86 protein-coding genes (2 of these 86 only partly in view) are annotated in these 52948 nt (G+C 36.0%); 63 read left to right on the top strand and 23 right to left on the bottom strand.

The genetic code is table 11. The features are described from left to right. Window positions 1-496, bottom strand: partial view of a histidine phosphatase family protein gene (locus tag TE34_RS08540; protein ID WP_047984396.1) — the 5' portion only. It extends 89 nt beyond the left edge of the window; only the first 496 of its 585 coding nucleotides appear in the window; the start codon lies at window positions 494-496; the stop codon falls past the left edge of the window. Between the two features lie 581 nt (window positions 497-1077). Then, window positions 1078-2385, bottom strand: coding sequence for a hypothetical protein (locus TE34_RS08535; RefSeq protein WP_157037608.1), 1308 nt, complete (start codon window positions 2383-2385; stop codon window positions 1078-1080). Window positions 2386-2745: 360 nt separating this feature from the next. Between TE34_RS08535 and TE34_RS08530 the strand changes: the two genes are divergently transcribed. From TE34_RS08530 to TE34_RS21025, 3 genes are read left to right on the top strand one after another with little or no spacing between them, the layout of a single operon-like run. Beyond that, a complete protein-coding gene (locus TE34_RS08530) occupies window positions 2746-3639 on the top strand; it encodes a helix-turn-helix domain-containing protein (protein ID WP_047984394.1) in 894 nt (297 codons plus the stop codon). A gap of 15 nt (window positions 3640-3654) precedes the next feature. Next, the gene (locus TE34_RS21030; protein WP_157037607.1) at window positions 3655-3798 is read left to right on the top strand and encodes a hypothetical protein; all 144 of its coding nucleotides are present in this window, start codon (window positions 3655-3657) and stop codon (window positions 3796-3798) included. A 16-nt stretch (window positions 3799-3814) separates the two neighbouring features. Then, the gene (locus TE34_RS21025; protein WP_157037606.1) at window positions 3815-3988 is read left to right on the top strand and encodes a hypothetical protein; all 174 of its coding nucleotides are present in this window, start codon (window positions 3815-3817) and stop codon (window positions 3986-3988) included. 261 nt (window positions 3989-4249) lie between these two features. Here the strand turns inward: TE34_RS21025 and TE34_RS08525 are convergent, their stop codons facing one another. From TE34_RS08525 to TE34_RS08505, 5 genes are read right to left on the bottom strand one after another with little or no spacing between them, the layout of a single operon-like run. Beyond that, window positions 4250-4546 carry a GNAT family N-acetyltransferase gene (locus tag TE34_RS08525; RefSeq protein WP_053075014.1) on the bottom strand — a complete coding sequence of 99 codons (297 nt, stop codon included), beginning with the start codon at window positions 4544-4546 and terminating at the stop codon, window positions 4250-4252. A 9-nt stretch (window positions 4547-4555) separates the two neighbouring features. Beyond that, on the bottom strand, window positions 4556-4960 hold the full coding sequence (locus tag TE34_RS08520; protein ID WP_047984393.1) for a GNAT family N-acetyltransferase: 405 nt from the start codon (window positions 4958-4960) through the stop codon (window positions 4556-4558). Between the two features lie 11 nt (window positions 4961-4971). Further along, window positions 4972-5565 (bottom strand): histidine phosphatase family protein, encoded by a 594-nt coding sequence (locus TE34_RS08515; RefSeq protein ID WP_047984392.1) that lies wholly within the window; start codon window positions 5563-5565, stop codon window positions 4972-4974. A gap of 23 nt (window positions 5566-5588) precedes the next feature. Next, complete coding sequence (locus TE34_RS08510) at window positions 5589-5972, bottom strand: nucleoside 2-deoxyribosyltransferase (RefSeq protein WP_047984391.1); 384 nt, start codon at window positions 5970-5972, stop codon at window positions 5589-5591. Continuing rightward, on the bottom strand, window positions 5969-6526 hold the full coding sequence (locus TE34_RS08505; protein ID WP_047984390.1) for a GNAT family N-acetyltransferase: 558 nt from the start codon (window positions 6524-6526) through the stop codon (window positions 5969-5971). The genes TE34_RS08510 and TE34_RS08505 overlap by 4 nt, the downstream gene beginning before the upstream one ends. A 125-nt stretch (window positions 6527-6651) precedes the next feature. On the opposite strand from TE34_RS08505, the gene TE34_RS08500 reads away from it, so the two are divergent. The 24 genes from TE34_RS08500 (at window position 6652) to TE34_RS08395 (ending at window position 21193) form a co-directional block, all read left to right on the top strand. Continuing rightward, a complete protein-coding gene (locus tag TE34_RS08500; RefSeq protein ID WP_053075012.1) occupies window positions 6652-7155 on the top strand; it encodes a DinB family protein in 504 nt (167 codons plus the stop codon). A gap of 14 nt (window positions 7156-7169) precedes the next feature. Beyond that, window positions 7170-7832 carry a hypothetical protein gene (locus TE34_RS08495; RefSeq protein ID WP_047984389.1) on the top strand — a complete coding sequence of 221 codons (663 nt, stop codon included), beginning with the start codon at window positions 7170-7172 and terminating at the stop codon, window positions 7830-7832. A 32-nt stretch (window positions 7833-7864) separates the two neighbouring features. Next, window positions 7865-8392: a GNAT family N-acetyltransferase gene (locus TE34_RS08490; protein ID WP_047984388.1), complete on the top strand. Its 528-nt coding sequence runs from the start codon at window positions 7865-7867 to the stop codon at window positions 8390-8392. Between the two features lie 120 nt (window positions 8393-8512). Further along, window positions 8513-8860 (top strand): hypothetical protein, encoded by a 348-nt coding sequence (locus TE34_RS08485; RefSeq protein WP_047984387.1) that lies wholly within the window; start codon window positions 8513-8515, stop codon window positions 8858-8860. Window positions 8861-8894: 34 nt separating this feature from the next. After that, on the top strand, window positions 8895-9305 hold the full coding sequence (locus tag TE34_RS08480) for a DUF4440 domain-containing protein (protein ID WP_047984386.1): 411 nt from the start codon (window positions 8895-8897) through the stop codon (window positions 9303-9305). A 10-nt stretch (window positions 9306-9315) separates the two neighbouring features. Continuing rightward, window positions 9316-10014, top strand: coding sequence for a DJ-1/PfpI family protein (locus TE34_RS08475; protein WP_047984385.1), 699 nt, complete (start codon window positions 9316-9318; stop codon window positions 10012-10014). Window positions 10015-10027: 13 nt separating this feature from the next. After that, a complete protein-coding gene (locus TE34_RS08470; RefSeq protein ID WP_047984384.1) occupies window positions 10028-10414 on the top strand; it encodes a VOC family protein in 387 nt (128 codons plus the stop codon). 161 nt (window positions 10415-10575) lie between these two features. Next, window positions 10576-11415, top strand: coding sequence for a DUF4037 domain-containing protein (locus TE34_RS08465; RefSeq protein ID WP_047984383.1), 840 nt, complete (start codon window positions 10576-10578; stop codon window positions 11413-11415). 132 nt (window positions 11416-11547) lie between these two features. Then, on the top strand, window positions 11548-12081 hold the full coding sequence (locus tag TE34_RS08460) for a nucleotidyltransferase domain-containing protein (RefSeq protein ID WP_236687132.1): 534 nt from the start codon (window positions 11548-11550) through the stop codon (window positions 12079-12081). Window positions 12082-12167: 86 nt separating this feature from the next. Beyond that, window positions 12168-12311, top strand: a complete 144-nt coding sequence (locus TE34_RS21210; RefSeq protein WP_169749091.1) for a hypothetical protein — start codon at window positions 12168-12170, stop codon at window positions 12309-12311. A gap of 714 nt (window positions 12312-13025) precedes the next feature. Then, entirely contained in the window at window positions 13026-13562 is a 537-nt protein-coding gene (locus tag TE34_RS08450; protein ID WP_047984380.1) for a hypothetical protein, read from the top strand. A 144-nt stretch (window positions 13563-13706) separates the two neighbouring features. Then, the gene (locus TE34_RS08445) at window positions 13707-14162 is read left to right on the top strand and encodes a GNAT family N-acetyltransferase (protein ID WP_236687131.1); all 456 of its coding nucleotides are present in this window, start codon (window positions 13707-13709) and stop codon (window positions 14160-14162) included. Between the two features lie 102 nt (window positions 14163-14264). After that, complete coding sequence (locus TE34_RS08440) at window positions 14265-14750, top strand: NUDIX hydrolase (RefSeq protein WP_047984379.1); 486 nt, start codon at window positions 14265-14267, stop codon at window positions 14748-14750. A gap of 89 nt (window positions 14751-14839) precedes the next feature. After that, on the top strand, window positions 14840-15217 hold the full coding sequence (locus TE34_RS08435; protein ID WP_047984378.1) for a hypothetical protein: 378 nt from the start codon (window positions 14840-14842) through the stop codon (window positions 15215-15217). A gap of 192 nt (window positions 15218-15409) precedes the next feature. Further along, window positions 15410-15622, top strand: coding sequence for a DUF6199 family natural product biosynthesis protein (locus tag TE34_RS08430; protein ID WP_047984377.1), 213 nt, complete (start codon window positions 15410-15412; stop codon window positions 15620-15622). Window positions 15623-15742: 120 nt separating this feature from the next. Next, on the top strand, window positions 15743-16267 hold the full coding sequence (locus TE34_RS08425) for a hypothetical protein (RefSeq protein WP_047984376.1): 525 nt from the start codon (window positions 15743-15745) through the stop codon (window positions 16265-16267). Between the two features lie 258 nt (window positions 16268-16525). After that, on the top strand, window positions 16526-17059 hold the full coding sequence (locus TE34_RS08420; RefSeq protein WP_236687130.1) for an RNA polymerase sigma factor: 534 nt from the start codon (window positions 16526-16528) through the stop codon (window positions 17057-17059). Next, entirely contained in the window at window positions 17046-17648 is a 603-nt protein-coding gene (locus tag TE34_RS08415) for a hypothetical protein (protein WP_047984375.1), read from the top strand. Before TE34_RS08420 ends, TE34_RS08415 begins: the two co-directional genes overlap by 14 nt. 211 nt (window positions 17649-17859) lie before the next feature. Continuing rightward, window positions 17860-18021, top strand: coding sequence for a hypothetical protein (locus tag TE34_RS21020; RefSeq protein ID WP_157037605.1), 162 nt, complete (start codon window positions 17860-17862; stop codon window positions 18019-18021). 234 nt (window positions 18022-18255) lie between these two features. After that, window positions 18256-19308, top strand: a complete 1053-nt coding sequence (locus TE34_RS08410) for a serine hydrolase domain-containing protein (RefSeq protein ID WP_047984374.1) — start codon at window positions 18256-18258, stop codon at window positions 19306-19308. A 246-nt stretch (window positions 19309-19554) separates the two neighbouring features. Then, window positions 19555-20241 (top strand): DUF1963 domain-containing protein, encoded by a 687-nt coding sequence (locus TE34_RS08405; protein ID WP_047984373.1) that lies wholly within the window; start codon window positions 19555-19557, stop codon window positions 20239-20241. Window positions 20242-20355: 114 nt separating this feature from the next. After that, window positions 20356-20646, top strand: a complete 291-nt coding sequence (locus tag TE34_RS08400; RefSeq protein ID WP_047984372.1) for a hypothetical protein — start codon at window positions 20356-20358, stop codon at window positions 20644-20646. Window positions 20647-20682: 36 nt separating this feature from the next. Beyond that, complete coding sequence (locus TE34_RS21015; protein WP_157037604.1) at window positions 20683-20859, top strand: hypothetical protein; 177 nt, start codon at window positions 20683-20685, stop codon at window positions 20857-20859. Window positions 20860-20878: 19 nt separating this feature from the next. After that, window positions 20879-21193 carry a hypothetical protein gene (locus tag TE34_RS08395; protein ID WP_047984371.1) on the top strand — a complete coding sequence of 105 codons (315 nt, stop codon included), beginning with the start codon at window positions 20879-20881 and terminating at the stop codon, window positions 21191-21193. Window positions 21194-21265: 72 nt separating this feature from the next. On the opposite strand, the gene TE34_RS08390 is transcribed toward TE34_RS08395, so the two are convergent. Further along, window positions 21266-21754 (bottom strand): pyridoxamine 5'-phosphate oxidase family protein, encoded by a 489-nt coding sequence (locus tag TE34_RS08390; protein WP_047984370.1) that lies wholly within the window; start codon window positions 21752-21754, stop codon window positions 21266-21268. 156 nt (window positions 21755-21910) lie between these two features. On the opposite strand from TE34_RS08390, the gene TE34_RS08385 reads away from it, so the two are divergent. The 25 genes from TE34_RS08385 to TE34_RS08265 all read left to right on the top strand — a co-directional run bounded on the left by TE34_RS08385 (window position 21911) and on the right by TE34_RS08265 (window position 35491). Continuing rightward, window positions 21911-22294, top strand: a complete 384-nt coding sequence (locus TE34_RS08385) for a hypothetical protein (RefSeq protein WP_047984369.1) — start codon at window positions 21911-21913, stop codon at window positions 22292-22294. A gap of 62 nt (window positions 22295-22356) precedes the next feature. Continuing rightward, on the top strand, window positions 22357-22563 hold the full coding sequence (locus TE34_RS08380) for a hypothetical protein (protein WP_047984368.1): 207 nt from the start codon (window positions 22357-22359) through the stop codon (window positions 22561-22563). Between the two features lie 82 nt (window positions 22564-22645). After that, window positions 22646-23026: an IolE/MocC family protein gene (locus TE34_RS08375; RefSeq protein WP_047984367.1), complete on the top strand. Its 381-nt coding sequence runs from the start codon at window positions 22646-22648 to the stop codon at window positions 23024-23026. Between the two features lie 27 nt (window positions 23027-23053). Further along, window positions 23054-23248: a DUF6366 family protein gene (locus tag TE34_RS08370; protein WP_047984366.1), complete on the top strand. Its 195-nt coding sequence runs from the start codon at window positions 23054-23056 to the stop codon at window positions 23246-23248. 30 nt (window positions 23249-23278) lie between these two features. After that, window positions 23279-23767, top strand: coding sequence for a hypothetical protein (locus TE34_RS08365; protein WP_047984365.1), 489 nt, complete (start codon window positions 23279-23281; stop codon window positions 23765-23767). Between the two features lie 34 nt (window positions 23768-23801). Further along, window positions 23802-24101, top strand: a complete 300-nt coding sequence (locus tag TE34_RS08360; RefSeq protein WP_047984364.1) for a hypothetical protein — start codon at window positions 23802-23804, stop codon at window positions 24099-24101. Between the two features lie 38 nt (window positions 24102-24139). Further along, complete coding sequence (locus tag TE34_RS08355; RefSeq protein ID WP_047984363.1) at window positions 24140-24517, top strand: hypothetical protein; 378 nt, start codon at window positions 24140-24142, stop codon at window positions 24515-24517. 111 nt (window positions 24518-24628) lie between these two features. After that, the gene (locus TE34_RS08350) at window positions 24629-24880 is read left to right on the top strand and encodes a hypothetical protein (RefSeq protein ID WP_047984362.1); all 252 of its coding nucleotides are present in this window, start codon (window positions 24629-24631) and stop codon (window positions 24878-24880) included. Continuing rightward, window positions 24880-25155: a hypothetical protein gene (locus tag TE34_RS08345; RefSeq protein ID WP_047984361.1), complete on the top strand. Its 276-nt coding sequence runs from the start codon at window positions 24880-24882 to the stop codon at window positions 25153-25155. Before TE34_RS08350 ends, TE34_RS08345 begins: the two co-directional genes overlap by 1 nt. A 353-nt stretch (window positions 25156-25508) precedes the next feature. Further along, the gene (locus tag TE34_RS08340) at window positions 25509-25889 is read left to right on the top strand and encodes a hypothetical protein (protein ID WP_047984360.1); all 381 of its coding nucleotides are present in this window, start codon (window positions 25509-25511) and stop codon (window positions 25887-25889) included. Then, entirely contained in the window at window positions 25886-26581 is a 696-nt protein-coding gene (locus TE34_RS08335; RefSeq protein ID WP_047984359.1) for a hypothetical protein, read from the top strand. The genes TE34_RS08340 and TE34_RS08335 overlap by 4 nt, the downstream gene beginning before the upstream one ends. 37 nt (window positions 26582-26618) lie before the next feature. After that, on the top strand, window positions 26619-27170 hold the full coding sequence (locus TE34_RS08330; protein ID WP_047984358.1) for a hypothetical protein: 552 nt from the start codon (window positions 26619-26621) through the stop codon (window positions 27168-27170). A 380-nt stretch (window positions 27171-27550) separates the two neighbouring features. Then, complete coding sequence (locus TE34_RS08325) at window positions 27551-27742, top strand: hypothetical protein (protein ID WP_047984357.1); 192 nt, start codon at window positions 27551-27553, stop codon at window positions 27740-27742. A 36-nt stretch (window positions 27743-27778) separates the two neighbouring features. Beyond that, window positions 27779-27970 carry a hypothetical protein gene (locus tag TE34_RS08320; RefSeq protein ID WP_047984356.1) on the top strand — a complete coding sequence of 64 codons (192 nt, stop codon included), beginning with the start codon at window positions 27779-27781 and terminating at the stop codon, window positions 27968-27970. A 170-nt stretch (window positions 27971-28140) separates the two neighbouring features. Continuing rightward, the gene (locus TE34_RS08315; RefSeq protein ID WP_047984355.1) at window positions 28141-28533 is read left to right on the top strand and encodes a hypothetical protein; all 393 of its coding nucleotides are present in this window, start codon (window positions 28141-28143) and stop codon (window positions 28531-28533) included. An 18-nt stretch (window positions 28534-28551) separates the two neighbouring features. Next, complete coding sequence (locus TE34_RS08310) at window positions 28552-29529, top strand: aldo/keto reductase (RefSeq protein WP_047984354.1); 978 nt, start codon at window positions 28552-28554, stop codon at window positions 29527-29529. A gap of 219 nt (window positions 29530-29748) precedes the next feature. Beyond that, window positions 29749-30012 carry a hypothetical protein gene (locus TE34_RS08305; protein WP_047984353.1) on the top strand — a complete coding sequence of 88 codons (264 nt, stop codon included), beginning with the start codon at window positions 29749-29751 and terminating at the stop codon, window positions 30010-30012. An 88-nt stretch (window positions 30013-30100) separates the two neighbouring features. Next, window positions 30101-30634, top strand: coding sequence for a 2'-5' RNA ligase family protein (locus tag TE34_RS08300; RefSeq protein ID WP_201777682.1), 534 nt, complete (start codon window positions 30101-30103; stop codon window positions 30632-30634). A gap of 302 nt (window positions 30635-30936) precedes the next feature. Next, window positions 30937-31734 (top strand): phosphotransferase, encoded by a 798-nt coding sequence (locus TE34_RS08295; RefSeq protein WP_047984352.1) that lies wholly within the window; start codon window positions 30937-30939, stop codon window positions 31732-31734. Window positions 31735-31840: 106 nt separating this feature from the next. Next, entirely contained in the window at window positions 31841-32473 is a 633-nt protein-coding gene (locus tag TE34_RS08290) for a YczE/YyaS/YitT family protein (RefSeq protein ID WP_047984351.1), read from the top strand. 19 nt (window positions 32474-32492) lie between these two features. Then, complete coding sequence (locus TE34_RS08285; RefSeq protein ID WP_047984350.1) at window positions 32493-32756, top strand: membrane protein; 264 nt, start codon at window positions 32493-32495, stop codon at window positions 32754-32756. 89 nt (window positions 32757-32845) lie between these two features. Beyond that, window positions 32846-33025, top strand: coding sequence for a hypothetical protein (locus TE34_RS08280; RefSeq protein WP_047984349.1), 180 nt, complete (start codon window positions 32846-32848; stop codon window positions 33023-33025). 88 nt (window positions 33026-33113) lie between these two features. Beyond that, complete coding sequence (locus TE34_RS08275; protein ID WP_047984348.1) at window positions 33114-33695, top strand: hypothetical protein; 582 nt, start codon at window positions 33114-33116, stop codon at window positions 33693-33695. 147 nt (window positions 33696-33842) lie between these two features. Beyond that, window positions 33843-34415, top strand: coding sequence for a sigma-70 family RNA polymerase sigma factor (locus tag TE34_RS08270; RefSeq protein ID WP_053075010.1), 573 nt, complete (start codon window positions 33843-33845; stop codon window positions 34413-34415). Then, window positions 34415-35491 carry a DUF4030 domain-containing protein gene (locus tag TE34_RS08265; RefSeq protein WP_047984347.1) on the top strand — a complete coding sequence of 359 codons (1077 nt, stop codon included), beginning with the start codon at window positions 34415-34417 and terminating at the stop codon, window positions 35489-35491. Before TE34_RS08270 ends, TE34_RS08265 begins: the two co-directional genes overlap by 1 nt. A gap of 124 nt (window positions 35492-35615) precedes the next feature. Here TE34_RS08265 and TE34_RS08260 read toward each other — a convergent pair whose 3' ends face one another. The 3 genes from TE34_RS08260 to TE34_RS08250 are packed head-to-tail and all read right to left on the bottom strand — an operon-like array spanning window position 35616 to window position 37352. Continuing rightward, entirely contained in the window at window positions 35616-35909 is a 294-nt protein-coding gene (locus TE34_RS08260) for a hypothetical protein (protein ID WP_047984346.1), read from the bottom strand. Next, the gene (locus TE34_RS08255) at window positions 35891-36874 is read right to left on the bottom strand and encodes an anti-sigma factor (RefSeq protein ID WP_047984345.1); all 984 of its coding nucleotides are present in this window, start codon (window positions 36872-36874) and stop codon (window positions 35891-35893) included. Before TE34_RS08255 ends, TE34_RS08260 begins: the two co-directional genes overlap by 19 nt. After that, window positions 36861-37352 (bottom strand): sigma-70 family RNA polymerase sigma factor, encoded by a 492-nt coding sequence (locus TE34_RS08250; RefSeq protein WP_047984344.1) that lies wholly within the window; start codon window positions 37350-37352, stop codon window positions 36861-36863. Before TE34_RS08250 ends, TE34_RS08255 begins: the two co-directional genes overlap by 14 nt. Window positions 37353-37617: 265 nt before the next feature. Here TE34_RS08250 and TE34_RS08245 point away from each other — a divergent pair, with 265 nt between their 5' ends. The 9 genes from TE34_RS08245 to TE34_RS08210 all read left to right on the top strand — a co-directional run bounded on the left by TE34_RS08245 (window position 37618) and on the right by TE34_RS08210 (window position 41791). After that, window positions 37618-38292: a hypothetical protein gene (locus tag TE34_RS08245; protein WP_047984343.1), complete on the top strand. Its 675-nt coding sequence runs from the start codon at window positions 37618-37620 to the stop codon at window positions 38290-38292. A gap of 19 nt (window positions 38293-38311) precedes the next feature. Further along, on the top strand, window positions 38312-38458 hold the full coding sequence (locus TE34_RS21010) for a hypothetical protein (protein ID WP_157037603.1): 147 nt from the start codon (window positions 38312-38314) through the stop codon (window positions 38456-38458). Next, the gene (locus TE34_RS08240) at window positions 38428-38799 is read left to right on the top strand and encodes a hypothetical protein (RefSeq protein ID WP_162200019.1); all 372 of its coding nucleotides are present in this window, start codon (window positions 38428-38430) and stop codon (window positions 38797-38799) included. Before TE34_RS21010 ends, TE34_RS08240 begins: the two co-directional genes overlap by 31 nt. Window positions 38800-38830: 31 nt before the next feature. Next, entirely contained in the window at window positions 38831-39121 is a 291-nt protein-coding gene (locus tag TE34_RS08235) for a hypothetical protein (RefSeq protein WP_047984341.1), read from the top strand. 70 nt (window positions 39122-39191) lie between these two features. After that, on the top strand, window positions 39192-39404 hold the full coding sequence (locus TE34_RS08230; RefSeq protein WP_047984340.1) for a hypothetical protein: 213 nt from the start codon (window positions 39192-39194) through the stop codon (window positions 39402-39404). A 116-nt stretch (window positions 39405-39520) separates the two neighbouring features. Next, window positions 39521-40261: a ferredoxin reductase domain-containing protein gene (locus TE34_RS08225; RefSeq protein WP_047984339.1), complete on the top strand. Its 741-nt coding sequence runs from the start codon at window positions 39521-39523 to the stop codon at window positions 40259-40261. 323 nt (window positions 40262-40584) lie between these two features. Further along, complete coding sequence (locus TE34_RS21435) at window positions 40585-40773, top strand: hypothetical protein (protein WP_236687129.1); 189 nt, start codon at window positions 40585-40587, stop codon at window positions 40771-40773. Between the two features lie 28 nt (window positions 40774-40801). Continuing rightward, window positions 40802-41413 (top strand): FMN-binding negative transcriptional regulator, encoded by a 612-nt coding sequence (locus TE34_RS08215; RefSeq protein WP_047984338.1) that lies wholly within the window; start codon window positions 40802-40804, stop codon window positions 41411-41413. 111 nt (window positions 41414-41524) lie between these two features. Continuing rightward, entirely contained in the window at window positions 41525-41791 is a 267-nt protein-coding gene (locus tag TE34_RS08210) for a hypothetical protein (RefSeq protein ID WP_047984337.1), read from the top strand. 42 nt (window positions 41792-41833) lie between these two features. Here the strand turns inward: TE34_RS08210 and TE34_RS08205 are convergent, their stop codons facing one another. Beyond that, the gene (locus TE34_RS08205) at window positions 41834-42301 is read right to left on the bottom strand and encodes a CBO0543 family protein (RefSeq protein WP_047984336.1); all 468 of its coding nucleotides are present in this window, start codon (window positions 42299-42301) and stop codon (window positions 41834-41836) included. After that, window positions 42301-42786 carry a CBO0543 family protein gene (locus TE34_RS20225; protein WP_053075009.1) on the bottom strand — a complete coding sequence of 162 codons (486 nt, stop codon included), beginning with the start codon at window positions 42784-42786 and terminating at the stop codon, window positions 42301-42303. The genes TE34_RS08205 and TE34_RS20225 overlap by 1 nt, the downstream gene beginning before the upstream one ends. Window positions 42787-42994: 208 nt before the next feature. On the opposite strand from TE34_RS20225, the gene TE34_RS08195 reads away from it, so the two are divergent. Continuing rightward, window positions 42995-43723 (top strand): cytochrome c biogenesis CcdA family protein, encoded by a 729-nt coding sequence (locus TE34_RS08195; protein WP_047984335.1) that lies wholly within the window; start codon window positions 42995-42997, stop codon window positions 43721-43723. A gap of 302 nt (window positions 43724-44025) precedes the next feature. Next, window positions 44026-46170, top strand: coding sequence for a copper-translocating P-type ATPase (locus TE34_RS08190; RefSeq protein WP_047984334.1), 2145 nt, complete (start codon window positions 44026-44028; stop codon window positions 46168-46170). A 112-nt stretch (window positions 46171-46282) separates the two neighbouring features. On the opposite strand, the gene TE34_RS08185 is transcribed toward TE34_RS08190, so the two are convergent. The 10 genes from TE34_RS08185 to TE34_RS08135 form a co-directional block, all read right to left on the bottom strand. Beyond that, window positions 46283-46435, bottom strand: coding sequence for a hypothetical protein (locus TE34_RS08185; protein WP_157037601.1), 153 nt, complete (start codon window positions 46433-46435; stop codon window positions 46283-46285). An 84-nt stretch (window positions 46436-46519) separates the two neighbouring features. Further along, complete coding sequence (locus TE34_RS08180; protein ID WP_047984332.1) at window positions 46520-46813, bottom strand: hypothetical protein; 294 nt, start codon at window positions 46811-46813, stop codon at window positions 46520-46522. A 60-nt stretch (window positions 46814-46873) separates the two neighbouring features. After that, window positions 46874-47335 (bottom strand): putative iron-sulfur cluster-binding metallochaperone, encoded by a 462-nt coding sequence (locus TE34_RS08175; protein WP_047984331.1) that lies wholly within the window; start codon window positions 47333-47335, stop codon window positions 46874-46876. Window positions 47336-47438: 103 nt separating this feature from the next. Beyond that, a complete protein-coding gene (locus TE34_RS08170; protein ID WP_047984330.1) occupies window positions 47439-47687 on the bottom strand; it encodes a hypothetical protein in 249 nt (82 codons plus the stop codon). A 54-nt stretch (window positions 47688-47741) separates the two neighbouring features. Continuing rightward, entirely contained in the window at window positions 47742-48332 is a 591-nt protein-coding gene (locus TE34_RS08165) for a hypothetical protein (RefSeq protein ID WP_047984329.1), read from the bottom strand. Between the two features lie 448 nt (window positions 48333-48780). After that, complete coding sequence (locus TE34_RS08155) at window positions 48781-49164, bottom strand: bactofilin family protein (protein WP_084710660.1); 384 nt, start codon at window positions 49162-49164, stop codon at window positions 48781-48783. Between the two features lie 25 nt (window positions 49165-49189). Next, window positions 49190-50110: a M23 family metallopeptidase gene (locus TE34_RS08150; RefSeq protein WP_047984326.1), complete on the bottom strand. Its 921-nt coding sequence runs from the start codon at window positions 50108-50110 to the stop codon at window positions 49190-49192. Between the two features lie 35 nt (window positions 50111-50145). After that, entirely contained in the window at window positions 50146-51384 is a 1239-nt protein-coding gene (locus TE34_RS20220; RefSeq protein ID WP_053075007.1) for a polysaccharide deacetylase family protein, read from the bottom strand. A gap of 43 nt (window positions 51385-51427) precedes the next feature. Next, window positions 51428-52180 (bottom strand): hypothetical protein, encoded by a 753-nt coding sequence (locus TE34_RS08140; protein WP_047984325.1) that lies wholly within the window; start codon window positions 52178-52180, stop codon window positions 51428-51430. Window positions 52181-52358: 178 nt separating this feature from the next. Next, on the bottom strand, window positions 52359-52948 hold the 3' portion of the coding sequence (locus tag TE34_RS08135; protein WP_047984324.1) for a DUF2935 domain-containing protein. The gene runs 196 nt beyond the window's last position; only the last 590 of its 786 coding nucleotides appear in the window; the start codon falls outside the window, past its right edge; the stop codon is at window positions 52359-52361.

Raw genomic sequence — 52948 nt, 5'->3', positions numbered from 1 at the left:
TAGTATTATCAATAGTAGTTCTACCATATCCCAGTTCTCCACCGGATAAAATCTCTAAGGTTTGGTTAATAACAGCTGCATGGGAAACGATGATGATGTGTTGGTTGGGGTATTTTTGATGCACTTTATCCAAACCACCCATAATACGAGAACAGAATGCTTCTTTTGTTTCTTGGTTCGGATATTGTTCGTCAGGATAGCGCTCATTTCTTTCATCCATCGTTAACCCTTCTGCATCTCCAAAATCCCTTTCTCCCAAATCATCCAACTCTTCAAAAGGAAGGTCCAAGTAGGAGTTGATGATTTCGGCTGTTTTTTTTGCTCGGATTAGGTTACTCGAGATGATTCTATCAAATTGGGAAGGTTGGAGGGAGGCTCCACAAGCGTTGGCTTGCTTGATTCCTTTTTCGTTTAAGGGGATATCGGTGCGGCCTTGCATACGGTCTTCTACATTCCAATTCGTTTCACCGTGTCTTATCAAATATACGGTTGTCATGATTTCTCTCCTTTCTCTACGAAGGGTACAACTAGTAAGTTCTTAATAGCTTACTAGAGTCTAGTAAAAATCGTTCCAGCATTCGTAATGAATAGAGGATTATTCCATAAATGCCTATACAAAAAGTGCTAGTGACTATTAAAAGTCCTAGCACCAGATACACTGATATTGTATTAATGGGTCATCGCTCCTAAGTAGACTTCACTACCGTGTATACTAATTTCTTGAAAACCTAATCTATTGAACATCTTTCTAGAACTCTCATTTATATTTTTTACAATGTCAGATCATGACAAAAGCCAATATAACCGCATGGGTTCTGGAGAAAAAAACGTATTCGATATCATCGCGTCTAATACAGGAAACCGTAAATACAGAAAAGAAGAAAAAAAGCTACATTTGATATGGATGCAGAACTTCATAACAAATAAGAGTGTAAATGCGGTGACGTAATAGAATGTAAAAAAGTTAAGTTCCTAACAAGAAAAAGAAAAAAGCTGAACCAAATAATTGGAACTGCTTTTTTCAATACACTTAAAAATATTGTTAAATTTTAATAGATATTGTGTTACTTAATGAGTTTAGTATATTTTTACGTCGGTACCATATAAAGGACTTGTTACTGTATCATAATATGGCGCGTAATCCTTTCCAACATAACCCCAACCTCTAAAGGTAACAGATCTTCTGTTAATCATATCTGAGTAACTAGCACCCTGAGGATTTGTATATGAAAATGCTGGCTCATGTGTTGAAGTGTTGTTTGAATAAGTAGATCCAACGGCATAATCAAGGGTTAAATCAACTCTTCCACAGCTAGTACAACTATTATTAAGAACTGATAAATCACTTGAATTGATAGACCAAGAAGCTGAAAATCCAACGGTACCGTCTGAATTTACACCAATTTGATAACTTAGTGAATTTGAACCTGGATCACTACGTGGACCATAACGACCAATTCCAGAGTTAGTATCTGAATAACTAGTGTTTGAATAAATATCTATTTCTGAAACTGAATCTCCCGTTCCATCTGGTACTGCTTCCATGTACATTGTTAAAGCAGTCCAATCATTATAGCGATCTTGATCTATACTAGGTTTTAAGTAGTACCCTCTTTTTCTTTCAAATAGGTGACCGTGGTCTGTATTCCATACATATTCTGACGGTCCAAATGAAACATACCATCCAGAACCAATATTTGGGTATATGTTAGCTGAGGCTTCATCTGGTGTAAAGAAGTAAGTACGAGCATGTTCTTCAAATACGCCTTTTTTCTCACCTACATCTCCTCGTCTGTTTTCATTACCCCTCTTCAACCAGGCTTCAAGAACGATTGCTTCTTTAAAGGATTCTTTTGAAGCAGTTGGGCTATTTTGTATTACGCCAAAAGTTAATTTTCCACTTTTGTTTGAAGTAACATAGATTGCTTGATCAACACTCTCAAACTCTTCAAGGTTTTTAATATCTTCTTCTAGATTAATATCATAGTCTAGAAAATCAGCTAATTTCTGGGAAGTCATCTCTTGCCCTAGCAAGAAGAAAGTCTTACCTGAAGTTAATGCACTTTTTATTGATTGTTTATTCTTATCTTGGAAAACTTCAGCAACTTTTTCTTGAGCTACTACAATACCATCTGTTTTACCAGGGAATAAACTCTTAGAAGAATGAACATTCTTAGCAATGTTAAGACCTTTGTTTTCGATTTCTAAATCGAAATTACCAATTACTTGTAAGCCAAAATTATCATAGTTGATTTTGCTCATTACATCTTCCTTATTTACAGTTCTATTACTTTCTGTGGCAGTGATAGATGGAACAAATGAAGCAACAATCATTGTAATGGCCAATGAAATGGTCAGCAATAATAACTTCTTTTTCATCTTCATAATAACCCTTCTTTCCATACTTTTATTAACGGATTTTTACTGCCCTCCTCCCACTGAAAATTAGCTCCTAAACCGATAATATCTAAATAGTATTGCATTAAAAAATAGATAGATTAGTCAAAAACAACTATTAAAAGGGTATAACATAGCTTAACTATCATTTCGGTTTATTTTATTAGAAAAAATAATTGTAGGAATATTAAGTGAAATTAAGTAATCTATTTATGATAGAATTAGGTCAAAGAAATTATATAACTCATTCAAATTCAAATTTTTGTACATATTGCCTAAAAAAGATAATTATAGGAATATTTCGTAGGGAATTGATCTTTTTTTAGTATTATAAAAGGGGGAAGAAATATGAACTGGTATAAATTCGGCGACATTCTTAATAGCATAAGACTATCGGTTAATATGACACAGAAAGAATTAGCTGAAGGGATTTGCACCCAGGCCCAAATTAGTAAATTAGAAAACGGCCATGAACTTCCTTCAAGTATTACTATTTATCAGATAGCAAAAAAGTTAGGAGTTGATGTAGAATACTTTTTTAAACAAATTGAATTTGAAAGATTTGACTACATAGAAGATGTTGAGTTTATCACTCGTAAACATATTAGAAACAAGAATTATAAAGAATTATATGAAATTGTAAATAACGAATTAGATACTCCATTAGTAAAAGGTAATAAAGAATATGAACAATTCCTTCTGTGGCACCAAGGGATATGTATTTACTATATAGATAGTAATAAAAGTAAAGCGATAGAGACTTTAGAAAAGGCACTAAACATTACTAGAACAAAAGATTACGACTTTTATAACGAAAGAGAAATTGAAATTATTAATAGTATTGCAATTATTTATAATGAAGAAGGAGATTTCCTAACTTCTCTAAGATTTTTTGATAACGCAATTTATAATATTGATAAATTGCCTATTTTGAAGGATTTTACTATTCACTTGAGATTACTATACGGCGCTTCAAAGACGACGTTAAGTATGAATCTATTAAATGATTCATTAAAATATTGTGAAGTTGGTATAGAGATTTGTAAAAAAAATGAGTCCCTATATCTGCTAGGTGAACTTTATTATCAAAAAGCTCGGTGTTTAAAAAGATTAAAAGAAACTCAAGCTGGAGCATTTTTTGAAAAAGCAATTCGCATTTTTAATATTGAAGAAAAAAAAGAATATGAAGAAGTAGTAAGGGAAGCTTATCAAGAATATAAAGACGAGCTGCTAGTTCATTAGAAAGGAGAATTTTATATGAAAAAGTTGATTGCGATACTTTTAATGCTTGCATTATTTACTGTTGCAAATTATACACAACAAGACAACAACTTAATTAGCCAAGCTACAGAAATCGTAGGAACAGATGATGAGGATTTACCAAATCAACATAGTGATTAACGGGGGAGGTCAATAAATGAGTGAACGATTAAAAGCATATATTGGTTTTATGTTAGTAATTCCTTTTTTGGCAACGTTTTTTATTGGGAGATTAGATTTTATAGAAGGAGAATGGGTAGTATTAATTTATTTTCTTAGTTTAATATCTACTCATTTAATAGTTAGTAAGATTCAAGAAATGATTCATTAAAGGGTGCTTTGCTTGAATGAGACTATAAAAATAGAGCTTCCGAATAATGGAAGTTCTATTTTTTGTTAACCCATGACAGAAGTTAGGTATTTAAAATATATTAATTTAAGAATAGCTATGCCTTTTTTTCAAGGAGAAAAGAATATATTCAAAAACGACTAGTAAAAAGCGTTAGAATCTTTCTAGAGCGATCATTAGAAAGATGAGTTTCCGCAAAAAAGGTCGTCATGCCATAGGTCCTCTTGCATCATCTATCAAGGCCTAATCAGCCTGTGACCCAATTCCTCTTCCCCAGCTACTACTCCGCCCGATGGCAATCCCTATCTCCGCATCAGAGTCTTGAATAACTAAATCAGCATAGCCAACTAATCGACCATCCCATTCAATTGCCAATCGAACGAAATCTTCTGCTTTATTTTCCACACAGTAGCGCCACCATTGATAGAGTTCATCTGGATCCCTATTCCTCTCCCAGCCGTTATGAGAGCAAAACACCTCATCCATACTCCAAGCAAGCACGGTAGGATAATCTTCCATCGTTATTGGTCGTAACAGCATACTAGCTTCCTAGTTTCCAGACTGTCTATCATAATTACGATAAATCATCCCAGTCGCCTGATGCATCCCGAACTTTTCATAATATGGAACGAGATCCTCATCACAGCACAAGTCAATCATATACAGATGTTTCAAGTCATCCAGCATAAGCTTCACAAGTTCCTTACCAATTCCTTTATTCTTGTATTCTGGCAAAACTTCTAGAAGCGGAATGTAAGCGGACAGTACCCCATCACTAATCGCTGTTATAAAACCGACTACCTGATTAGTATCTTCATCTATTGCCAAAATGACATGACTGCTATTAGATAGTAGCTTGAGATGGGTTTCTGGGCTTGGTGGATTTGGCCAGTCCACAAAGAAGCCTCCTAATTGCCCCGCAGTTATACCAGCCGCGCTATGTTGAAATTTCATGTTAAATCCCCCTATGCCTTCGTGCGTTCCTCTAACTTGATTAAATGATCCACTCGATTATAGTCTTCCAGAACCCAGTCATCATCCAACCATTTAACAGTAGAAATACTTGTGTTTTCAAACTTAATACCACTAAGGTCAACGTCGCCCTTACCAATAATCGTTAACATTTGTTTAATGACAGCGCCATGTGCCACGAGTAAGATACGTTTTTCAGGATGTAGCTGACGTACCTTTTCCAGACCAGTCATAATCCGGTCCGAAAACATGTCCAACTCCTCTTGATTTGGATAATTAAAGTCCGGATAAAGCTCAGTACGCTCACCCATCGTTAACCCTTCTCCATCCCCAAAGTGACGCTCGGCAAAGTCTGCCATGGTCTCCAGTGGAAGCTCCAAGTATTGATTAATAATCTCAGCAGTTTTCTTTGCTCGTTTTAAATGGCTGGAAATTACCACATCGTAATCGCCACGGTTTAGTGCTGCCCCGCAAGCTTCTGCCTGCCCAATTCCTTTTTGATTTAAAGGTATATCCGTCTGTCCTTGCATTCTTCTTTCCGCATTCCAATCGGTTTCCCCATGCCTTACCAGATAAATGGTTGTCATTACAATCTCCCCAATCTAGTTATCTATGAATATTGTTTTATTAGGTCATCTATAAACATATCTATTTCCCCTACATAGTGAGAAATACCATCCACATAGTAAAAAGTAGTCGCGGTTGGAAGGTTGATTGGCTCACGTGAGAAAAGATGGATTTCCTTATTCGTTCCAAGTGCAATCCCAAGCTCCGTATGGGTACCCTTTCCACCAGGAAGCAATACAACAACGACATCACTTTCCTTCACAGCATCTAACTCAGCGTGACCAATTTCCCGCAGATCTTCTTCCGTTACCGCGCGGCTATTTTTCGTCCAATCATACGTATGACTATGCCCTGCCTCAACAAGCCGGTCACGAACATGTTGAACGAGCTCCTTATTCTCAAATCCTGATGCGATATAAAATTTCATCGGTTACTCCTTTCAAACTCCCATTCCGCCTCTAGCATGCCATAAATAATCAAGTCGACAAAATGATCATATAACCATTCCCCCTGGCGCACCTGACCCTCATATTGAAAACCAAGACGTTCTGGAATAGCGCGACTTCGTTCATTTTCATAGGCAGCACGTATTTCAATACGGTTTAACCCTAACACATTAAATCCGTAATCAATCAATGCTGTAACTGCACGTGTCATAATGCCATTACCTTGAAAATTACTCCCGAGCCAATAGCCTATGACGCCAATGCGATTCGTCCAATCAAAGGAATTAAACCCAACAATACCCGCAAGCTTCCCTTTGAAAAATATTCCTAGGTTTAATCCAATGCGTTCTTCAAATAACTTCATACTAGCTTTGATAAATTTTTTCGAGTCTACGACTGTTTTCGTATCATCAATCCAAGCTAGCCATTCACGTAAATAGTCTCGGGAGTGGTCAATGAGGTAGAACAGTTCTGGAGCATCCGCCTCATCTAACAGCCTTAACGTAATTTCTTCATCTACTTCAAATGAAAACAAAGCCATTACCTCCCGTTCATTTTCCTCCATCATACCATAGGAAATCTTGTTTAAGGATAATTACCTTTTACCGTATCTAAATTTTGTTATAATTAGAATTAATTAAATAAAAGGGAGACGGGTTGATGAGCAAAGAAAGCGTATTAAAACAAATGAAATTTATCCGTGAACGAACGATAGCATTACTAGATGCGACATCAGAGGAACTTGCTGATGAGATGCCAAAAGGATTCCGTAATAACTTACGATGGCAGTTTGGCCATATTGCTACTTCACAAGAGAACCTGATTGGTTATTTCTTAGGGCTAGAGAATACCTTGCCGAAATCATTTACGGAACTATTCAATCGAGGAACTTCTCCAGCAGACTGGAATCAAGATGTTCCGACACTAGTAGAGATCAAAGCATTACTAAAAGAACAGTATGAACGGATGTTGTCTTTGAGTACTGGTAGGTTGGAAGAAGAAGGGAGTCCGCTTATTCTAGGACCGGAATACAAATATGAGACTTTAGCGGAAGCAATTGATTTTACTAACTTCCATGAGGCACTTCATCAAGGGAATATCATTAGTCTAAAACGTGCACTAGGTGTGGAGGATCTTTGGGCAGTGGAAGAAACGAGTAAATAACGAGGGGGAAGGTCTTGAAAAGAGATACGGTTTTATTTTGGATGTGTTTTGTTGTTTTGTTTTTATTAATAGCCAATATCTATGGATCCATATTTAATTACTTCATCCCATTCAATACCGCAACGAGCATTCTCTCCTTATTATTGCTAATCGTGGGAGTTGTCCCGTTAAGTGCGATATTGGCGGATAAGGTTTCGAAATACGCACTTGATAAAGGACTAAAAGAGACGAAAAACTTTCGACGATTTATGGTTGGGTTAACGGTTTTCGTAGTAGTCGCTGTTTCCATGACAGCTTTTAATCATTACCGTGAAAAAGACTTAGATCAAGCAATCCGTTATACGGCAATTGATTTTGATTTTATGGGCTTTACACAGGATTGGAATAATGTTCCTGAGGGTCATGGCTATGAATGGGTAACCAATGACAAGGAGACTGTCGAGGAACTGATGGAATTTCTCAGCCAGTACCGGGTGAAAGTACAAGAGATCGATGGGATAAGTGGTAATCATCATTTTGAATTTACCATTAATCATAAACTCAGTAACTCAACAATGGTTTGGGTGCTGAATGGGACCGATGTACGGATTGGTGAGGATGTCTACGAAGTGGTTAATGGACCGATTGATATGGAATGGATTAAGGAGTTTAATGAAAGTATAAGGAAGATTCGCTAATAAAAAATTTCTAATCGGATAGGAGAAGGCAAATGAATATAAGAAAAGCAGTCCTAACCGACGCGGCAGGTATTGCAAAGGTCCATGTCAATAGTTGGCGGACTACCTATAAAGGTATTATTCCGGCTAGTTTCTTAGACAATCTCTCGTACGATAAACGAACAGAACTGTGGCAGCGAAACATTTCAAGAGAAGACAATTATGTTTTTGTTGCCGAAACAGAAAATAAAGAAATAGTAGGCTTTGCAGATTGTGGAAAGAGAGAAGATAATCATATTGCTAATTCTGGTGACTTAACTTCCATCTACCTGTTGGAAGAGTATCAAGGTAAAGGTATCGGAAAAGGATTGATGAAACAGCTTTTCCGTCAGTTTAAGGAATTAGGATATGAAAGAGTTTTCGTTGAAGTATTAGATGAAAACAATACTCGTAATTTCTATGAGTATTATGGTGCAAAGCTACTTAAATCGGAGAAGATAAAGATGGCAGGTGTTGTTTTAGATCTACTAATCTATGAATGGAATGATTTGGGAAAAGTCTTATCGGATAAGAGTGACTAAAGTCATCTGGAAAAGCTATTAAATGGTGACTTCAGAGAGTAGTTTATCATTTTCAATTGCCGTATTCTTACACTAACTAGCAATGCATTTTTTTGCATTGGAATGATTAGGAGTGAATACATGAGCTATTTTCTGAGTTACATTTTGTCTATTACCCTTACCTCCCTATCTTACTTCACGGGAAGTCATCTTGTAAGAAATGGGATTGCACTATGGAAATCCTTCATAATAGGTGCTTCCGTTGTAACCCTTGGTGCACTAACCGAAGCGTTGGGTGCACCGATTTGGTTAATTGTGCTAACACCTTTCCCTGTTGGGATGATTCTTTTATACCTTTTCTTGAAAAAGTCATTCATTAAATGGCTAGTAACCTACATCATGATACTACTCCTTTATACTATTATCCACCTCTTCATGAGCTACTTCTTTGCATTTCATTCTTTAATTCCAGCTTGGAAATTATCCTAAATACTTCTATTAGATATTAAAAGGAGGAATACGTTTGAGCATTGAACAAGAACTATCAACTAAAGTTTACAAAATGATGGACTTACACCAAAAGTTCTCAGAAGGACAATACGAAGAAATGAACAGATTATATTCCGATGATTTTCAAGGTTGGATGTACATGCCTTGGGTGGATGAGTTAGAGCATTGTAATGCAGAAAGTATTAGAGAAGGAAATAAGCACGCGGCAGAATACTATAAAGGAAAAGACATTCAGTTTATCTTTTCAGGTTTGAAAATTGTCCCTCAATCGGAGAATCAAGCGGCTGTTTCGTATGAAGTCATTCATCAAAATAAAGAAAATGCCGTATTGGTAAGAGGACTGACTTTGGAGGTTTGGCGGAAAGAAGCGGATGGTAATTGGCGAATCATTCGTTGGTATGAGGAAAAAGGAAGACAGGCCTAAGGAGGATACCATGAAAATAGTAATCTACTTATATAACGGTATAACAATGCTTGATGCGATTGGGCCATATGAAGTGTTACGAAATATGAAAGATGCAGAAGTATACTTTGTAGCAGAGCAAAAAGGTGAGATAAAAGCTGATTCAGGGTTCATTGATATCAATGTGAAATACAGCATTGATGAGGTGAAGGAAGCGGATATTCTAGTTATTCCAGGATCAACAATTGGTTTCATTAATGAAATGAAAAATAAGAAAGTTTTAAAATGGGTTCAAGAAATCGACCAGACGACGAAATGGACGACCTCTGTTTGCACAGGGTCAACCATCCTTGCGGCAGCAGGGCTACTAAACGGATTAAAAGCAACGTCTCATTGGAAAGTAATCAATGTATTAAAGGAATACGGGACAGAGCCTACTAGAGAAAGAGTAGTGGAGCAAGGGAAATATATAACTGCAGCTGGCGTATCGGCAGGAATGGATATGGCATTATACATAGCAAATAAAATCGTTGGTGAAGAGGAAACGAAAGCAATCCAACTTGTCGTCGAATATGATCCCCAACCAATCTTTGATTCCGGAAACTACCAGAAAGCAGATAAGGACATCATCGAAATGGCTGAAAGTAAATTAACCAACAGTGCCAAAAAAGAGCTTGGCGTGCTTGGGCTAGTAAAGAACTCAAAAAGTTTATTGAAATTATACAAATAAAGGAGAAAGTCATATGAATCTTACACATACTAGACTACTAGTGAACAATTATCAAGAATGCTACGATTTCTACAAAAATACACTAGAGTTTGAATGCAGATGGGGAGATGAAAACTCTAATTATGCACAATTTCAAGTGGGAAACACTCAGCTTTCTATCTTTGAAAAGAAGCAGCAACTAGACGATCTTAATGAAACACTAGTCGAGAGCAGCTCGCCACTAAATGAAGTGGTGCTAATTTTTGCAGTAGAAGATGTGGATGAAACCTATCAATCACTACAATCAAAAGTAGATTTCATCTCTGAACCACATGATCGAGAAGACTGGGGAATTCGTGTTGCCCACTTCCGAGATCCGAATGGTACGTTAATTGAGATTAATAGAAATATAATGGTTTGAGACGGAGTTAACTCCTATTGAATTTAGAAGTTGAAGGTAGAGACTGATTTAGGTATATGAAGATCTGTGAAAGTAAATGGAGAGTTTGTGAAGTGATGTACTTAAAGTAACGGAGCAGAATAGTTTAATATCAAATGTAAATTTATATAAAGGGGGATTTTATGGATTTAAAGAAATTAGCATCAGATATATCAAAAATTTATGAACTAAATCCAAAGGTTGAAGCTGTGTTATTAGGCGGTTCTGTTTCAAGAAACTGGTATGATCAATATTCAGATATTGAATTATTTGTTTTTTGGAAAGAGTCTCCGACAGACGGAGATAGGAAAACCCCGATCGTAAAATTAGAAGGGGATATCATCGACTTTCATCCATACGAGGATCAGGAATGGTCAGAAACGTATATTACTAAAGGTGTAAAGTTAGAAATAAGTAATTTTCTTACTGATACAATTAACGAAGTAATTAAGGATGTAATTTTATCTTTTAATACAGATTTAGATAAACAATGTATAGTTGCTACGTTACATAATGGAGTTTCTCTTAGTGGTGATTTGATTATTAAAGGGATGAAAGAAAAAGTTAATAAATATCCTAATGAATTAAGTGTAGCGATGATTAAAGAAAATATTCATTTAGGTAACAGATGGAATAATCGAGAAGCTCTACTCAACCGTAAAGACTGGTTAATGCTATATAAAGTAATGGTGGATGTTCAAACTAAAATAATGGGAATACTGTTTGGTTTAAATCGTCAATACGTTCATCACCCTGCTTTCAAGTGGCAAAAACACACACTGAAATCAATGATTATCACCCCAGAAAATATATGTACTCGTTTAGAATCCATATTTCTGGAAGACCCATCAACTTCCATAAGAGAATTAGAAGTAGTGATTCAAGACATATATGAACTCATACAACGTGAACAACCTAAAATAGATTTATCTTCAGTCATTGAGAAATCATTATTTGTGAGACCGCAAAATAATTTTAAATAAATCATTGTTAAACTATTGGGTGCTTTAACGCAATAAGGAGGCCTTTAATACGGAGGTTTTTTACTAAAGAAGCAGTTTAGTGGAAAAAGAAATTACTGATGTGGACTCACAATGGGAGAAAGGAAGTCTAAGATGATCCAACAAAACTTCAACGGACAAACTGAGACCCAATTACAAGTGTTGTCTGAAATTAGTGCAATTTCTAAGACAATTGGAATTGAGTTCTGGTTGCGAGGCGGATGGGCAATCGATTTTTTACTTGGAGAGATAACTCGTCTACACGATGACATTGATTTAGTAACGTGGATTGAAAATCGAGAAAGTTTAGAGGATGAACTTAAAAAGGCTGGATATGAGAAGACATTGGTTAAAGAGGAATTTCGTGATAGGCAGACTGATTTCTGCAAGAAAAAAGTAGAAATTACATTTTCCTATATAACCCGAACAGATAATGGACACCTTATTATGAATGGATTACCTGTTTGGATTTGGAGACCCGACTCTTTACTTCCTCAAACCTTTGTGTTGAACGGAATATCAGTTCAAGTACTAAACCCTAAGCAACTATTAGAAGAAAAAGAGGTCTATGAACGAATTGGCCGTTTACCACGAAAAAAAGATTCAGAGAGCAAAAAAATATTACACCAAATAATTAAGGAGATATAGTTACAATACTAGATTGTGATTAATTGTAATTATTGTAACGGGTGCGTTAGTAATAGATAAGGGAATGAAAGAAAGAGGGGAAGAGAATGGAATTACTGTTTTTAATCTTAATTTTTGCGGGTATCTTCTCAATATACGACGCAATAAGGAAGCTCAATAGTAACCTTCTTGAACAGACCGAAGAAATCAAAAAGATGCGAGAAGAGTTAATGCGGAATAATACAAAGTAGATATTCTTGTCAAGTTAACGGGTGCGTTAGATAAAGAAGGTGATCTATGAGGTCGCCTTTTTCTTGTGATAAAATTCCAATAATATATTTGGAATATTATGATAGTATTGAGATAGAAGTTATTATGCTAACGGGACAGAAGAGTTGAAGTAATTTATCTCCAAATAAAGAGAAGGGATAATATATTGATAGTTATATTTTTATCATTGTTGGTAAGTCCATTTATTTTTATCTTTTTAAAGAGGAAGATAATTGGGTATGTTAATTTATCTGTAGTTATTATATATATTGTTAGTTGGTTTAATGTCCTAAAGTACAAAGCATCAGGAATTGGTGTTAATTTTGAAATTGCCATATGGATTGGTTCTCTTTATTTGTCTATTGGCTTTCTTCTTTTAAGCGTGGCTTTGCTTTATATTAAGATTACACGCACAAGAAAGTATTATATTTTACTGTTTAACATATGTCTAAGTGTAGCCGTTAGCCTTTTCTTTGAATATATGGATGAAGGGTTTATGGATTTTAATTTAACTGAATTTGTTTTAGGCATATTCCTATTAACCTATTTGATTACCTTCTTTATAGTTTGTCTTGTACATCTAAATATAAATAATAATAAACAGGTTCGCTAATATGTAAAAAATATATTTAAGTAACGGATGCAAGAGTTGAATAGCAAAGGAATTCTTTTAAATCACAGAAAAGGATGATTGGGTGTCCAATAAAAACGTAAATTGGAAACAAATTAGCATAACATCTTTGGTAGTTATTATTTCATTAAGTTTTATTTTTTATAGCCAATGGACTAGTCGTACGAATATGTATATAAAGTCAAACTCTACATTAGTAGATCATTTGGTATCTTTAAAACTAGACATTCAATATTATATGGACGAAGATGATTTTGATCCCAAAAGACTAAATAAAGCATATGTTCATTCAAAGGCAATATTAAATCAATCTAGTATTTATGAATTATATTACCGAAATCAATTGGGAAAAGATTTAACAGATAACTTCCGAAGTATTTTTGCAACACCTTATATTGAGCCTGATAATCCTGATAAAGAAATACTTCAAAATAAATTGCAGGATTTAGAATTTATAATACAAGCTATTAGCAGTGGTGAGATGGAGATTAAGTATGCTTCACGTCATTCTTTGATACCGAGTAACCCCTTTACAAAAGAAAGAATGGAAGATGTACTGGAAGTCACTGAAACTATTGTTAATTCAAATAATGAATTTTAATCTTTATGTTCTATCATTAGAAATGAGATTATGAAGAATTGTACCTAAACAAACGGTGCTTTAGATTAACAAGGTGATCGTCAGTTAGTTGAACAATATTGTGAAATGTTATTAAAAAAATGAAAGTAAAGAAGGCGAAAGAAAATGGATTTGGAGCTACAAACAGAAAGACTTACTCTTACCCCTTGCACCGATGAGACATTATTAACTTATTCCACAAATGGATACAAACTTGGACCGCATATTGGAATGTATCTTGAGGAATTAAAAAAAGATGCATCTGCTTTAGGGTGGGGTGTTTGGCTTGTTATTGACAAACAAACTAATAATATAATTGGGGATATAGGGTTTAAAGGTAAGCCTGATAATGAAAAGTCAGTTGAAGTTGGTTATGGTATTATATCTACAAAACAAAATAAGGGTTATGCAACAGAAGCCTTAAAATGCATCATTGAGTGGGCATTTAACTCTGATTCTGTAAATAAAATTACGGCTGAATGTCTTGTGGATAATATCCCTTCAGTTAAAGTGTTACAGAAACTAAACATGACAAAAATTAAAAACGATAACCATATGCTTTACTGGCAGTTGAATAAATGATTGGACTATAGGGTGCTTTAGTGGAAGAGTCAACTTATCTCTTTCTACCGCAAACGGGACGAGAATACGGAATAAAATTATATTTTAATGGAGGGGAATACAATGCAAATGCCAGTACATATTGTTGCTGCGGGCGGCTTTGTTGAAAATACCAAAGGTGAAATATTATTAGTAAAAACCCGCCGAGGTGGTCACTGGGTATTTCCAGGAGGTCAAGTGGAAGTCGGGGAGAATTTAATAGATGGAGTAGTCAGAGAAGTTAAAGAGGAAAGTGGAATTGATGTTAAAGTATCCCATTTGGTAGGAGTTTTCTCTAATACAGCAACATATGAAGGGCATAGCGGGGTAAAGACAATGCCCACAAAAGTTATGTTTGATTTTGTATGTGAACCCATAGGTGGAGAATTGACAACTTCAGATGAAACATCAGATAGTCGCTGGGTTGGTAAAGGGGAAGTTCTCAATATGGTCTTAGCACCTGCACTACGTACACGCTATCAAGCATATTTAGATTATAACGGAAGTGTCCATTATATGGACTATATAACTAAGCCACAGTTTGAATTAAAATTTAAGAGAAATATATAAGAAAAATGAAATAACTATTACACTATCTACTATCCAATATTCAAAGAACAGGTGCTTTACTTCAACTGAATTTGATTGGAGGTGTGCGTTTGAAAAGAGTATTGTCTCTAATTTTAATTGTTGTAACTTTGGGAGCTTGTGGTCAACAGAATGATGAAAACAACAAAAACTCTTCACATGGAGAAAGAGATGAAGGCATCATTGTAAATGTAGAAAAGGAAGATGATGGAAGATACTTAATATTAACTCTACCAAGTGTGGAGAACATTAACATTGTAGATAAAACAAGAGACGAATTGATTAAACTAGCACAAGAAAATGATGGTGCTTTTTACAAAGTTAGCCAAGAAAAGTACGAAGAATTGGGGTTAGACATCGGAAAACGAATAGTTGGTTATTATGATGCTGAATTCGAATCGGATCCCCCTTTACGAATTACTGATAAAATAGAATTAATTTCACAATAGTTATAAGAATTTTGTTCAACAAACGGGTGCGAGAGTTAAACAACAGGAACCATTCATCAAAATGATAGTTTCTGTTATTTTTGTTCAGCTATTTGAGAGATTATTGCAATATGAATGAATCCTTTTATAGTAATTCGCCGTACTACATATAACTTTTTATCAGTAACACTGCATCTATCAGGGGGGGATGGGTTGTCTTTGTTTATTGGAATTATGCTTATCTTAATAGGATTATTAAGTGTTAAATTCCCAGCATTTCTTTGGTTTATATCGACAGGATGGAAATTCGCTGATGCAGAACCGAGTGACGTTGCACTTGGAATAAATCGTTTTATCGGTTATTTTCTCTTAGTTGCAGGAGTATGCTATATTCTGGATTCTATTATACCTAGACTGTCTGGTTGAAATAATACTTATTTCGCTAACGGATACAAGAGTTGAACAAAGACTCTGCAATGTTCAAGAACGCGGCACGATTGTTTAATAAAAAAGTATATTATTTTAGATTTATTTAGGGGAGAAATAATGAAGAATAAAAGATTACTTGTAGGATTTGTTGCTATTGGGGGATTACTCTTTGCAATTATTTGGGGTTCTATTTTCATTCAAAGCTCAACCGTCGAAAAAGTGGTTGGGAAGATGGATGGACATATCCTCGAACAAGTTGAATTAGGGGAACAATCCTTCGTTATATTTGAAGATGGCAATTTTATTAAAGGTGGTATTTTCGAAAAGGGCTTCTTTGGTTGGAAGGAAATCACAGAGAGTCAAGCTATCGATGGACGAAAATCAACTATGGCTTTTAGCACTGATTATTTTGCCATTACACCAACCATTAATGGATGGACGTATTTATTTGGATATGTAAAACCAGATGAAGTAGATTCTATTAAATTTCAATATAAAGAATTTGAAACCGAATATAAAGTCAACTCTTACTACTGGTATATTCCAGTTTTAAATTATGGAGGAAGTTTTGAAGCGGACCAACTTAGCGTAATACTAAAAGATGGAAGAGAAATATTTTATCCCTTTGATGAATTAAGATAACAATTACTTTTTCAAGTAAAAGATGCAATTCTTAAGAAGGTGATCAAAAAAGGTCACCTTCTTATTATGCTTGAAATTCTTCGTCTGTTTATAGAAGTTATTAAATTAACGGGACAGGATTATTGTAAAAGAAAAGGGTCGAGCGGTAAATTATATAAAACAAGTGATACTTCAGAAGGTCACTTGTTTTATTCTGTTCTTTGGATGTAACTCCTCAAATCCTGACAAATATTTAAATTTAAAGGGGAACTTTTAAGGGTGCTATTCGGTCAGTATATATTGAGGGAGGTGTTTGGAATTAGTGGGTTAAATGAAAAGGAATTATATGAACACTATTTCGAAAAGGTGTATAAAACTGCTTATTATATCTTGAGAAACGAGGAACAAGCAAAAGATGCTACACACGATACATTTATAAAAGTGTTTAAAAATTTAGGGAAAATCAATCAGCAATCAAAAATTAACGCTTGGATAACTACTATCGCTACGCGTACCGCCATTGATATTTATAATAAAAATAAAAAGCAAGTAGTGTATGAATTAAAAGAAGAGCATGTTTCAATCACCGAACAATTTAACGATCAGAAAGATGAGTTAGAAAATTACTTAAATGTTATACCACCAGAACAAAAACAAGTATTGGTTTTAAAGTATATAGAAGATTTAACAGAGAAAGAAATAGCAAACCAGCTTTCTATTAAATTAGGAACCGTTAAATCAAGAATATATCGCGCGAAAGAGAAATTATATGAACTGTATCAATTGGGAGGTGAAGATAATGTCGGAGAATAATCGTAATGAAGAGAACATAAAAGAATATGTAACAAAGGAATTTGATTCTATTAAAGTGCCAAAGCGATTAAAGGAAGAACTTTGGACTCAGGTTAAGCCTGCTCGTAAGAAAAGAATATTACATTCAAATGTTCTTCCATATATAGCTGCAATTGCGTGTATAGCGATCTTTATTCCACTTGTGTTAAGTATTTTACCTTCTACTTCACAAACGGCTAGCAATGATTTATCTGGTCAAAACTTCAAAATTGCTTATATCCCAGTGTTTCATGGGAATGTTAATAACCCTGGTAGTTATGACCCTATTATGACTATAGAATTTATCGATAAGAATGTATTCACCACTACTATCTACGGTGAGGGAACATATGAATTTAAAGATAATGAACTTGTCCTTCAATTTGAAAATGAAAATGAGTATTTAGAAATAAATTTTACCCTGGAAGAAAGTGATAAGGATTTCAGTAAGTACGCTGCAAAAATTAGTGACGTTAAATTTGAAATGGAGAACATAGATGAAATAAGTTATTTTAACAACTTGCTTCTAAGGTTAAACAAAGATATGCCAATTGAATTTTTAAAAAGATAGAAAAAAAGCGATTAAAGTGCGGCGTTTAGTTATAACGGGTGCTAGAGTTAAACAAGGTGATTCAAGTAGGGGTCACCCTTTTTCATGTGGCTAAAATTCTTATTTTGTTTTCGGAATATTATGTTAGTATTTAAATATAGGCTATTAAGCTAGGTAAAAGAGTAGAAGAAGGATAGGTTATAAAGTTTGAATTTATTTATGGGGTGACAGAATGAAAAGAATAATTTCAATCGGTATAGTAACCCTTGTTTTACTGTCTACGGTTATCTTTTTACTTTCTTATATCAATGCTGATTACCACGGTAGAATAGGAGAATTAAGAAAAAATAAATTCTCTGTTTTCCCAGAAAAAATTAATCCTGAAGCAGACTAAGTACTTCCTATAATTTATTTTAATGATGATACTAAGGTTGTAGGGAAAGTAAATCACGTTTCAGAATTAAAAAATGGGCAGAGAATAATGATATGGTCTGAAGAAAGTGAAGGAATAATATTAGCAAACAAAATCAAAGTAAACGAATTATCAAATTAATAATATATCTTGAATTAAAGGGGGCTGTGGTTTAATAGAACGATTTAAACAAGTCATTTAATTGTGAGGAATATAATGAATCCATTAAGAATTAATGAACAAGAAATTATCATTCAACTTAATAATAATGTTCGAGATTTAGCTGGAAAAGGTAGATTTTCAGGTGCAGTTTTATTAGCTGACAAAGAAAGAATACTTTATAATCAAGCATTTGGGTTTGCAAATGAAGAACAGGGAATCTTGAATTCAATTAATACGAAATTTGATTTAGCTTCAATGAGTAAGATGTTTACAAGTGTAGCTATAGCAATTTTAGAAGAAGAAAAGAAATTGTCGTTTCATGATTCAGTTAGCCAGTATATCGCCGATTTCCCTTGTAGTAGGGTTACAATTCACCACCTATTAACTCATTCTTCGGGTGTAGGAGATTTCTTTAATAAAGAGTTTTTAGAAAGGCGAGCTAACCTAAAGAAGGTATCGGACTACCTTCCATTATTTGTAGAAGATAAACTACAATTTGAACCTGGATCTCGCTTTGAGTATAGCAATGGAGGTTATATTTTATTAGGAATAATTATAGAAAATCTTACAAATCTAAGTTACTTTGAATATATAAAAAAACACATTTTCCATCCATTGGATATGAATGATACGGATACCTGCTTAGCCGATGCTAACAATGTCCAATTAGCTATTGGATATACTAACTTTCAATTTGATGGTTCATTTCAAGAAGAAAAGACTGATAATCTATCAATTCGTTCAAATGGATCACCAGCAGGTGGTGGTTATTCCACTGTAAAAGATTTGTGGCGATTTTCTAAAGGGTTATTAGAAAATCGACTAATTAGCGTTGAACAGACAAGGAAACTCATCACACAAAAAGAAAATATATATTCGGATGAAACTTCAACTTTAGGGTATGGGTATGGATTTTTTGTTGAGAGAATTAATGGCCATCAAATTATTGGACATGATGGAGGATTCCCTGGTGTGAGTAATCGCTTAGATATATACCCAGATAATGAGTACATATTCATCGCTCTTTCGAATGATGATGGAGGCGGTGCCACATTAACTCGGGAAGCAAGAAAGCTATTCACTAAACATAACGCTAATAATAGTTAACATTTCTGGCACTCTACAAACGTGTGCTTTAGTTACAGATGTACAAACCTTTATTGTATTAGCGGGTGCGTTTCTTCAAGAAGGAATCGTGCCTATTTATTATAGTAAATGATTTGATTGTAGTTTATTTGAAGTAATTTCCAAAAGTTGTCCATAATGAAATAAATTTATAAAAGGTCTATTGAATCTATACTTGGATATTGCCCGTTATGAGAAAAACAAACATATATTAGGGGGTGGAATTTATTGAATATTTCTCAAATTAAAGATGCATTATTTAAACAAGCTACTATTTTTCAAACAGGTGGATTCCGACCAACAGAGGAATTAGGAGAAAGTTGGATTGGGAAAGTTTTATGGGGAAAAAAGGAAGAAATTATACCAACTAATTTTAAACCTTTATGTACATTATTTTTAAACGAATTACCATATGTACCCGAGGAATTAAGCAGCTATCAATTATTAACCATTTATATGGATTACGATGTATTTAATCATTTAAATGAGGATAATTTAGTTTCATTTTTTAAGATAAATTGTTATACGAATTTAGATGAATTACAAAAGATAAATGAACAATCTACTAAAATAAAACCTTTTCCTTTAACTCCCTTTTTTATTGATAATGATGCACCTGCTTGGGAGGATTCTTATAGTATTTCCCCCGAAATTGAAGATGAAATATTAAGACTTGAATTTGAGGCTAGTATGGAATATTACGATGACATTGTAGAAAAAGTATATTCCTCTCATAAAGTAGGAGGTTATCCTTCTTTTACTCAAGGAGGAGTCTCTTATGGAGAAGATTATCCATTTGTATTTCAAGTAAGTTCCGATGAAAAGGCTCAATTTAACATTGTAGATAATGGTAGTTTCTATTTTCTCTACAATCAAGAAAAAGAGGATTGGATTGTCTACTGTGATTTTTATTAGTCATTATCTTGAAAAGTTATTCAGATATAGGGCGCATACCTTCAATAAGAAAGTATACACACGCGGTGAGTTCAAGAAAATCAACTAACATAGCGGAATAAGAAAGGAGATAAAATGAGTAAAAAAATAGTTATAGTGAGTTTCATGATTTCTATGTTCATTATTTTTACTGGATGCTCAAATGAGGAAAATACCATTGAAAAGGCTGTAGAGGAATTAGATTATAATGCATTAGTTCCGAGTTATGTGCCAACAGGTTTGGAACTAAATGATGCTGTTTTAGAAGGAGAGTTATTTATTCAGAGTTATTCTAATGAAGATGAGTCTGTATTCCTTGAGATATCACAAAACCAAGAAGCTAAGGGGCTAAATATTAATAGATTGTTAGAATTTGTGGAAACATGAGAAGACCCTTATGAGGAAATACATGATAAGTCTTACTTGCAAATTGGCAATTTCGTTGGTGAATATAGTGTACATAACGATAGTATAAGCTACATGTTCATTCCATCTATACCAAGGACAGAAATAGGGGAAGAATGGTACCCATCGTATTGGATTACCTCTGTGGAAGTAGATGAAGAGGAGTTTCAAAAAGTTATTCAGTCATTAGAATAATGATGGAAGAGGAGATAACATGAAAAAGCGTATCCTAATAGCTCTCTGCTTTATTTTGTTAATAAGTGCTGTATTACTTTTCTATCCATATAATATCTTTCACCACCTAACTGCGGAAGAAAAAGTCACAAGTATCTTTAATGACCCTAATTTGAGGGAAGTCACTTTTGGGGATGATTCTGAAATAACGAACGTAAAATATCTGGGTAAATACATCTATCAAGTAGAGACAGAAGAAAACACGTATCTAGTTAAGATTAAATCAAGCAGTTCCGCTCATTCTATTGAAGTCTACGAACACAACTTGCATGTTACCCAAAATAGAAATTACTAAATGCTGGTGTACTTGTAATTCTTCCAATAAACGAAATGGATTGTCCAAAATCCGGACAATCCACTCTAGTTGTTAACCATCCAATTCAATCGTTTCATTCATATCCACTGATCTAGAACTTTGTCCTGTCATGCGTTTGTAGAAATAAGCAATCTTCTTAATGAGATTTCCACTTTCCCAATATTCTGCTGCTTCCACATTTATTTTTAACAAAATAACGTTAGGATCATCATACGACGTCTGCATGATTTTCTTGTGTACTTTGCTCCAAAGTTCTTTTTTCTTGTCTATATCTTCAACGATTTCTGCATTTCCTCGGACGGAAACATAGGATTTTCCTACATACGCTACATTTACATCTTGGTTATGTACAATTTCATCATGTTTATCTGTCCCTTTTTTCGTGAAAAACCATAAGTCACCATCAAACTCTACTTCCTGGGTCCTCATGGGACGAGAAACAAGCCCTTCATCCGTAGCCGTAGTCAACATGGCTGTGTCTACATCTTTAATTAACTCTCGTAATGTTTCAATTTCTTCTTGTTTCATCTCGTTAGACATTTCCACCACCTCTTTCATGGTTATATACTAACCTTTGTGCTAACTTTTATTCAGTTAGTAATAACTTAGGATTAGTAGTTTTAAAGCCAAATAATCAAATAATACTGAAACTTTATGTAGTGTAGTTCGTATGTAATTAGAAAGGGGTGTTGTTGTATGTTTAGGAAATTATCAATATTACTTGGGTCAGTATTGATATTGCTTTCAGCTTGCAGTTCCAATACGTTTACTTTTAGCGGTGAGACAGATAATTGGTCAGCTGAATTAGAGGTTACACAGCACAGCAATGATTTTGAAGACCAAGACTTTAAATTACAATATAAAGGACAGGATGTTAGTTCTGTTGGGGAAATTACCTTCACTGTAGACACGAATGCAGGAGGGTTTAGTAGGAGTGGTGATACGTTGAATGAAAATGGCTTTATTCAAACTAGTAAACAAGCAAATCCAACGAATGCTAAGATAATTGAAAATGCTGAGATAGAAGTGACGGTTGAATGGAACGGTAGTAAGGAAAGTTTTATTTTAGTTAATAATTAGATAGTAAGTGGAGATGCATTATTACTATTGATTGTTAGTTTTAGTTATGGAGGAATGATCTAATGGACTTCTTAAATTGGTATGATTGGATCCAACCTACAAATCCATTCGCCTCTATACTTTTTGGGGTGATATTCTCGGTTATTATAACTATTATCGTCTGGTTTGATACAAAAGAAGCAAAAACAACTGGAATCGTGTTTGCGGCAGGGATTATTGTTACGATTATTGGTGTTTTCCTCTTAAATATAATTGGCTATTATGGTTAAACATGAAATCTAGTGGGTACGTTTAGTTGAACAGTAATTCTAAGGAATGGTATTACAAGGCAGAAAAAGTCAGGGGATAAATATGAAGCAAACCAATATATTATTCTTTTGCGTTAGCGTAGTACTTATTTTAATCTCTGGTTGTAGCCAGCAGTCTGATATCGATATGAGTAAGACACTGGAGCAATGGAGAGCAAGTTTTGAAGGTGCGGAGACGGTTGCGGCTGCATTTGATGGAGAGAAGGATATCAAACTTAGAATGATGGTGGAAAATCAACTAACGGAAGAAGAAGCTTTTTTGATATTTCAAGAGATGTTGGACAGTATCGATAACTATTCCAACCATTCAGGCGTATGGACCTATTACAATGGTTATTTTGATATCATTAGCTATGATGATGGTGTGATATATGAAGCTACCAAACGTATCGGAGAAGATTTGGTCATCAAATCTAGAGAATAGTTATGTCACTGAGGAATAGGGGATATTATGAGTGAAAACAAGGAAAGACCTGAAGAGAAAAGAGAAAGAATGAGACAAGAAGAGGTAAAAGGAAATCCTGCTAGCGGTGTTCACGGTGGAGGATTACCTGATTTAGTTGGCGGTCTTAGTTGGAAGGGTACTGGGATACTGATTCTTTTATTACTGGTTGGATTTTTCATATATGCAATTTTCTATCGTTAACAATAGATTTGAAGGTGGGATTTAGTTTCAATGAAGAAGTTTAACTATTTGAGTTTGGTTACTTTATTTTTTACCGTATTATTTCTTTCAGGCTGTAATGAACGTGTAGACAATTATTACTTGTCACTGATGGGAGAAAGTGATAGCTGGGAGTTAACAAACTATGAAGTTGTTCTAACTCAAGAGGATTTTAAAGCAGGTAACGGAACACTAAGATTTAAAAATGAAAACAATTATAAGACAGATTGGTTTGAAGTAATCACCCATGTTGTTATTAACAATAAAGATACCGTGGTTAATCACAATATAGAAAGTGGTCCAGGGACAGTTCTAACAGAAAAATCAACAGGAGGAATTGAAGGGCCAGCGTACTTGGACGAAAATAATGCTCCGATAACAATGGATGACGTTGATGAAATCTATATGGTTGTTAAATGGAATGATAATAATAACCAAAAAGTTGAAGAGAAAATTGATTTATACAACAAGGTAAATAAAGAGCGTTCTTTCTTACATTAAAAGACGCCTTTATTAAAAGAGGTGAGTAATCAAAATGAGGACGCTATTAGAACTACTGCGTATCATAATTATTTTTGCACTACTTGGCGGTTTAGCTTGGGCAATTATAGGTAATTTGTATACATCTAACGGCGTAACTGAACCCTATTCGTGGCTCGGTGCATTAGCAATATTAGTTTTACTCTTCGTGTTATATAGAAACAAGTTACAATTCTCTGGTTGGTATAAGGGGAAAGGTAGAAAGAAGTTACCGAAAAGTATTTCCATTTCACTAATTTCCATTTCCATCATACTAATAATCGGGCCTTTTATTTTGGAGTCACTAATGCACTAATTAGAACTGCTTAGTGGAAAACATTGGAGGTAAAAACGATGAAGAGTCACATAAAAGTTTTTGGCTTGGTTACAGCAATTATCATGATTTTTTTATTAACAGGTTGTGGAAATGAAGCATTAAGCGGTGAATCTGAAAATTGGTTAGGACGCTATACAGTCACCGAAAATGATAATGAGAGCGTTAGATTGATAGAAATAATTCCTAAAGGTAAAGATGAGGTTTCTGTACCAATTACATATAGCATCGTAGCTGAAAAAGACAATATTAAATTGGAGGGTACAAAGATAATAGATACGGATGCCTTGTATATCGAAACTATCTGTTCCGATTGCAGAGTGGCGCTTAAGAGCGAAGAGATTGTAATAGAGTTAGAATGGGATGGAAATGAGGAGGTTTTGGTTTTAACTGAGTGAGGAGTATTTCTAGAGTAAGAGATAACACATCAAAGAAATATATGAAATGGTTGGTGGGCACATTGATATAGTATAAAATGAGATTAATAACTAAAGTGGAGGTGTGAATGTTTGAAAAAACTAGAGGGTTATGCAGCGGAAGTCATTAAAGATATAATTCGAGATGGAGATGCGGCTTTTGAATTAGATGGTAAAAGATATCAGGTTATTTCCTTAGAGTCTCCTATTACTACAGTTAAAGAAGATGTTGAAGCGGATCCTGGGTTAGAGAAAAAATTGCACCAAGCAAAAAAAGACATTTTAAACAATCAAGTATACTCTACAGATGAAGTTCTAGAGATGATTGATCAAGGTGAGTTATAATGCAAGTAAAGTGGACCAAACAAGCTTTAGAAGGATTTAATAATATTCGTAGTAAACATTTTACTTTAGAAGAGACTATACAATATAAAAAGGTTTTAGCAAGCAGAATCCATGAGAAGATTTCAATTCTTGGAACAAGTATGAAAGTAGAAAAATCAGAATGGGAAGGAAGCTATAAAGTACTTGTTGATAAATATATAGTATATTATTCATTTTCGGAGGACCGATCAACTTGTTATATTGAATATTTTAAGCATTTTAGGCAGAATAGGTAGTTAAAAACATCATGAAAGTGTTTTTAGCTGCCTATTTTTCATTACGAATGGTAAATGTTCTGTATAATAAATTTGGAATATTATGTTAGTATTAAAATATAGAGGTAGTAAAGTAGCAAAGCGGTTTAGTTGCAACCTATAATTCTATTAAAAAGAAAGTGCGGTCTTGCTAATAGGGAAGGAGAGGTATAAGTGGGTTGGGCAATTCTAATTATTATCGGCTATACGCCAGTCTTATATAGAATGCAAAGTCGTATTAATAAGCTGGAAAAAGAAGTAGAGGAATTAAGGGGTTCTAATTAAACAAACGGGTAAGACACGTCAAGGTAGTAAAAGATTGTTGGGGGATCGCCATGAAAAAACCTTGGATTGGTATTGTAATTATTATTTTTTATAGTATTCCATTTGCATATTTTTCTTTGTATCAAGACTTTACAAATCGTTCGTTGGTGGGCTATTTGATAATGGTTCTTATAACCGCTATTCTTGCCTTTTTTGGGCAGTATTTTAGTAGTTTCATTCCTTTAATTATAGGTAACATTCTAAGCACTCTAGTTTCCATTTATGTTTATCTAGAATTAGGTAATACAGAAGGTTTGGATGAGGGATATTTTAAACCATTCTATCCTTTGCAATTGATAATCGTACTTAGTGTATTAAATCTAGTACCACAGTTTTTCGCTGCGTTTTTTGCACACGTTAAAAAAACTAAGAAAGTGACCGGGGAAAAATGAAAGCAAAATATACAATCCTGACAATCGGTTTAGTCGTATTTATAGTATTGATTTATCTTCTTTATAATCCTACCATGAGTGATACTAATGTGAAGGAGAGGAAAGAAGATGTCATTCCTGTAGAAACAACGAAAGTAACGGATGAAGTTAGCCTCATCGATTATCTGAATTTGGAAGGTGAAAACCGAAAACTACAGGAAGAAATTGAATCATTAGAATCGGATATTTTTGAGTTAAAGAAGATTATTGCTAGCTCAGAATCAAACATCGATCATTATTATAATAGCTCGGAATTTCTGTATAAGGAAGTAACGGAAGATGAGATTGTTATGCTAATTAGAGATGAAACGGATGGTGGATATAGACTAATAACAAGCTCAAAGGAACAAGACTTGTATAATTACTTTAATGGATTACAAGATAACGAGAGTATCAATTATACAGGTAGTGACGGTTTTTATTCGGGGCTAATCAAAGAGAGCGAAATTAATGCTATAACCGTAAACGTAAATGATAAATCTTATAAGGCAAAGATTGTAAGTTTTGCAGATGACATTAGTTTCTGGTACGTCATTTATGAGCATAAAAGAAAGTCGACCCTAGAAGAGCCAGATAAAATTAGGATAGAGGCAATGAATAAGTCTGGAGAAGTTTTTTGGGAAGAAAGCTTTGATGGCAACTTGGGGGGATAGCTCCAAACCAAGTGATATAACTGGAGGGGGGAGAATAATGTTTAACATTTTCATGGGTTTAATTTTTGTTTTCTTCAAAACAAATTTGAGTTTTTGGGATATCGGCATGACTTATTACATAACCAATATAATTGGATATATATCTATACTTGTTGGGATAAACGAATTGGGTCGGAGAAATCAAAAACTAATAAAGGTAAAACCTTATGTCATTGCGATGATCGCTCACAGTATAATTGTTTTCTTACTGAATATAACGGGGAATTCGCCGTTAATGATGGGTACGTCAACTACTCTTGAGATCACAATTGCTTTGGTTGGAGTAGTGTTCATTGTTGCAGGTATGTTTATGGTATTTATTATTATTTCCCAGGTGATGGACAGTTTAGCGGATACAATGCGCAATAGGCTGTTATACAATCTTGTAAATGTGATGATATTGCTATTCATCTTGGCGGGTATAAGTGCTATTTTTGGCTTTTTACCAATGGTATCAAGTGCTTTAATGGGTGCTTTATTATTACTGGAAGTTGTATTTTTAATTAGCTATTATTATGTTTTTCTCACAAGAAAAGAGAAGCTAGCATAGTTGGTTTTATAGGCTACAGGTTTTGTCCGTGAGAAGTGCTCTCACAATCATTTTGGGCAGGAATTCTACTGGTTATGAAAGCGAGAAGCACTCTCTCAGACATCTCGGGAGAAATTCTACCGTTTTTGTCCGAGAGAAGCGCTCTCTCAGACATTACAGAAGGATTTTTGCTGGTTTTGTCCGAGAGAAGCACTCTCTCAGACACTTCAGCTGGATTTCTACAGAATTTGTCCGAGAGAAGCGTTCTCTCAGACATTACAGGTGGATTTTTGCTGGTTTTGTCCGAGAGAAGCACTCTCTCAGACACTTCAGCCGAATTCTCACAGATTTAGTCTGAGAGATATGGATATATAAGAAGATTACACAGGGAGGGGAATTAGATGACAAAAGAACAATTTAAAGGGCTATTTTCCTTATGGATGTTGGTATTAGTATTCGAACTAGGGTGGTTACTTGTTGGGGCTTTGAATTACTACGATATAGGTATGATGGCCTTTATTATCACATTAATTGCCGTCACTTTAGTAGTTGGGGCAGTTTCTATTTATTTAGGAAGTAAAAATCTCAAATAACAAATCAACTAAGAAAGCTAGGCAGGAGAGGATTGTATGAATAATATAGAATCAATGGGTTGGATGGGGATTATTTCCGTTGTATTCCTTATTTTTTGTTTTTATTTCACACTTACATTTTTCGAGAACTTAAAAAAAGACGATGAACGAATTGCGAAACAATCTAAATTAGCAGCGATTCTTTGTCTTGCAGTAGCTTTACTCATACCTGCTTATTATATTTTTTAATGTAGTAGCAGAGTGTTTGAAGCGAAGTATTTTTCCACTATAGGGCACGATAGAAAAGGTGATCAAAAGATGGCCTTTTTTCTTTTTAATAGGTAAACAAACGTAAGTGAAACTCATAAACGAATTAGTTCGTCTAAATAGTAAACGTGCCTACAGGAGGAAATATTTCTATGAAGAAAATGGGTTTGGTTGTAATTTTATTTGTTCTTTCTATCGGGTTATTTGGTTGCCAGCAAAATGCGGATCAATCTAATACAGACGAAAAGATAGACAAGGTCATAATTTATCCACTGGGAAGTAGCTCGGATAAGCTAGTTATCGAGGATACAGAGACGATAAAAATGATAAAAGAAGCAATCGATCATGCGGTACAACAACCAGGCATTGTCGATATGGCGAACCCAGAATTTAGAATTGAAATTGGGGAAGAAAGTTATTTCCTTTGGATTGATGAAAAGTCTGGAACGATTATGAATACAAAAGATACACATACGATATATTCTTTAACCGATAACGCAATAAAAGAAGTTAATGATCTAGTGAAAGAGACGGAGCAAAATTAGAAGCTTGGAGGAAAAAACATGAAAGTAATGCCAATAGAAAAAAGAGGAATCACAACAAGTCGCCTGGTGTTAGGCTGCATGGGATTTGGCGGAGGCTGGGATCAAAACCCTTATACAAAAGAAGATGTGCTAAAAGCAGAAAAAGCAATTGATGCCGCATTATCTAGTGGAATTACGATGTTTGACCATGCTGATATATATAGAATGGGAAAAGCGGAAAAAGTATTTGGCGAAATTCTACAAGCGCGCCCAGAACTGAGAGAAAACATTATACTGCAATCCAAATGTGGTATTCGGTTTGCGGATGAGAAGAATCCTGGTCGTTATGACTTTTCAAAGGAGCATATCCTAGATTCCGTGGATGGAATTTTGAGTAGATTGAATACAGACTATCTAGATATCCTCCTATTACATCGCCCCGACCCATTGATGGAACCGGAAGAAGTGGCCGAGGCATTTGAGACGTTGAAGGAGTCAGGAAGAGTTCGCCACTTTGGGGTTTCCAATATGAGTGCTGCTCAAATCCAATTATTGAATACATACTGTTCGGAACCGATGATTGTGAACCAACTGAACATGAGCTTAAAGCAAATCGATTGGTTGGAGCAAGGTGTTCTAGTAAACCAAAAAGCAGGAACGAGTGTTAATTTTCCAGACGGGACGATGGAATTTTCCCGTTTAACCGATGTCCAAATTCAAGCATGGGGACCGTTGGCAAATGGCATCTATTCTGGTCGCGCCATCGATAATCCATCCGAGGCGGATCTTGCTACGAAACAACTGGTGGAGAAATTAGCAAAGGAAAAAGAAACTTCCACTGAAGCAATTGTGCTTGGATGGTTAATGCGTCATCCAGCGATGATACAGCCTGCCATCGGTACAACCAGTCCAGAGAGAATTGCTAACTGTCAAGATGCTGTCCGCCAAGCGGATCTGATGACACGTGAGGAATGGTATGCGCTATATGTTGCTTCGCGGGGGAATAGGTTGCCTTAGAGAGGATATGAAAGCCACGTCGTACAAAAGGGTGTTTCGATTCTTACTAGGATTTGTTTTTGTGTTATCACTTTCTCAATCATTTGCTAAAGGTTAATAGAGGAATTCATTATTATTTTCGTTGCTAATAGTGATAGTTCTGAAACGGATAAAGTGATAGAAGAGATTTTCTAAAAGTTGAAAGAAGAATAATAGTTTTCCAGAGATGGGGGAAATATGGTGAAGTTACTATCTACTGCAATAGCTTTTCTTGGAATTTGTATGCTTTTTTCAGTATGGATATTGTCTAACGCAATATCATACTCCGGAGATACTTTTCCAAGTACAATTAGTGTCCATCAACCTGTGAATGAGCAATATGAGTTAGTTGTAAATGATGAATGGATATATCTCTATAACAAGAATAATGGTCAGGTATGGAGGAAGTTAAATGATTCTGAGGCTTATGATTCTTGGGAGACTGTAATACATTTTAGGGACTAGGTTACTATGCTTTTGTATCTGGAACAATATGGTAGTATCTAATTCACTGATATAGACTATTAATCTAATGAATGAAGGGGGGATATTATTGCAATACTTTATCGGAGTAGTTCCGCCAGAACCCTATAAAAACAAGGTCGAGGCGTTTCGTAATAGTTGGGAAAATCATCGGATAAACGAAGCGGTCGAACCGCATATTACCTTAAAAGCACAGGGTGGATTAACCCCTGACGAAGAGTGGATTACTAAGGTGAAAGAAGTATGCGAGTCATTTCCAACTTTTGATATGACCATAGGAAAGCCGAAGTTTTTCTTTGATAACATACTATATTTAAGTATTGTAGCGGAGCAATTAAGCGTGCTACATGAAAAGATAGTAAAAACAATCAATCCAAGTAGCGAATTAATCAAGCAATATTTTGAACTGGATGATTTTGTTCCTCACATGTCTTTAGGAAAAACATTCTATGGCATGACCAAGCAAGAATTGATAGATATGGCCCAATTAGCGGAGGAAGAGCTTACTCCATATCCCCCTTTTAAGGTTGATTTTATTAGAATTTATCGAGAAGTAGAGCCTCAGAAATATGAGAGGTATATGGATATACCTCTATCGATTTAACCACCTTTACATGGTTAGAAATCTCTGATAACTTATATTAAGAGATGTAAAGAAAGGGGAATCTAGTTTTACACATGTGGAATAACCTTGAAATGATTAGATAATTGGATAGTGGCAATTGCGGTCCTCAATATTAGGGGACGTTTATTTGTCATTCTAAAAAATCATTCAAGGGACACTTGGTGTGAACTATTATATTCCCATCGCCAAGCAGATTACTTTGTGTATCTGCTTTTATTTATGGGCAAAAATACATCTCTATTAACATAATCGCTCGTGTCCCTAAATAGGGGGAAACTAAAATGAAGAATCAGTATGAAAAGGAAGAATTGCTAACAGGAGGAAATGTCTCAAGTGTTTACCGTAAGGGAGATACTGTTCGACGAGATTTAAAGCCAGACAGTTCTAAAATTCACCAGTTATTAAAACACTTAGAAAGCAAAGGATTCAATCATGCACCTCGGTTTTTAGATATTGATGAAAAAGGTAGAGAGATATTATCATTTATTGAAGGAGAAGCTGGCAATTATCCTTTAAAAGAATACATGTGGTCTAGTGATGCCCTAAAGGAAATAGCAAAATTACTCCGCCAATACCATGATGCCGTGAGTGATTTTCCAATAACAGATGAATGGAAGCCAATAGACAATACTCCAAATAAGACGGAAGTAATCTGTCACAATGATTTTGCCATTTACAATATTATTTTTAACGACAAAAAACCTGTAGGGATCATTGATTTTGATCATGCCGGTCCTGGTCCAAGACTTTGGGACATCGCTTACACTCTATACACTTGTGTCCCCTTAAGTAGGCATTACCATACCGAAACAGGCCAGGCGGTTAATTATGACCCAGCACAAGATGCCAAACGGATAAAGCAAAGGGTTAAATTGTTCTTTGAATCCTATGGAGTCAGGGGAATGGAAGAAGATTACTTAGAAATGGTGCTGCGACGGCTAGAAGGGTTATGTAAGACGATGGAAAGAAAAGCAAGTGAAGGCGACGTTGCTTTTCAGAAAATGATAGATGAAGGACATTATGAACATTACCAAAAAGATATAAAGTTCATTCTCGAAAACGGGAAAGAGTGGCTATAAAATAAGGTATTATTGAATCACGGGTAGCGTTTCTATTATGAATCGCTTCCCTTTTTGTATGAATATTATGTTAGTATGAAGGCAAAGAGGAACAGCGGGGATACATATGCAGAGAATCGGTAAATCTTTTTTCATCTATGTTATTGGAATTATGATTTTAACATTAGGAATTATGCTCACTATTCAGTCAAAATTAGGGACGTCACCTTTTGATGCGTTGCTAGTCGGGTTATATCGCACATTTGGATTAACCATTGGCAGCTGGGAAATTGTTGTTGGGGCTACGATGGTGATAATGAATGCAATAGCGCTGAAAGCAAGGCCAGAATATTTAGCTATATTAACATCTCTAATTACAGGGATAGGTATTGATACATGGCTATTCGTATTAGGAGATTGGTTAATCGGTGAGCATCTATTCGAACAGACCTTATTAGTATCAGTAGGGATACTTTTTACTGGGTTAGGTATTGCCGTATATTTAGAATCAGGATTTGCCCCAAATCCAATGGACCGCTCGATGGTTATTTTAACCGATAAAACGGGATGGTCTTTTAGTAAGTCACGGGCAATCATTAGTATAGTATTAGTAATTATAGCGTATCTTTTCAATGGGACAATTGGAATTGGAACGGTGTTAAATGCGTTATTCATAGGGGTAATTATCCAGTGGGTTCGGCCCTATGTACTAGTCATTCTTAATAAACAGTCAGTAATAAAAGAGAAAATTAGTTCATAGTAGGCAGGGGGTTAATCTAATGAAGACAGTAATTCAAGCACTTGTTGCTTCCATAGCTATGCATCTACTATATTTCCTTGGTACGATGTTAGCTGGCTTTGTTAAAACGTTAAACTACCAACCAGAAATAGGAAGGTCTTGGGATAATGTAGAGATGCTACAAAGTGAAGTAGCATTTGGATATGTAGCTTCTACTAATTTTTATTATTTGTATTCTTTTCTTGGAGTAACGGTGGTATGTGGGATCTTAATATTTTTATTTAAAAAGTTAAACCGGGAATAGAGGGGGACAGTCCCTCAACGCATTATCACTTTAAAGCGACGAGGGACTGTCCCTCTCTTATGTCCCTCTCTTAAGAAAGGGGAAGTAAAATGGAAGTTAGAATGGATTATTATATTCTCTTTTTACTTATTAGTTCGTTTGGCTTTTTCTACTTTTTAACTATGTTATTTGGAGGGACTGATGAGGCATATAGAGACTACCTACTTACCATAGCGGTATTTCATTTTGTCTTGTCAAAAATTGTAACCTTTAAGAAGGAAGAAAATTAACGTATTACATAAACAGTGTAATGGGTATGTGATGATGCGAACGCTATTGCGATTAATAAAGTTTAAGCAAGGGTAAGGAGATGGATAGATGCGCAAGAAGAAAACATGGCTTATAGGAGCATTGGGACTGATTACTTTTATTACGATGATGACATGGTTCTTCCCGTACTCGCCTTTTAGTGTATATAAAAGTTATAGCTATCAGGCGTACAAAGTAACTTCTAGTGATGGAAGTTATTCTACCAGAGTGGCTAATTTTAGAGACACGTACGAGAAGGATTTGAAGGAGGACCAAGAAAACGAGTACGCTAATGTAACTATCGTTCGAACAGAAGGTATCCTTACCACATTCGAACAAGATTGGTTAATTCATATGGAGAAAGTCTCCTTTGGTCGTAAGGATATAGGTACGATGCTTTTTGAGGTGGAACGAGATAAAGAAATGCTATTAGATTTACTGGTCCAGGTTGATTATACACGTGAGCAACGGGAATACTTGATGTACTGTATAGAAAGTTTCTCTTCCATAGAGGACGGATTGAAAGAATTGCAGCATGAAAAATTCGCATCCAGGTCCGAGCTTAATCGTAGATGGGATAACATTTATGTGGATTATTTAAATAGTTTTTCATTATATGTTACTTTTTATCAGAGCCAATTCTTGTTTTAATACTACAAGTAATTGAATAACTACAACTCAACTAAACTACAAGGTGATCATAATGATGATCGCCTTTTCTTTTAATCAAGTTATAAAATTTTATGAAACCATACTAAAAGAGTCGATGTCTAAAGAGTGTAAGAAAGGAGGTTCACAGTGGGAAATAAGGAATTGCATGCAATGTACCAAAACGAAGAAATTGATATCAATTTGGAAGATAAAGAAATCGTACTCGAGAAAATAATGAAGCTATACACAGAGAAGGTCTACCTACTAGCCTATTCTTTTGTGAAAGATAGAGGGCTAGCGGAGGACATTTCACAGGAGGTTTTCCTGAAGGTTTATAAGTACCTTGATAACTTTAGAGGAGAAGCGGCTTTAACATCCTGGCTATATCGCATCACGGTTAATACGTCGAAGGACTTTTTAAAGAAAAAGAGCTTGAAGCAATTTTTATTAGAAGGTAGCTTACTGGAGAACTTCAGAAAAACGGAAAGCACGGAAACCTCCTTTCTTACTGCGGTCCGCCATGAAGAGCTTCTCCAGACCATTTTAAAGCTGCCAATGAAGTATCGAGAGGTAATCGTGCTCCATTATTTTTATGATGTAAAAGTAAATGAACTTGCTACCGTATTGGATTTAAATACAAATACAGTGAAAACAAGGCTTGCCAGAGGAAGAGAAATCTTGAGAAGAAAAATGGAAGCGAAGGAAGGAGAGGTAAATTAGTGAAAAAGAAGCTTAAAAAGATTCATGAACATTATCGAGAACATTATTTCAACGAAGAAGTTGCCGAACGAATTAAAGTTAACGTTCATCAAACTATTAGGGATACCGAGTTGTCGGAGCCACAGAAGAAACAAGAACCCCGTTTTGCTAAAAGGTTAGTATACGTTGCTGCAGCCTGCTTGGTGTTGTTCGGGCTCTTTGTTGGATCTGCATTTGTATCACCGGCAATGGCGGATGTAGCATCCAAAATACCATTCTTAAATAAAATTTTTGAACAAAGGCCTGTAAACGAGGAACTCATGGAGATTCTTAGGGATGAAGGCTACGATATTGCTAGTACTGGTTATGCTGTACAAGGGAAAAAATATCACATAACGGTTGCGGGTACAGAAGAATATTACAATCGTGTGAAAGAGGATGTGAAACGTACAGCGGAAGAGATTATTTCTTTGCGGGGATATGATAGCTTTACGGTTGTGGTGGAAAAGGAACGGACAGTAGACCACGAACCGAATATAGAAAATGACCCTAAATATAAAAATAGTATGCTGGTGGTTCAAGTCTTGAATGAGATAATACCTAAGTTGCAGCAGCAAGGCTATAAGATTCATACGTACGGTATCGGCTCTTCCAGTCCAGATACGGAGGAGATTAGCGTGGATATGGAGATTGAAGATACAGAAAAACGTACAGATGACATCGAGATAGCAATCACTGAAGCTATTGAAGAACAAAATATACCAATTGAGTTCACCGTAGAATTCCGTTCAATTAATCTTGAAGAAAGAGCACTGGAGAGTAAATGGACTAGTGAGATACTGCCTGTCATTTGGGAAGGTATGTTAAGTAATAAAGAATTCAAAACCAAAGGAGTGGGGTACTCCTATAAAATGGGTACAATGAATATTTTTATCACGACAACCATTGACGAGTCTGACAATAAAGCACCAGAACTAGCAAACAAAATTGAAACAGCAATTCATGAGTTTTTACAATCTGAGGATTTAAAAACTCTCGTTGGTGACACACCTTATAAAGTTGTTGTCCGAGATAAGGATAGTAAGGACATTCAATAAAAAATGGCGGTACCTCTAATGTGGGGTATCGCCATTTTAGTTGAGTTTAATTGGCAAAGCGAGAATTTAATGAAAAATAACACCTACAAAGCTAACATTTCTTCTTGCCCCGTCCACCAAAGTCTTACGGAAACGGATTAATCATCCATCCTAAGATAAACATCACCATATAAAACAACCCTAAATATAATCCCAGACCAATTCCCCAAAACCCAAGGGAACGGCTTTTTTTATTGAAAATCGCAATGATCCCTAAGAGGATCGTAACCCATAACCAAAGCGAAATGTTTTTTCCTATTGGTACATTAAGCCCCCATAAAAGATATATATTAATAACCGCGATGGAAACTAGGCCCGTAACAATACTTAGCCAGCCCATCCACTGGAAAATCTGTTGTTTTATCGTCCCCAATTCCATAATTTCACCTCACCTAGTTTCATATGACGTACCATCTCCAACTCCTGAAGTTTCGCAATTTCCTCTGTAGGTCCAGTGACTACAACACCATAAGTTGCAAGCCCATTTTCTTCCAGATAGTCGATACGCTCATCCAATTCGAGATTTTTATGGGGCGATACTTCGACGGCTAAGTCTTCATACGGCTCAATTTCTTTCAACATCGTTAAGAATGTTTCTTCATGAGAGGTAGAATCTCGAAAAGGGGACCAGTATGTTTGATCAGGCTGTACTGGATATCCAATTGGCGAGACGACATCGCCATCCTCACTAAGCATTGTATCTTCTGTCCCGGTATAGATAGCTGCCCAGGTCACATCGATATTTTCCATTGAATCAACCACTTCATCGACAGAATATAGTTTATCCAAAGAGATATACGCCTCAACTACTGTTTCCTCTGGTAAACCGGAAAGTACGCGCCACTCGTTCGCACCATTGAATTCTACACGTTGCTCCGGATGTGCTAACCACTGGTTCGTCTCGGTCGGGTTTTTCGGATATACCTTCTCTAAGTGTGAGTTCGTTTCCTTTTTGACGAGATCCTTAAAAATAAACTGTAAATCATATTCTTTTGCTGGGTAAATTTCATCCCCAATTTGTTTGTACTGATCGAATGTTAAGTTCATGGAAAAAAGAGTGAAATCCATATCAAATTCCATCTCTTCTAGCGTCGTATTTGGCTCAGTTATGTAAAGTGTCTTGCTAGCCACATCCATCAAGGTGGTTGATTTAGTTCCAAATGCATAGTATCCAAACGTCAGCATATAGCAGGTTGGAACGATTAATAAGAGTACGGTTAAGGTAGAAAGGATTAACCGCCATTTAGATGAATTAATGGCACGTTTTATCGTAGCTGATCCTTTGTCGGATTGCTTTCCCCCATCTTGTTTTGCTTTTTGAATTAATTTATCATAGGGATTCATTGAATTCCTCCTCCACTAAAAGCTTTTTCATCTTCTTTCTACCTCGTGTTACATAACTTTTTAACGTATTTAAATTTAAGTTTAAGATAGCTGCTGCTTGTTGATACGTACAATCATGCAAATCACAAAGTAGTATGGCTTGTTTTTCAATTGGTTTAATCTTATCTAAATATCGCAATAACTCCAGGAAGGAATCCTTCTCAACGATAGCATCCTCCGGGGTGTCCCATTCTACTTGCAAAATCTCCTCTGTCACGACATGGCGTTTTTCTTTCCTGATTCGGTCTATGTAAGTATGATAGCCAACCTTAAACAGCCACGGCTTGATTTCCTTGATTTCATTGGTTAACAGCATCATGTGGGCTTTCGTAAAGGTTTCTTGAACCAAATCTTCGGCTTCTGCATGGTTTCGTGTTAAAGAAAAGATGTAGCGATATAAGTCATGAAAGTATGTTAAGTATATTTGCTCAAGATCCATCACGTCCCACCTTTCACCCTATCCACGTTTTGCAACCAGAAAAAGTTGCAAAAAAAAAGACATTTTTTATTCATTGTATAGCTAGTATTAAGTATACTAGTTCTTTTTTCTCCTGTATGGTTCCTGCTTGTTTTGTGGTAAAGTTAAAGGAAAGAAACTACATCATACGGCAAATCATAGACAACAGGAATTATCATCATCAAGGGTGGTTATTCCTGTTTATTTTTTATGAGGGAGGTCAAACACAATCAGAAAGTATCTACTATTGCTATTTGTAATAGCTCTTTTCCTTGTTGCATGCAATGAAAACGCAGAAGAAGGAGAGGAGTATCCCTATGGTCATTATGAAGACGACAAAATGATTGGTGATGTACGGGAAATTAACAAGGATGAGCAAATCATTGAGGTTGATATATCCGAATGGGAGAAGCGGGATCGGAAAGGTCCGGGAATGACCGAGGAAGGATATTATTATACAGCGAAGATAACGGATGGGACAACTTTTGCCTATGAAGACGGGACGGAAGCATCTATTGAGGCGTTGAAAAAGGGGCAAAAGGTGTTAGTGAATCCACCTAGAGGGGATAGCTTCGAGGGAGAAGCAAATGAAATTATTTTATTAGAGATGACATATGAAGAAAAGTATTGGAGGCTCCTTGCACCTTCCGATGGATTTAATATTATTGTCATGTACCAGCCGGGAGAAAGAGTACCAGCTGAGATGGAAGAACCGATGTACGAAAATGTATTGAACATTTTAGAAGGTACAGAACATAGCGCTGGGGCTGGATGGGTGCCATACGATAAAGATTACATTGTCGATTTCAAAGAAGAACTGGATATTGAAGAGTTCCCTGTGATTCTTGTTTTTAATAAGGAAGAGCTTCTGTTTAAAGGCTACAGCTTGGATGAGTTATATACCTTCCTAGAAAACTTGTAAAAATAACCAGGGGGAAGACATGAAAAAACGATATCTATTTTTGTTGGTTCCATTCCGAATATTATTAGCTGCATGTGAAGAAAAAGTAATAGCGAACCGCTGGAAGTTAGTGAGGAAGAAAAAGCAATCGTCAATATGGAAAGCGAAAGAGAACAATTGGAATTAATACTTCATACAGCTACTAATCTAGAGCCTATAGAGACGATTCAAATTAGTGATACGGAGTATGCTGAAAAATTAGATCCGAAAAAATTTAACAGGTTTGTTCCACAAGAAAGCTGGATTACAGAAGTTAGTAGAACGTTAACTAAAGATGGAAGTGAAATCCACCATCTAACGGTAGACTATCAACTGAAAAACCACCGAATAATCGTTGAGTATTTTCAAGATGGCTTAATGAGTAAATCAGACTTGAATCGAGAGACTGGTATTTTTCTAGTGAACAATAATGGAGATTACTATAAGTATTACTTCGAACATCATGATAAGCGTAAGAGTGAAGAATGAGCGATAGGGATGAATTAGAGGAGGCGAATTAATGAAGAAAAAGTGGATGATTGTTATCGGGATAATCTTGCTATCTATGTCACAACAAAGATATATGCTAAGTGATTTTTTAAATATGATTTTAGAAAGAAATATAGATCCAGATAATTATCTATTAACACTTCCATTATTGCTTTTAATGGAAGTAATCGGAGGCTTTCTACACCTTTTAGGTAGCCTTTGGGAATTTGTTCTATCCTGGGAGGGAGTATTGCTAATTGCTGTCATTCTATTACACGTAAATGCTCGAGAATATCTGAAAAAATCTAAATTAGATAAATAGAGTTATCAATTTATTATTACTAGTAACTTCCGATTTTATTGGATTAATTAAACAGAATGGGGAAAAAATTATGCTAGAAAAAATAAAAGCATTACCAGATAAGACACTCTTCATCATAGGGATAACCTTACAAATAACAGCAATTGTATTAATTATAGCTGTAGGATTTATAAACGAAAGTACGAATAGCTGGATAGATATTGTTTTTTATGGGCTATACTTCACCGGCCTTCCATTTATCATGCTTGCCTATGATAAAAGACGTAAAAATAAAAAACGATAACTGTACATATATAATTTCCTTATTCTTCCGATCGGCATTCAGAGAAATCATTTAATTGAGAATAATTATCACCTAGTGTATATTTATAGTATCGATGAAATATAAGGAGAATAAGGATGCAAATATACTGGACGAAAATAAATAAGATTATTGAAGAAACGCCAGAGGTACAAACGTATCTACTCGATCTTCCGGAAGACTTTACGTGGGAAGAAGGTTCTCACACGCACTTTGCACTGGAAGGGTTCAATGCCGGAGAGAAGCCCAACCGTAGTTTGATTCGACATATGTCCATCTCCACTTTACCGCATGAAAACACAATCGGAATCACAACACGCATCAGAGAACAATGCTCGGAGTTTAAGGATGCGTTAAGAAAGCTTAAAGTAGGCGATAAAGTTGCCCTCTTTAAAACGCATTCCAATGTACCGCTAAGAAGAGAAGATAAAAATGTTTACCTACTATCATCGGGAGTTGGTCTGGCAACCTTTAGACCGCTAGTACTGGATTATTTCGAACGTGCTGACCATGTGAAGCAAATTCACTCCCTGAATATCGACTCATCAAAGGATTTCTTGTTTACGAATACGTTTAAATCCGTAGCCGATAAGAAGTTCACATCACTGTTCGTCGACAACCGTGAAGACTACTATGAAGAAGTGAAAGCTCTTGCTGCAGACAAGGAAGGACTTTTCTATATTGTAGGTAGTGATGAGTTCCTCTTACAAAACATGGAAGTACTACGTGAACATGGTATCCAGCCCGAACAGATTATGCTCGACAAACGTGAAAAGGGACGGGAAGAGTTGTTATCATCTGTCTACGCAGGGCATGATAGCATGGTAGAAACAAAATAGACAAAGTTAACAAGGTGATCAAAGTGGTCACCTTTTTCTTATGACTAAAATTCTGATTAGCTTTTGGAATATTATGTTAGTATTTAGATAATAAGCTAAGTCGCAGCTCTAGAAATTATTCGTGAGGATGAGAAGATGAAAAGTTACTTAATACTTCTTTCTTTGATAATAGTCGGTGGTTTATACCTAATAGGTAAAAACTCCGTTAAATCTAAAGTTGGGTACACAATTTATAAACCAACAGGAGTGAAACACGATTTTGCCTTGTAGATTTGGAGCAGAAACAAGGGATAGGGACAGCTTCCTATAAAGGTAAAACATATATGAACGTACATATTGATTTAAATTCAGATATTGTTCAAGTTGAGGGAAGTGTTGATGAACTAGGGGGTTTAGCAATGGATAAAGATGCTTACATCGAGATGTTTAAGCAACAAGCGAACTACTTCTTTGAAAACAATATCACTGATCGTAAGGCATATTATGAAGAATTAGATCGAAAATCTTTTTGAAAAATAACCTTTTGAAAGGTGGATATTTATGTACATCCCAAAACACTTCAAAGTCACAGACTTCAATGAAATCAAAGAATTTATCCAAAAGAACTCCTTTGGAACTCTAGTAACGACAAAACAAGGAAAGCCAATCGCCACTCATTTGCCTTTAGAGTTACATAAACAAGGAGACGATTACTATATAACTGGTCATCTTGCGTATGCAAATCCTCAGTGGAAGACATTCGAGGAGAATAGTGAAAACGTCCTTGTGATGTATCAAGGCCCGCATGCTTACGTTTCATCTTCTTGGTATGAATCTGAAAATGTACCAACTTGGAATTATCAATCGGTCCATGTTTATGGAACAGCCACTATCATGAGCGAACAGGAATTGCAAGAAGACCTAACCCTACTGTTACAAAAATACGAGCAACACCGTAAGAATCCTGCCTTATGGGAGAATCTTTCTTCCCAAACTAAAAAACAAATCAAGGGCATCGTTGGATTTAAGATTAGAATACAAGAAGTTCAAGCTGCCTATAAATTAAGCCAAAACCGAAATGAAAAGGACTATCAAAACATCATTGATAAACTATATGAGGAAAAAGATTCAAATTCTAAAGCATTAGCAGAAGTGATGAAAAATAGAAAGTAAGTTAGTTAATATCCATATAACCAACTAGAATGTGAAGGACACGATTGTTTAGTAAGAAAGCTCCTTGTATTAACATAATAGAATTATGGAAATAGATTGTGGAGGAGAATCATGATGAACAGCGATAAAAAAGGGCTATATATCAATATGATCGTAGGTACAATCGGTATGATTATGGTTGGCCTAGGTATACTTCGGTATTTCACTTTAATGTATGATGCACTAGGATATGGTATGGGATTAATAGGTTTTGCTTTCGTTAATAGCTATATTTATTATCTCGAAAAGAGAGCAGGGATTAATAATTATTTAATTTGGGTACAGTCTGGGGTTGGGATAGTGACTCTAGCAATTGTTTCCTATTTTGTATTTCTATAAAGCAGTCAAAAGTGGCGTTATTTTAAGATAGTGATTAAAGCATCACTCAGCTTTAATCTTAAAATACCACTTATAAAAGAAATACGATAATGACAAAGCAGCGTAAACCGATACCCAGGTGACATACCAATCCCATCTGATATACGAAATGAGCAGCGTATATTTCACAAAAACCACTTCAAATATAGTTAATCCGGTACAAAATGCACTTGTATATAAAACCTTTTTCCACGCAACAGCTGCTTGAGGGAAATAAATACAGAAGAAAATAGTGATAATAGGAAATGCCAAAAACTCGAAAAGAAAGCTTGTCTTATTTACTTCCGCCAATTCTCTAACGGGATATTCGATTAAATGTAACTCGACAACAAGCAAACCAAAAAACCAGGTAACAAACTGTTGAGACAGGAAAATAACACTTGCTTCTCGCCATTTGTCCCTCGGAATAAATCGTAATGATATAAAGGCAGCAGCATAATAACTATATAAAATGGTATGTTCTATATTCATCATTCATAATTCCTTTGGAGTTGTGGATGGTTCATTAGCCATAAGACATATCGACGACACAACCATAACTCAATGATAAAGTTAAAGAAGCTCCTGATAAGACTGTCAATAGTTACACCCATTATGTTTGTAAAGCTACTTATCAAAAACATAAAAGAAAGAATAACACCAACCCAAAACAGATAATGTAGTAATCTTCTTACGAACGCAGAATTATTTGGGAACTTTAATTGAAACAGAACAGCGGCAGTAGGAAAGACTAAATATTCCATCGTAAAACTGAGTCGTGTCGCTTCTTGAAACACGCGAATTGGCGATTCAAGCAAACCAAAATAGGTTAGTCCCGTACTAAACAACCATGTTAGCGTCTGAAAAAACATCAGGGTAGCAAGGGCTTCTCTAATGCGATCTTTAGGGATTACCTTGAAAAGTATAATCGGTAACACAATCCATAAAGCAATGATGACGATATAATCGCTGTTCAAAACGTAAACACCACCTTTTCCATATTGTTTCTAGGCTCGAAATAATTTATCCATCAAGGTGGAATATTTTTGCTAATGTTATGTAACTGACACTTTTATCACATATTTCCTTGATAAATTTACTGTATAATTACATAACAGATAAAACTTACATAGAAATGCTTGGAACAAACAGTAAAAAAATGGACTAGTAAAAGAGTGAATTGCTATGTTTGATGTATTCAACCAAATCAGTGGAGCGCTAAGTGGACCAATTCATGGGCTTGCCTATGGATATGAGCATATTCCCCTATTATTTGCCTTCTTACTTGGGTTAGTAGGAGCGGTTGCGCCCTGCCAGTTAACAAGTAATGTAAGTGCCATTACAATCTATGGAAATAAATCGTTAATCGATAAGGTTCCTTGGTTGCACGTTTTTCTCTTTATTTTGGGAAAGGTTTTAGTCTTTTCTGCACTAGGAATAGTAATCTGGGTACTAGGCAAGGAAGCAAATAGTGCACTAACACAACTATTCCCCATTGTTCGAAAAGCAATGGGTCCATTACTGATCCTCATTGGATTATTTATGATAGGCCTTCTCCGATTTAACAGAGGAATCGGACGAATTAAGTTACCTGATCGCTTAAAAGATAGTTACTTAGGTAGCTTTCTCCTGGGTGTAAGTTTCACTTTGGCGTTTTGTCCAACGATGTTTGTACTCTTTATATTAACGCTGATGCCGGTAGTCTTGACGACAGCTTATGGCATCGTATTGCCTTCCATATTTGCAATTGGGACATCGTTACCGCTCATACTAGTAATATTTTTAATCTGGTATTTTGGTGCCAGTGGCGCGATACTTAAAAAAAGTAGGAAGATCGGAGCTATCACCCAAAAGGTTGCTGGTGTATTACTTTTGATCATCGGTATTTTTGATACGGTAGCCTATTGGTTGTAAGATCTATAATGAGGATTTAAACTAATTTCAAGCTAATCCTATAATACGGAAACCTTGCTGATATGCTGTCAGTAGGGTTTTTTCTTTTTAAGAAAGTAAGGGGCGATTGATTATGAACGATTCGGGGTATTGGGTTTATATGGGTAGATTCTTGTTCATGATATGATCAAAAAAAATACACAAGTTAGCAACAAACAACTAATAAGACCGATACCCTACCAGGGTATTATGTGGTAAGATAAGGATGAAATAAAAAAACTAGTAAAAATTAACAATAATGGAGAAGAAAAGGAGTGAAACAGATGGGACACGAACATGAAAATCATAATCACCACAAACATAATGGACACAATCACAATTCCGAACACATAGAAAAGGAATCTCCTCAACATGAACGTCATGAACATCACGCCAATCACGACCACCATCAGCATAACCACGCACACCACGAACAGGAACATTCTAACGAAAATCCTAGCAATCATGGGAGTGGAGGACATGGCGGCCATCATGAACATATGGTAGAAGAATTTAAAAAACGTTTTTGGATTTCACTCGGTTTATCCATCCCGATTCTATACTTATCACCAATGATTCAAATGTTACTTGGTTATGAGGTGAGCTTTCCTGGTGATACCTTGTTACTTTTCTTACTTTCCACTATTGTATTTTTCTATGGAGGGAAACCATTCCTACTAGGTGCGTGGGATGAGTTAAAAGGCAAATCACCTGGAATGATGCTGTTGATTTCATTAGCTATCGTAGCGGCTTATGTTTACAGCACATTAACCGCATTCTTTATCGAGGGCAGTGACTTCTTCTTTGAACTAGCAACGCTTATTGTCATTATGCTACTAGGACATTGGATTGAAATGAAATCCCTGATGGGAGCTTCCAAAGCGTTGGAGGAATTAATCAAATTAATGCCAAAGGATGCCCACAAGATCGATGAAGCTGGCAATATTATAGAAGTTACCGTGGAGGACTTACAACCCGGAGACCGAATTTTGGTAAAGTCCGGTGAAAAGATACCGATTGATGGTGAAATATACGAAGGGGAATCTACGGTAGACGAGTCTATGCTCACTGGTGAATCCGTACCGGTTGAAAAAGGCCCTGGAATGGAAGCGATTGGTGGCGCAGTGAATGGAGACGGTGTGTTAAAAATCGAAGTAAGTAAAACGGGTAATGATACGTACCTTTCTCAGGTTATCCAATTAGTAAGTGATGCCGAAAAGACCAAGTCAAAAGCACAAGGATTTGCGGATATCGCAGCTAAATGGCTATTCTATGTTGCTGTAGTAGTTGGAATCATTACACTTATTGTTTGGGGGTCTACAGGTGATATAGACTTTGCGCTTGAACGCATGGTAACGGTATTAATCATTGCTTGTCCACATGCATTAGGTTTAGCCACACCATTAGTAACATCGAGATCAACTGCCATTGCAGCTAATAACGGTTTACTCATTCGTAATCGTATTGCATTTGAAAGTGCATTTCGTGTTGACAGTATCGTATTTGATAAAACAGGTACGCTGACGGAAGGGAATTTTGGCGTAACCGATATTTATCCAACGCCAGAATCAGATAAAGACGAATTATTAAAATTAGCTTATTCGGTTGAAACGCAATCCGATCATCCGATAGCGAAGGGCATTGTAAAAGAAGGTAAGGATAACGGGATCCAGCCTTATGACGTCAAGGACTATCGTAATTTAACTGGAAAGGGATTAGTTGCAACGATAGATGATGCAGAGGTTACTGTGATTAGTCCAGGTGCGATGCGAGCAAAAGGTATTTCCTTTGATGAGAAAACCTATGAAAAGTTAGCAGAGCAGGGTAAAACGGTTGTTTTCGTTTTAAAAGACAATGTCTTACAAGGAATGATTGCATTAGCAGATATCATTCGCGAATCCTCCTATCAAGTAATTAAGGAATTAACGGACCGTGGAATTGAAACCGTCATGATTACTGGGGATAACAGTCGGGTAGCGAACTATGTAGGAGAAAAACTTGGACTAACGAAGGTCATTGCAGAAGTTCTCCCTCATGAGAAATCCGATCATGTAAAACAGCTCAAACAAAATGGTAATAAAGTTGCCATGATTGGCGATGGAATCAATGATGCACCTGCGCTTGCAGAAGCGGACTTAGGCATTGCGATTGGTGCTGGTACGGATGTTGCTATAGAAACGGCTGATGTCGTATTGGTAAACAGCAACCCGGTAGACGTATTAAATATTATCAAATTGTCAAAAGCGAGTCGCCGAAAAATGGTACAAAACCTTGCATGGGCAGCTGGTTATAATATAGTGGCTATTCCACTCGCTGCTGGTTTACTTTATAACATTGGTTTTGTCATCACACCTGCAGTAGGAGCAGCGGTGATGTCACTAAGCACTATCATTTGTGCAATCAACGCGCAATTATTGAAGATTGATTAGTGCATGAAAAACCAAATTAGTTGAAGAAAGTGCATAGAAAAAGGAATGACTCTTCGTCATTCCTTTTCATCTCTGATTCTTTTTATAATCCCTTATGCTAGAAACATCAATCCTACCTGAATTTCTCTACATCTGCTACATATAAATCAATAAAACCACAACTCGAACAAACATAAGGAGCTATATTACTCATCGTTGTTGCGTTAGGCTGTACATCAGCTTTGTATACTCTAATTGGATCACTATCTAATTTAGATTCAATCATAACTGACTCACATTTAGAACAAATTTTATCCAATATTACACCTCTAAGTATGAATTTCGCATATCATTTTCATCATGTGTCGTTTTACTTCTTCAATAACAAACCAAATAATCCTACAATTATAAAACTAAGCGATATCGCAATCATAGGACCAACTCCAGAGAATAAGAAAAAGACAATAAAAACAAAAATACTCGTTACAATAATTGGACGAACACTAAAAGTATCTGTTTTATCTTTCCAAATTTGGCCAAATATACTAACTGCAATAACTGATAGTAAGCCAGAAATCATTGCCTCATTTAATTCCCTAAAATATTGATTTTGTATTAAAACAACTATTGTAAGTAGAATACCAACACTAATGTATTTATACATTACTTTCCCCCTTCCCCTGAGCTTGTTATATTAAAGCCCCCGCTTGTTCAGCAATTGGCTTTACGATAAACTTTTTATATACTTCGTGACATTCCCCATACAACAACTTCCTTGTGGGTTGTTGACCTCACATCCACAACGGTCTGCTTGAACATTTTCTTTAATATGTTCAAGTGGGTTAGGAGAGAGTTCTTGTTTTATATATTTCTCAATCTTCTCTTTTGTCCAATCAAAGCAATAACAAATTGGGGTAGTAACTGAATCATCTTTTTGATGTACAGATACTTTAAGATCTGATATCAGGTACGTTTTATTAGTGCTCTCAAAATATACTGCATCACACTCTTTAGTTGTACAAAAATAATGACTTTCATCTGGACTTATTGCTTCTAATGCCAATGGTCGAAGTAATGATTTCAATGTAATGATTTTTACCTTCTTACCTTTTGTGTTGCAAGAAGGACACAAACCTGAACCGCTTTTTACGAAAACCTGCTCTTCTGGAGTGCAACAATCGGACATATATTTCACCACCCTATTCATTTATCTATACAAGAAATTCTTCTATTTCATTTCAACTCTTATGCCCCGTTAACGGAAAAGCTCAATCCAATAGCACATCTTTCTATTTAAAATAAAAAGTTAGACCAAATACAATTCCATAGAACAGTGCCATCAGCAATGCATACCACTCATAACTCAGATTAAACAGTATGTTCCCACCGAATAAAGGTGTAGTAAAAGCAACGTAAAGTGGATATTGTAAAGGAGCTATTACATCTACAAAACTATTATCATACATCGCGTATTCCAGCTTTGTGATGATGAATACAAGAATACCTGATATTACTCCTGCTAAAGAAAAGACCACCAATTTCTTACTACCTTTCCTCCTTTCTTGGAAGTAACGAATCGGATCCTACAAATCCTAATCCTCCCAATAAAAAATGGCGTCCATCAATTTATACTGATTAGGATTCCGATAGATTGTTGGAATCTTCGTTTGGAAAGGTAGAGGTTGATTCAGTTCTCCAGATTCTAATAGTCTATAATCGAACTCGTTTAGTGCTAGTTTTAGTTGTTCTGCAAACCTCTGAAACTTCGGATCAAAGAGAAGTCTATTCGGACCATCAAGTAATGTGCCAAATGCCCCACCAACTACCTCGTCTGTTTCCATATTAGTTTTTTTATATCGCTCATCTTCACCCATTATTGCTACTGGTGCTAAGCGACTAATGTCTATAATAAATCCATTTGTTTTCGCCTCTCGAAGGCCGTTCTTCTCTTCAACGATTGTCATATCTTCCTTTCGATAGCAAAAGAATTCAACAAAAGAAGCGTATCCACTTCCAAAATGGTCCCATTCTGCTTCACATACGACATTAGGAATTCGGTTAATTCGGTAAAATAAGCGTCGAATATGTGCTTCAATTTCTTGTTCGTTTTTTGTATTGTAAGGATACGCATTGCCAAGAATTTCCCCTTCAATTAAGGCTTGTAATTGGTCATTAGAAAACATCCATGTAACACCTCTATCTTCAAAGCTCGGTTACCTCACAATACATCAGGCAAACATGTAAGTCGAGCTTCAATTATTAACGTTCTTTAATTTCCCTTTTTTGATTGCTCTTCTGCCTGAAACAACTCCCACAATAAACAAAAGTATACCCAGTAGTTTAATAAAAATATTAACCATAAGCTCATCATTAACGGTAGTACTTATCAATGTACTACCAAGAAGAATAAAGATAAGACTGATAGTAATTTTTATATATTTCACTAGGCAACACTACTTTCTTCATAGTTTTTGGTTTTTTGAAGTGCGTAATATTCAAAACATTTAATAATATTTTACCATAAAAAGATTACATTCCATTATTTTCCTTTCAACATAATAACATTCACACATAAAAAAAGCAGCACCGACTAAGTCAATGCTGCCTTGTAGCTCTATTTATGTAGAAAATCTAATCCGCAACCTTCTCCGCTTTCTTCTTCTTACCCTTTTCATCCGTATCCAAAATTACACTGTTCCCATTAAAAATGCCGCCATCATCAATGATGATCCCACGTGACGTTGCGCTACCAGTTAGTTTGCCTTTTGATTCAATCTGAATCTTTTCGGTAGTCTCGATATCCCCATTAACCTCACCGGCGATTACCACATTCTTCGCTTTAATCTTTGGCTCGACATAGGCATCTTTCCCAATGTAAACATCCCCGCTACATTCAATCTCGCCGATGATGCGGCCGTCGACGCGTAGGCTAGTCGGTAACGTGATTTTTCCTTCGATTACGGTTTCTGTTCCAATTATTGTTTGGATAACTTTTTCGTCCTTTTTCTTACTCATCATTTGTAGCTTCCTTTCTAGTGCGCTATTCTATGTCAAATTCGCCGTACATATTAAAGTACATTTTTGGATCAATGGGATCGCCATGTTTGATTACTTCATAATGTAAATGTGGACCGGTGCTTCTACCTGTACTACCAATGGTGCCAATGATGTCTCCTTTTTGCACCACATCTCCAACTTCCACATCAATACGCATGAGATGTCCATACATCGTTTGATACGTTCCGGAGTGTTTAATCTTAATCGCATTGCCATAGCTGCCATAGTACTTGGCTAACGTGACGAATCCGTCTGCTGTAGCATAGACCGGTGTTCCGTAATACCCGCGAATGTCTACGCCGCTATGGAAGGCGGAGGATTTTCGTAATGGGTCATTTCGTATGCCATAGTCTGAAGTAATCGTATTTGGCGTTGTTGGCCATGCAGTTGGTGTCGTTGCTAATTCAGCACTAACCTCATCGACGATCGACAGTGTTTCTTTGTATCGTTCTACTAGCTCAGCGGATGGGACTAAGGATTTTCCATCGGCAGATACTTCCATGCCTGTCCCAGCCGATAACACATGTAACCCACCACTACCACTTGGTTCTACCATCGTTGGTAATTCATCTATGTAATGTCGCATTTGTTCTTCTAGTTCGGTTAATTCCTCAAGCCTTGCTCTTGTTTCACCGGTTTTTTCCTCTAGTACAGCAACCGTCGCTTCCAACTGTTCGCTTTTCGCTGTCTCCAGGTCCAGATAGGCAGAAAGCTCTTCAATCTCTGCTTGCTGCTGAACATTAGCACTGACATAGTAAAACAGTGTAGCAAGTGGAATGACCGGAAGCGCAAAAATCGTATACAAGACATACTTATTTAATCGAAATCGCTTCACGACCTGACTGGCATCATTCGAGACGACCGTGAAGGATAATGTACTACTTTTCTTTTGTTTCTTTTTCAACCATCCAATCTCCTCTCATTCGCTTCATTCCTCGATTACTGTAACGAGACCAGTTGTAAATCCAGTCCTTGTAGATACGAGATAATCTCAGGCAGTGCATCGACCGTTGCTTTCGTCTCATGAAGTAGAATAATAGAGCCAGATGCTTCTGTTGATTTAATATGTTGAATAATTTTATCCGTATTCCGCGATTCCCAATCTTTCGGATCGTTATTCCAAAGAACCATTTTATGCGCTAACTCGGTAGAAATCTGCTTCGTATTATCATTAAATTGCCCATAAGGCGGTCGGAATAGTGTGACCTTCTCCCCAATCAAGTCCTCAATTAGCCGACTAGACTGATAGATCTCATTCTTCTGCGTTGCAACCGGACTAGTGGCAAAATTGATATGACTCATCGAATGCGTTCCGATTGAATATCCGCTATCATTAATATACGCCACTTGCTCTGGGTATTTATTCAGATTAATACCAACAAGGAAGAACGTTCCACCGACACCATAATCCTTCAGAATATCCACAATCTCAGCCGAATACTGCGATGGGCCATCGTCAAACGTGAGGGCAACCATCCCTTCAGGAATACCGTGTGTCATGCCATCTTCTAGTTCGAAAAATGGAATCTCTGGGATATCCTCAATTCTTATATTCTCTTCTAGTAAATTGGTTTCTGGTTTTGCTGCTAGATTCTCTTTCACAGGCTCTTGCTTTTCCACCTTCACGGCATGATTCGTAGATGCCCCTTCTGGTTGTGCCTGTGCATTGGTATAAATGGAATGGCCGGTATATGTACAAATAATAGCGATAACCGTAATTAATGCGGTAGCAAGTGGCCATGTAAATCTTCTACTTCTTGAAATATGTATTTCTTCTTGCTTCTCGATATCCTTCTCTACCTCTACTTCAATCGCTTCAACCGAAGGCGATACGAGATGACGAGAGATAAAAGGAAGCTGATCGAGTTCTTCAAAGGTGTTCACCTGCTTTAAGGCAAGCAATTCTTGGCAAAACGCATCGGAACAAGTGAACTCCTTGCGCAAACTTTGATCACGATGCGTTTGCGTAAGACTCCACTTGTTTTGATGCATCCGGAGGGAAAGTCGATATAAGTATCCTTTTGAAAAATCAGTGATTGCTTGTAGATTCTGAGCTGTTTCTGGGTCAACTTTCCAGTAAAATTCTTCTTGCTCCTCGAGTTGAATGTTGAGATGCAAGTAAAAATCATGTTCATACTCCTGGATATCTAACAATTGCAGTAATCGTAGCTGATACATACAGAATTTCTCCTCCTTCCCCCAAAGGATTTCTACAAATCTATTACTCTTGTTCTGATGAATTATTCGATGAATTTAATTTTGATGTGAAGGAGAACGACATACGCTCTGTGAATTCATTAATCGTTTGCATTAATTCATTCTTTTCCTCCAGAATTTGTTTGTTCTGTGTTGCGTATTTCTTGTTTTCAATTTCCATGCTGCGAATTCTTTCTTCTAGCTCGTTCACCTTACGCATCTGTTCATACTTGCTATTCGTAAATTCTTCATTTAATTTGTCGTACTTGTCTTGTGCCGTTTCTAGTTGGTTTGAAATATTTTCATATTCGTTGTTGGAGTTTTGTTGGAACTCTTTATAATCTTCCAGTAATTGATCGTAGCTCATTTGCTTGTTCGTCAGGCTGTTTTCTAGAGTTTGGATTTCTTTGTTTTTCTCGGAAATAAGCTCGTCCCGTTTTTCAAGGTCTTGTTTGTAGCGACTAATTGATTCATTCGCTTCTAATAGACGTTTCGCTAGATCACTTTGCTTAATGCGAACTAACTGACGGTCTTTTAATAGATTTTCCACGGCAACGATAAGATCAAGGGATACTTTGTCTTGATTTTCTTTGGAAAATACATTTTTATTCGCGGATTCCACTTGTGGAAGGATTTCCTCCGGAGCAGTTTCTTCTTCTACTTGTGCTGCAGCAATTTCTTTTTCGACAATAATCGATTCCCATGATTCGGTTTCTTCCTCGTGAGCACGTCCTGCTTTAAACCAGCCTAGGCCCTTTTTTTCCGTTTCTTTAGACATATTATCTCCCTCTCCATTTCGGTTCGTAATTTATCCATATAATCTATAATTTATAGCATTTTATACAATTGTCTATATTTATTGTAAATCTATGTCGAAGAAAGTCAATAGTCTAGTAGATTTGGGTTAGGGGGAAAGCCCCCCTATTTGGTCTAGTTTCAGTCGCATGTAAGCTTTTCTAGGTAGGATCACAATCTGGTGGAGTGGTGTTCGTAGATTCGGCAAGCTTCCTTAAGTAGTAGCATTCCTCCCGATACATATGGTCTGCCATGAGCGCGGAGAAGGTGCTTAAGACAGTATCGGAAAGCTCCATTTCCTCCACCTCGTGCAGAAAGGTGCGGAATAGGTTCATTTCTATCTCAACATCATTGTTAAAGCGTTTCAGGGCAGGGAAGGTGGTAATATTTGCTCGTAAGTATCCAGTGAGCTCGATCGCCTTGATGTAAAATTGTTCAAAGTGCTTTGCGAACTCGTGGCTTTTTTCCTTTAAACGCTTTTCCACGCCATCTAATTCATCGTTAATCGCTCCCGCATGGCCAGATGCATCGGCCAGCCAAAGGAGGTGGTGATGTAATTCATGAAAAATTGGTGCAGCTTTTCCTTCCTTTAAATAACTAATGACTAAAATATATTCCTCTAACTCATTCACCATATGGTTAATAAACGTTGGAGATAGGTGAATTCCAATGTCACCGGTTAAATGCCGCTTGATAATCGAAAGCTTCATTTCTTTTAACTGCTCAGCAGCCGTTTCTGCCTGTTTCGTAA

The sequence above is a fragment of the Ornithinibacillus californiensis genome, assembly GCF_001038485.1.
In the GTDB taxonomy this organism is placed as follows: domain Bacteria; phylum Bacillota; class Bacilli; order Bacillales; family Amphibacillaceae; genus Ornithinibacillus; species Ornithinibacillus californiensis.
This window is presented reverse-complemented; position numbering and strand designations above follow the sequence as displayed.

Excerpts from the sequence above, each read along its gene's own strand:
- TE34_RS08535 (WP_157037608.1), bottom strand. The coding sequence starts at position 2,385 with ATGAAGATGAAAAAGAAGTTATTATTGCTGACCATTTCATTGGCCATT.
- TE34_RS08530 (WP_047984394.1), top strand. The coding sequence starts at position 2,746 with ATGAACTGGTATAAATTCGGCGACATTCTTAATAGCATAAGACTATCG.
- TE34_RS21030 (WP_157037607.1), top strand. The coding sequence starts at position 3,655 with ATGAAAAAGTTGATTGCGATACTTTTAATGCTTGCATTATTTACTGTT.
- TE34_RS21025 (WP_157037606.1), top strand. The coding sequence starts at position 3,815 with ATGAGTGAACGATTAAAAGCATATATTGGTTTTATGTTAGTAATTCCT.
- TE34_RS08525 (WP_053075014.1), bottom strand. The coding sequence starts at position 4,546 with ATGCTGTTACGACCAATAACGATGGAAGATTATCCTACCGTGCTTGCT.
- TE34_RS08520 (WP_047984393.1), bottom strand. The coding sequence starts at position 4,960 with ATGAAATTTCAACATAGCGCGGCTGGTATAACTGCGGGGCAATTAGGA.
- TE34_RS08515 (WP_047984392.1), bottom strand. The coding sequence starts at position 5,565 with ATGACAACCATTTATCTGGTAAGGCATGGGGAAACCGATTGGAATGCG.
- TE34_RS08510 (WP_047984391.1), bottom strand. The coding sequence starts at position 5,972 with ATGAAATTTTATATCGCATCAGGATTTGAGAATAAGGAGCTCGTTCAA.
- TE34_RS08500 (WP_053075012.1), top strand. The coding sequence starts at position 6,652 with ATGAGCAAAGAAAGCGTATTAAAACAAATGAAATTTATCCGTGAACGA.
- TE34_RS08490 (WP_047984388.1), top strand. The coding sequence starts at position 7,865 with ATGAATATAAGAAAAGCAGTCCTAACCGACGCGGCAGGTATTGCAAAG.
- TE34_RS08485 (WP_047984387.1), top strand. The coding sequence starts at position 8,513 with ATGAGCTATTTTCTGAGTTACATTTTGTCTATTACCCTTACCTCCCTA.
- TE34_RS08475 (WP_047984385.1), top strand. The coding sequence starts at position 9,316 with ATGAAAATAGTAATCTACTTATATAACGGTATAACAATGCTTGATGCG.
- TE34_RS08470 (WP_047984384.1), top strand. The coding sequence starts at position 10,028 with ATGAATCTTACACATACTAGACTACTAGTGAACAATTATCAAGAATGC.
- TE34_RS08465 (WP_047984383.1), top strand. The coding sequence starts at position 10,576 with ATGGATTTAAAGAAATTAGCATCAGATATATCAAAAATTTATGAACTA.
- TE34_RS08460 (WP_236687132.1), top strand. The coding sequence starts at position 11,548 with ATGATCCAACAAAACTTCAACGGACAAACTGAGACCCAATTACAAGTG.
- TE34_RS21210 (WP_169749091.1), top strand. The coding sequence starts at position 12,168 with ATGGAATTACTGTTTTTAATCTTAATTTTTGCGGGTATCTTCTCAATA.
- TE34_RS08445 (WP_236687131.1), top strand. The coding sequence starts at position 13,707 with ATGGATTTGGAGCTACAAACAGAAAGACTTACTCTTACCCCTTGCACC.
- TE34_RS08440 (WP_047984379.1), top strand. The coding sequence starts at position 14,265 with ATGCAAATGCCAGTACATATTGTTGCTGCGGGCGGCTTTGTTGAAAAT.
- TE34_RS08425 (WP_047984376.1), top strand. The coding sequence starts at position 15,743 with ATGAAGAATAAAAGATTACTTGTAGGATTTGTTGCTATTGGGGGATTA.
- TE34_RS08415 (WP_047984375.1), top strand. The coding sequence starts at position 17,046 with ATGTCGGAGAATAATCGTAATGAAGAGAACATAAAAGAATATGTAACA.
- TE34_RS21020 (WP_157037605.1), top strand. The coding sequence starts at position 17,860 with ATGAAAAGAATAATTTCAATCGGTATAGTAACCCTTGTTTTACTGTCT.
- TE34_RS08410 (WP_047984374.1), top strand. The coding sequence starts at position 18,256 with ATGAATCCATTAAGAATTAATGAACAAGAAATTATCATTCAACTTAAT.
- TE34_RS08400 (WP_047984372.1), top strand. The coding sequence starts at position 20,356 with ATGAGTAAAAAAATAGTTATAGTGAGTTTCATGATTTCTATGTTCATT.
- TE34_RS08395 (WP_047984371.1), top strand. The coding sequence starts at position 20,879 with ATGAAAAAGCGTATCCTAATAGCTCTCTGCTTTATTTTGTTAATAAGT.
- TE34_RS08390 (WP_047984370.1), bottom strand. The coding sequence starts at position 21,754 with ATGTCTAACGAGATGAAACAAGAAGAAATTGAAACATTACGAGAGTTA.
- TE34_RS08385 (WP_047984369.1), top strand. The coding sequence starts at position 21,911 with ATGTTTAGGAAATTATCAATATTACTTGGGTCAGTATTGATATTGCTT.
- TE34_RS08380 (WP_047984368.1), top strand. The coding sequence starts at position 22,357 with ATGGACTTCTTAAATTGGTATGATTGGATCCAACCTACAAATCCATTC.
- TE34_RS08375 (WP_047984367.1), top strand. The coding sequence starts at position 22,646 with ATGAAGCAAACCAATATATTATTCTTTTGCGTTAGCGTAGTACTTATT.
- TE34_RS08370 (WP_047984366.1), top strand. The coding sequence starts at position 23,054 with ATGAGTGAAAACAAGGAAAGACCTGAAGAGAAAAGAGAAAGAATGAGA.
- TE34_RS08365 (WP_047984365.1), top strand. The coding sequence starts at position 23,279 with ATGAAGAAGTTTAACTATTTGAGTTTGGTTACTTTATTTTTTACCGTA.
- TE34_RS08360 (WP_047984364.1), top strand. The coding sequence starts at position 23,802 with ATGAGGACGCTATTAGAACTACTGCGTATCATAATTATTTTTGCACTA.
- TE34_RS08355 (WP_047984363.1), top strand. The coding sequence starts at position 24,140 with ATGAAGAGTCACATAAAAGTTTTTGGCTTGGTTACAGCAATTATCATG.
- TE34_RS08345 (WP_047984361.1), top strand. The coding sequence starts at position 24,880 with ATGCAAGTAAAGTGGACCAAACAAGCTTTAGAAGGATTTAATAATATT.
- TE34_RS08340 (WP_047984360.1), top strand. The coding sequence starts at position 25,509 with ATGAAAAAACCTTGGATTGGTATTGTAATTATTATTTTTTATAGTATT.
- TE34_RS08335 (WP_047984359.1), top strand. The coding sequence starts at position 25,886 with ATGAAAGCAAAATATACAATCCTGACAATCGGTTTAGTCGTATTTATA.
- TE34_RS08330 (WP_047984358.1), top strand. The coding sequence starts at position 26,619 with ATGTTTAACATTTTCATGGGTTTAATTTTTGTTTTCTTCAAAACAAAT.
- TE34_RS08325 (WP_047984357.1), top strand. The coding sequence starts at position 27,551 with ATGACAAAAGAACAATTTAAAGGGCTATTTTCCTTATGGATGTTGGTA.
- TE34_RS08320 (WP_047984356.1), top strand. The coding sequence starts at position 27,779 with ATGAATAATATAGAATCAATGGGTTGGATGGGGATTATTTCCGTTGTA.
- TE34_RS08315 (WP_047984355.1), top strand. The coding sequence starts at position 28,141 with ATGAAGAAAATGGGTTTGGTTGTAATTTTATTTGTTCTTTCTATCGGG.
- TE34_RS08310 (WP_047984354.1), top strand. The coding sequence starts at position 28,552 with ATGAAAGTAATGCCAATAGAAAAAAGAGGAATCACAACAAGTCGCCTG.
- TE34_RS08295 (WP_047984352.1), top strand. The coding sequence starts at position 30,937 with ATGAAGAATCAGTATGAAAAGGAAGAATTGCTAACAGGAGGAAATGTC.
- TE34_RS08290 (WP_047984351.1), top strand. The coding sequence starts at position 31,841 with ATGCAGAGAATCGGTAAATCTTTTTTCATCTATGTTATTGGAATTATG.
- TE34_RS08285 (WP_047984350.1), top strand. The coding sequence starts at position 32,493 with ATGAAGACAGTAATTCAAGCACTTGTTGCTTCCATAGCTATGCATCTA.
- TE34_RS08280 (WP_047984349.1), top strand. The coding sequence starts at position 32,846 with ATGGAAGTTAGAATGGATTATTATATTCTCTTTTTACTTATTAGTTCG.
- TE34_RS08275 (WP_047984348.1), top strand. The coding sequence starts at position 33,114 with ATGCGCAAGAAGAAAACATGGCTTATAGGAGCATTGGGACTGATTACT.
- TE34_RS08260 (WP_047984346.1), bottom strand. The coding sequence starts at position 35,909 with ATGGAATTGGGGACGATAAAACAACAGATTTTCCAGTGGATGGGCTGG.
- TE34_RS08255 (WP_047984345.1), bottom strand. The coding sequence starts at position 36,874 with ATGAATCCCTATGATAAATTAATTCAAAAAGCAAAACAAGATGGGGGA.
- TE34_RS08250 (WP_047984344.1), bottom strand. The coding sequence starts at position 37,352 with ATGGATCTTGAGCAAATATACTTAACATACTTTCATGACTTATATCGC.
- TE34_RS21010 (WP_157037603.1), top strand. The coding sequence starts at position 38,312 with ATGAAAAAACGATATCTATTTTTGTTGGTTCCATTCCGAATATTATTA.
- TE34_RS08240 (WP_162200019.1), top strand. The coding sequence starts at position 38,428 with ATGGAAAGCGAAAGAGAACAATTGGAATTAATACTTCATACAGCTACT.
- TE34_RS08235 (WP_047984341.1), top strand. The coding sequence starts at position 38,831 with ATGAAGAAAAAGTGGATGATTGTTATCGGGATAATCTTGCTATCTATG.
- TE34_RS08230 (WP_047984340.1), top strand. The coding sequence starts at position 39,192 with ATGCTAGAAAAAATAAAAGCATTACCAGATAAGACACTCTTCATCATA.
- TE34_RS08225 (WP_047984339.1), top strand. The coding sequence starts at position 39,521 with ATGCAAATATACTGGACGAAAATAAATAAGATTATTGAAGAAACGCCA.
- TE34_RS21435 (WP_236687129.1), top strand. The coding sequence starts at position 40,585 with ATGAACGTACATATTGATTTAAATTCAGATATTGTTCAAGTTGAGGGA.
- TE34_RS08215 (WP_047984338.1), top strand. The coding sequence starts at position 40,802 with ATGTACATCCCAAAACACTTCAAAGTCACAGACTTCAATGAAATCAAA.
- TE34_RS08210 (WP_047984337.1), top strand. The coding sequence starts at position 41,525 with ATGATGAACAGCGATAAAAAAGGGCTATATATCAATATGATCGTAGGT.
- TE34_RS08205 (WP_047984336.1), bottom strand. The coding sequence starts at position 42,301 with ATGAATATAGAACATACCATTTTATATAGTTATTATGCTGCTGCCTTT.
- TE34_RS08195 (WP_047984335.1), top strand. The coding sequence starts at position 42,995 with ATGTTTGATGTATTCAACCAAATCAGTGGAGCGCTAAGTGGACCAATT.
- TE34_RS08190 (WP_047984334.1), top strand. The coding sequence starts at position 44,026 with ATGGGACACGAACATGAAAATCATAATCACCACAAACATAATGGACAC.
- TE34_RS08185 (WP_157037601.1), bottom strand. The coding sequence starts at position 46,435 with ATGATTGAATCTAAATTAGATAGTGATCCAATTAGAGTATACAAAGCT.
- TE34_RS08180 (WP_047984332.1), bottom strand. The coding sequence starts at position 46,813 with ATGTATAAATACATTAGTGTTGGTATTCTACTTACAATAGTTGTTTTA.
- TE34_RS08175 (WP_047984331.1), bottom strand. The coding sequence starts at position 47,335 with ATGTCCGATTGTTGCACTCCAGAAGAGCAGGTTTTCGTAAAAAGCGGT.
- TE34_RS08165 (WP_047984329.1), bottom strand. The coding sequence starts at position 48,332 with ATGTTTTCTAATGACCAATTACAAGCCTTAATTGAAGGGGAAATTCTT.
- TE34_RS08155 (WP_084710660.1), bottom strand. The coding sequence starts at position 49,164 with ATGAGTAAGAAAAAGGACGAAAAAGTTATCCAAACAATAATTGGAACA.
- TE34_RS20220 (WP_053075007.1), bottom strand. The coding sequence starts at position 51,384 with ATGTATCAGCTACGATTACTGCAATTGTTAGATATCCAGGAGTATGAA.
- TE34_RS08140 (WP_047984325.1), bottom strand. The coding sequence starts at position 52,180 with ATGTCTAAAGAAACGGAAAAAAAGGGCCTAGGCTGGTTTAAAGCAGGA.